The sequence below is a fragment of the Escherichia sp. MOD1-EC5189 genome, from assembly GCF_002966045.1.
In the GTDB taxonomy this organism is placed as follows: Bacteria; Pseudomonadota; Gammaproteobacteria; order Enterobacterales; family Enterobacteriaceae; genus Escherichia; species Escherichia coli_F.
Genome location: NZ_PTRX01000016.1, coordinates 57,672 through 114,495, shown reverse-complemented (window position 1 = coordinate 114,495; position 56,824 = coordinate 57,672). Strand labels below are relative to the sequence as shown.

Here is a 56,824-nt window from a genome sequence, read left to right as displayed (position 1 = left end):
CGCAGGATATCAGCACTGGTCATTTTGTCGGTGATACCACGTGGGTTTTCACCGTATGAACCTAATGCCACGTCGATCTGATGCTCGTTACCGTGCTTCGCATAGTAGTTAGAGTAGTGGGAATCGCCACTGTGATACAGGGTACCGCCCGGCGTTTTGAACAGGTAGTTTACCGCGCGATCGTCCATGCCGTCTGGCAGTACGCCAGCCGCTTTTTGATCGGCAGGCAAAGTGATCAGTGCAGTACGGTCAAACGCGTCAAGGGCATGAATTTCAATGTCTTTCACTTTAACGACATCGCCCGGTTTGACCACGATGCAACGTTCTTTCGGCACACCCCAGCCAATCCACAAATCCACGCAGGTTTTCGGCCCGATAAATGGCACGTCATCAGCGCAGTTCTGCATCACGGCAGCAGCGACGTTGACGTCGATATGATCGTTGTGATCGTGAGTTGCCAGTACCGCGTCGATCTGGCGAATCGCAAACGGATCAAGAACAAATGGGGTGGTACGCAGGTTCGGTTGCAGTTTTTTCACGCCAGCCATGCGCTGCATCTGGTGACCCTGTTTCATTAGTGGGTTACCGTGACTTTGTTTGCCAGTACCACACCAGAAATCGACGCAAACGTTGGTGCCACCTTCAGATTTCAGCCAGATCCCGGTGCAGCCTAGCCACCACATCGCGAATGTGCCAGGAGCTACCTGTTCTTGTTCAATTTCTTCATTCAACCAGCTACCCCACTCCGGGAAAGTGCTCAGGATCCAGGATTCACGGGTGATACTTTTCACTTTACTCATCGCCATTTACCTTCATGATAGTTCAATTTGAATCAATATTTGATTGGTTTTGATTAATCCTGACACTATTTTTTCAGGAAGGCAATGACCATTTTTTGACTTTTTGCCTGATGAGTAGTTGTTGATTTTAAGGCATTAAAGATGAAAAGGATTGTGATATTTAATTAACTACATGAATTTTAATTAATAAGTTTTGCATTGTGTGAATTCCACGCTTTCTATGTGGAATTATTTGCGTGTCGCGTCACATTTAATCATAAATAATCTTGTTGTGATTACTTTTGAAAATTAGAGTGAGTGCACAACATTCCGGGTGTGCGGAATACCCGGTTACCTCTTCTTCAGGAGATCGTTATGGAGATCCTCTACAACATCTTTACCGTGTTTTTTAACCAGGTCATGACTAATGCCCCGTTACTGCTGGGTATTGTGACCTGTCTGGGCTACATCCTGCTGCGCAAAAGTGTCAGCGTGATTATCAAAGGTACGATTAAAACCATTATTGGTTTCATGTTGTTGCAGGCCGGGTCCGGCATCCTGACCAGCACCTTCAAACCGGTGGTGGCGAAAATGTCGGAGGTTTATGGCATTAATGGTGCGATTTCAGATACCTACGCATCGATGATGGCGACCATCGAGCGCATGGGCGATGCCTATAGCTGGGTGGGCTACGCGGTGTTGCTGGCTCTGGCGCTGAACATCTGTTATGTGCTGCTGCGTCGCATTACCGGTATTCGCACCATCATGCTGACGGGTCACATCATGTTCCAGCAGGCCGGGTTGATTGCCGTTACGCTGTTTATCTTCGGTTACTCCATGTGGACGACCATTATCTGCACCGCGATTCTGGTTTCGCTCTACTGGGGTATTACCTCCAACATGATGTATAAGCCGACTCAGGAAGTGACGGACGACTGCGGTTTCTCCATCGGTCACCAGCAGCAGTTTGCATCATGGATTGCTTATAAAGTTGCGCCGTTCCTCGGCAAAAAAGAGGAAAGCGTTGAAGACCTCAAACTGCCAGGCTGGCTGAACATTTTCCACGACAACATCGTCTCCACGGCGATTGTCATGACCATCTTCTTTGGTGCCATTCTGCTCTCCTTCGGTATCGACACCGTGCAGGCGATGGCAGGTAAAGTGAACTGGACGGTGTACATCCTGCAAACCGGTTTCTCCTTTGCGGTGGCGATCTTCATCATCACTCAGGGCGTGCGCATGTTTGTGGCGGAACTATCTGAAGCGTTTAACGGTATCTCCCAGCGCCTGATCCCCGGTGCGGTTCTGGCGATTGACTGTGCGGCCATCTATAGCTTCGCGCCGAACGCTGTGGTTTGGGGCTTTATGTGGGGCACCATCGGTCAACTGATTGCAGTTGGCATCCTGGTCGCCTGCGGCTCTTCCATTCTGATTATCCCTGGCTTTATCCCGATGTTCTTCTCTAACGCCACTATCGGCGTGTTTGCTAACCACTTCGGTGGCTGGCGCGCGGCGCTGAAGATTTGTCTGGTGATGGGGATGATTGAAATCTTTGGTTGCGTCTGGGCGGTGAAACTTACCGGTATGAGCGCCTGGATGGGCATGGCGGACTGGTCGATTCTGGCACCACCGATGATGCAGGGCTTCTTCTCCATCGGCATCGCCTTTATGGCCGTCATCATTGTCATTGCACTGGCTTATATGTTCTTCGCTGGCCGCGCGCTGCGCGCAGAAGAAGATGCAGAAAAACAACTGGCAGAACAGTCTGCTTAATAAGGAGTTTTGATTATGACCGTACGTATTCTGGCTGTGTGTGGTAACGGACAAGGCAGTTCCATGATCATGAAGATGAAAGTGGACCAGTTTTTAACCCAGTCGAACATCGACCACACGGTAAACAGCTGCGCGGTTGGCGAATACAAAAGCGAGTTGAGCGGCGCGGATATCATCATCGCTTCTACGCACATCGCGGGCGAGATCACCGTGACCGGCAACAAATATGTCGTTGGCGTGCGCAACATGCTCTCTCCTGCTGACTTTGGCCCGAAACTGCTGGAAGTGATCAAAGAACATTTCCCGCAGGACGTGAAGTAAGGGCGCGCTATGAAATTACGTGATTCGCTGGCGGAGAATAAATCTATCCGTCTGCAGGCTGAAGCTGAGACATGGCAGGACGCAGTGAAAATTGGCGTTGACCTGCTGGTGGCGGCAGATGTGGTAGAGCCGCGTTACTACCAGGCGATTCTGGATGCGGTTGAACAGCACGGCCCGTACTTTGTGCTCGCACCGGGCCTGGCAATGCCGCATGGTCGCCCGGAAGAGGGCGTTAAGAAAACCGGTTTTGCACTGGTGACGCTGAAAAAGCCGCTGGAGTTCAACCACGAAGATAACGACCCGGTGGATATCCTCATCACGATGGCGGCGGTCGATGCCAACACGCATCAGGAAGTGGGCATCATGCAGATCGTCAACCTGTTTGAAGATGAAGAGAATTTCGACCGTTTACGCGCCTGCCGTACCGAGCAGGAAGTCCTGGATCTCATTGACCGCACCAACGCGGCTGCTTAAGAAGGAATTGAAAATGTCATTACCGATGTTGCAAGTCGCGCTGGACAACCAGACTATGGCTAGCGCCTACGAAACTACTCGCCTGATTGCCGAAGAAGTCGACATTATCGAAGTGGGCACCATTCTGTGCGTGGGCGAAGGCGTGCGTGCGGTTCGCGATCTGAAAGCGCTTTATCCGCACAAAATCGTGCTGGCAGACGCCAAAATCGCCGATGCGGGCAAAATCCTTTCTCGTATGTGCTTCGAAGCCAACGCTGACTGGGTGACCGTGATTTGTTGTGCAGATATCAACACCGCCAAAGGCGCGCTGGACGTGGCAAAAGAGTTTAATGGTGACGTGCAGATCGAACTGACCGGTTACTGGACCTGGGAACAGGCGCAGCAGTGGCGCGACGCAGGTATCCAGCAGGTGGTTTATCACCGCAGCCGTGACGCGCAGGCCGCAGGCGTGGCGTGGGGCGAAGCGGATATCACCGCGATCAAACGTCTTTCCGATATGGGCTTCAAAGTCACCGTCACCGGTGGCCTGGCGCTGGAAGACCTGCCGCTGTTCAAAGGCATTCCGATTCATGTCTTTATCGCGGGTCGCAGCATCCGTGATGCCGCTTCTCCGGTGGAAGCCGCGCGTCAGTTCAAACGTTCCATCGCCCAACTGTGGGGCTAAGGAGCGGATATGTTGTCCAAACAAATCCCGCTTGGCATCTATGAAAAAGCGCTCCCCGCCGGGGAGTGCTGGCTGGAACGGCTGCAACTGGCAAAAACGTTAGGCTTCGATTTTGTCGAGATGTCGGTAGATGAAACGGACGAGCGCCTGTCGCGCCTCGACTGGAGCCGCGAGCAGCGTCTGGCGCTGGTCAACGCGATTGTGGAAACCGGCGTGCGCGTACCATCCATGTGCCTTTCTGCCCATCGTCGTTTCCCGCTGGGCAGCGAAGATGACGCGGTGCGGGCGCAGGGGCTGGAGATTATGCGTAAGGCTATCCAGTTCGCCCAGGATGTCGGTATTCGCGTGATCCAACTGGCGGGCTATGACGTTTACTATCAGGAAGCCAATAACGAAACGCGTCGTCGTTTCCGTGACGGCCTGAAAGAGAGCGTTGAGATGGCAAGCCGCGCGCAGGTCACGCTGGCGATGGAGATCATGGATTATCCGTTGATGAACTCCATCAGCAAGGCGCTGGGTTACGCGCACTATCTCAACAACCCGTGGTTCCAGCTCTACCCGGATATCGGCAACTTGTCGGCGTGGGACAACGACGTGCAGATGGAATTGCAGGCCGGAATCGGGCATATCGTCGCGGTGCATGTGAAAGACACTAAACCAGGCGTCTTCAAAAACGTGCCGTTTGGCGAAGGCGTAGTGGATTTCGAACGTTGCTTTGAAACGCTCAAACAGAGTGGCTATTGCGGGCCGTACCTGATTGAGATGTGGAGCGAAACGGCGGAAGACCCGGCGGCAGAAGTGGCGAAAGCGCGTGATTGGGTGAAAGCGCGCATGGCTAAAGCAGGCATGGTGGAGGCGGCATAATGCAAAAGCTGAAACAGCAGGTATTTGAAGCCAACATGGATCTGCCGCGTTACGGGCTGGTGACCTTTACCTGGGGTAACGTCAGCGCCATTGACCGCGAACGCGGGCTGGTGGTGATCAAGCCCAGCGGTGTCGCCTACGAAACCATGAAAGCAGACGATATGGTGGTGGTTGATATGAGCGGCAAGGTGGTGGAAGGGGAGTATCGTCCGTCTTCCGACACTGCGACGCATCTTGAACTCTACCGCCGTTATCCGTCGCTTGGCGGCATTGTCCATACCCATTCCACGCATGCCACCGCATGGGCGCAGGCGGGGCTGGCTATCCCGGCATTAGGCACCACGCACGCTGACTACTTCTTTGGCGATATCCCGTGTACGCGTGGGTTAAGTGAAGAAGAAGTGCAGGGGGAATACGAGCTAAACACTGGCAAAGTGATTATCGAAACGCTGGGTGACGCCGAGCCGCTGCATACGCCGGGAATTGTGGTGTATCAGCACGGGCCGTTCGCCTGGGGGAAAGATGCTCACGATGCGGTGCATAACGCGGTGGTGATGGAAGAAGTGGCGAAAATGGCGTGGATTGCCCGCGGCATTAACCCACAACTGAATCACATCGACAGCTATCTCATGAATAAACACTTCATGCGTAAGCACGGTCCTAACGCCTATTACGGGCAGAAGTAAAACACGCGCTGCGGAAATTTCCTTCTTCGGGAGATAACTGGTCTAAGTCCGCAGCCGTTTTTCAAAAAAAGCCCCCTGAGAAGGGGGCAAAGCAAACTATGGCAATGTTTCGTTGGTTATACCTGGTGCTAGCGATAAATATCCGCGCTGGCGTGCATATTGCCGTTACTCCCCGGTTCCCGCATCAGAATCACATGGTAGTACGTTGCGCCCTGCGCATCTGTCTCTTCATTTAATGCCTGACGTGCTTCACTTTCAGTGGCGAAATTATGATTGATATAAATCACGCCTAAGCTTTGCACATCGTCCATATTTCTGGCCTGGTGGTTATTAATTTCAATGGCTGCCCATGTATTTGCACTTAGCAAAAGCACAGCCAGAAGGGCTAAAACACGGCTGAACATAGATACCTCCTCGACGGCTGACTTTGTGTGCTCTCCTCTTGTGGTGATCTTCTGATTTAATTTTAATCAATGATAAAGAAGTGGATGGTGACCATTTCTGATGCAGTTGTTCAAAAAAACACCATGATGAGGTGTGATGAACTTCAAATCAGCGTGTTAGTACGATTTGGTGAAAGATGAGATTTATTTGTCGGCTGGCCTTGAGTTTAGCGGGGTATGTCAGTACTATAACGCGTCATTTTTCAGCCGACCTTTAACACGTTCCTTGCCTCCCCGGGATTCGGCTGACCCAGACAGGAGGCTGAATAATCCGTAAGGAGCAATTCGATGCGTCATTACGAAATCGTTTTTATGGTCCATCCTGACCAGAGCGAACAGGTTCCGGGCATGATCGAGCGCTATACTGCTGCCATCACTGGTGCAGAAGGCAAGATCCACCGTCTGGAAGACTGGGGCCGCCGTCAGCTGGCTTACCCGATCAACAAACTGCACAAAGCACACTACGTTCTGATGAACGTTGAAGCTCCGCAGGAAGTGATCGATGAGCTGGAAACTACCTTCCGCTTCAACGATGCCGTTATCCGCAGCATGGTTATGCGTACCAAGCACGCTGTTACCGAAGCATCTCCGATGGTTAAAGCGAAAGACGAGCGCCGTGAGCGTCGCGATGATTTCGCAAACGAAACCGCTGATGATGCTGAAGCTGGGGATTCTGAAGAGTAATTTCTGATGACCAACCGTCTGGTGTTGTCCGGCACCGTGTGCAGGACTCCCCTTCGAAAGGTCAGTCCATCAGGAATTCCTCACTGCCAGTTCGTGCTTGAGCATCGTTCTGTGCAGGAGGAAGCCGGCTTTCACCGGCAGGCGTGGTGTCAAATGCCCGTTATTGTTAGCGGACACGAAAACCAGGCCATTACTCACAGTATAACGGTCGGCAGTCGCATAACCGTTCAGGGGTTCATTTCATGCCACAAGGCAAAGAACGGACTGAGCAAAATGGTTTTGCATGCCGAGCAGATTGAATTGATAGATTCTGGAGACTAGCCATATGGCACGTTATTTCCGTCGTCGCAAGTTCTGCCGTTTCACCGCGGAAGGCGTTCAAGAGATCGACTATAAAGATATCGCTACGCTGAAAAACTACATCACCGAAAGCGGTAAGATTGTCCCAAGCCGTATCACCGGTACCCGTGCAAAATACCAGCGTCAGCTGGCTCGCGCTATCAAACGCGCTCGCTACCTGTCCCTGCTGCCGTACACTGATCGCCATCAGTAATCGGTCACGGTCCATTAATACGACTTTGAGAGGATAAGGTAATGCAAGTTATTCTGCTTGATAAAGTAGCAAACCTGGGTAGCCTGGGTGATCAGGTAAACGTTAAAGCGGGCTATGCTCGTAACTTCCTGGTACCGCAGGGTAAAGCTGTTCCAGCTACCAAGAAAAACATTGAATTCTTCGAAGCACGTCGCGCTGAACTGGAAGCTAAACTGGCTGAAGTTCTGGCAGCTGCTAATGCTCGCGCTGAGAAAATCAATGCACTGGAAACTGTTACCATCGCGTCTAAAGCTGGCGATGAAGGTAAACTGTTCGGTTCCATCGGTACTCGCGACATCGCTGACGCTGTAACTGCAGCTGGCGTTGAAGTGGCTAAGAGCGAAGTTCGTCTGCCGAACGGCGTTCTGCGTACCACTGGCGAACACGAAGTGAGCTTCCAGGTTCACAGCGAAGTATTCGCGAAAGTGATCGTAAACGTAGTAGCTGAATAATTCGTTATTCAACGAGACGTAAAAACGCCGACCTTGTGTCGGCGTTTTGCTTTTATAGCGAGCGCTTGTAGATATTGCTAAGGGCCACAATAAGCAGCCCTATTAAGATAATTACTTAGTCGCCTGAATATCAGTTAGCATTGGGGCGAGAGCAGGGTTTTCCTTAGCAAAGGCTGCGTACATCGGCTGCACTTTCTCGATAAACGGTGCTTTGTCAACCTTGTAGACTTTCACGCCCATTTGATCCAGTTTAGCGAATTCTTTTTTCTCTTCCTCGCTCCACAAGTCTTTCATGTAGCTCATTGATTCTTTAGCTGCTTTTAATATAGCTGCCTGATTTGCCGGGCTAAGCTTATCAAACGAAGCATTGCTCATTAGAACCACATCAGGAACCATAGTGTGTTCGTCAAGGCTGAAGGATTTTGCTACTTCACCGTGGCGCATGGTGGTCAGCGCCATCACACTGTTTTCCGCCATATCAACCACACCTTGCTGCAATGCTGTGTACAACTCTCCATAATCCAGCGGTGTTGGGTTACCTCCCATGACTTTGATCATCTCAACTGCCCCTGGGCTTGGCTGGACACGAACTTTCATTCCTTTGAGATCGTCTGGTTTCAGCACCGGTTTATTGCCGTAGAAGCTGCGGGCGCCTCCATCATAGAAAGTCAGACCGAAATAACCTTTGTTTTTCGTTGAGTCGAGGATTTTCCTTCCGATATCGCCTTGCATGACCTGATAATAATGATCACGATCGCGGAACAAATAAGGCAGGCTAAATAGTTTATACGAACTCTCGAAGGCTTCCATCTCCGCCGCATTGGTTTTTACCAGCGGAATAGCACCAGAACGAATCAGCTCCATTGTTTCTCGTTGAGTACCCAATGTTCCATTTGGATAAATACGAATAGTAATATCACCGTTAGAGTACTCTTTGCTCTTTTTCGCAAAGAACTCCATCGCTTTATGAACAGGATGAGATTTATCCTGATTATGGCTAAGTTTTAATGTTACTGCCCAGGACTGGCTTGCGGATAGCATAAGCACAGCACCGATAATGCCAGCGGATACTTTTATTTTCATAGATGTTCCTTTTCTAATAAATATGGCGGCTGATGCCGCCAGTGAATGCGCATCAGTAGCCCAGTGCTCTTGGCAATGCCATACTGATTTGCGGAATATAGGTAACCATTGCCAGCACCAATACCATCACGGCATAGAATGGCAGCATAGGTTTGATAATTTTGTTAATTGGTAATTTAGATACGCTACAGCCAACAAACAGCACACTACCCACTGGTGGGGTACAAATACCGATACACATGTTCAGTACCATGACAATGCCAAAGTGAATCGGGTCCATGCCCAGTTCGGTGACAACCGGTAAAAATATCGGCGTAAAAATCAGTACCGCCGGTGTCATATCCATAAATGTGCCGATAATCAACAGAATAATATTGATAATAAGCAGGATGATTATTGGATTGTCAGAAATAGTGTTAAGCAAATCGAGAATCAGGAAGGGAACGTCAGCGTTTGACATTGCCCATGACATTCCCATTGAAGAACCAATTAACAATAAGACAATTGCAGTGGTAATGACGGATTCCAGAAATATCTTAGGCAAATCTTTAACTGAGATTTCACGATAAAGAACCAGTGCAAGGAAAAGGGTATAAATTACCGCAATTGCAGATGCTTCTGTCGGGGTGAAAATACCGCTTAGTACGCCACCCATAATTAATACAATCAGGAAAATACTGGGGATCGCCATCCATATTGCCACTCCAGCCTGGCGCAAAGTCGGACGTTCTGGCTTTGGATAACCACGACGTACCGCGATAATACCAGCCACAGTCATCAGCGCCAGGCCCAGCAAAATTCCCGGAACATACCCTGCCAGGAATAGTGCGGCAATAGACGTACCGCCGCTGACCAGTGAAAAGACAATTAACGTATTACTGGGTGGAATAAGTAAACCTGTCGGTGCAGAGGCAACGTTAACTGCTGTGCTGAACGCGGGATCGTAGCCCTCTTTCACTTGTTGTGGATGCATTACACCGCCCATCGCTGCGGCAGATGCCACTGCTGAACCGGAAATAGCGCCAAACAGCATATTGGCAAGAATATTACAGTGAGCAAGTGAGCCTGGCAGTCGACCGCCAAGAATTCGGGCAAAGTTGATTAATCGTCGCGCTATTCCTCCATGATTCATAATGTTGCCAGACAAAATAAAAAATGGGATTGCCAATAATGTAAAGCTATCTAACCCGGAGGCTAACTTTTGGGAAACCACACTCAATGCTGAGTTGAAATCGAGTTGTGTGGAAATTGATGCCAGTGTGGATAAACCAATGGCATAAACAATAGGTACACCTAATGCCAGCATAAAAAAGAAGGCACCAAATAACACAATAATCGGTAACCAGTAATCCATAATTTCTCCATTCCTACTATGGTTGGTTGTTGTTTATTATCTTTAGAGTGGTTGTTTAAGTTCTGTTAAAACCATATCTATGGTGTATATAATAATAAGCACACCACTAATTGGGATACTCATATAGATATATCCCATCTGCCAGCCTAAAGCGGGTGAGGTTTGACCTGAATCGAATGTGTCCAGCGTTAATAGCCCACCACCATATACCATAATGATGGTAGCGAAGATAATAACGATAATCTGAATACACAAAAATAAATGACGCCGGGCTTTTCCTTTCAGCATCATAGGAAGCAGATCAATCGCCAGATGCCGGTTCTGCCCCGCGGTATAGGCACCACCAAAAAGGCCAAGGCAAATAAAAAGCAAACGACTGAGTTCATCCGTAAATATGCTGGGGCTTTTAAATATAAATCGTGCTACCACCTGCCATGTCACACATGCCACAATGATCGCCAAAATGGTAATATTCAATGTTGCAAGCAGAGCATTAATAGATCTAATTATATTTCGCATAGTGATTAACCTTTGCAATATCATTCATCCTGTGGCTGGTAAATTGTCCCATTAAGAAAACCAGGCCAGTTTTTTTCAAACCAAATGCCGCGGATAATGGGAAACTCACGAACAGGTGCTTTTCTGACGTGAAAGATACCATTGCAATAATGAATAAGTAGTTTATCTTTTTTATCCTCAGTACGCTCTGAACGAAAGCGCCAGGCATCACAAAAACCATTTCGTGTTTGCGGAATAGAATTTCCATCACTGTCGAGAATAATACGTGCTCCCCGGCTACCACCACCTGCGTCAATATAATGCGTCAATTGCGTTAATACGGCGGTAGACGTCAGTGCCATATGCCGCCACATAAACAGCTCGGCAACTTCGCCCACATGTTTGATTGCCAATCCATGCTGTTGGACAAATTCACTCAATAGCAGGGCATCACGAGTGGCACGTCGAACTTTATCGGCATGGCAAATAAATCCCGCATAGTCAGACATTCGTGCCTGAATTTTTTCTCTCACAATCGACAACGGCATCCCGGTCCCGTTATCGTGCGCCTGAGTAATGATCTCTCTTATAGAAGCCAGTGCCGGAGCTACCAGCTGTGCTATATCTCCATCAATATTACGTTTTTGCGTGCAACCAATAAAACGTGCCAGACGAACAGCAAAAACCTGCCCGGCATTCAATGCCGCACCACCAGGGCGAGTGACGCCGTGTGTGCCAGCAACTTCCCCCACGGCGAAACAGCCGGGCAGGGAGGTTTGCCCCCAGATATCCACTTCAATGCCGCCATTCATATGCTGATTATTCATGGCAAACTGCAATGGCTGCGTGGTGAGATCGTAACCGTGCATCTTATACAGCGAGATAGACAGCGGATTCATTCGTTGCAGTCGTTCGATGGGCGATGGTGCCAGAGCGTCGTTATTTTCCAGATACGCGCGAACGTCGTCGTCCAGTCGATCTAATGAGAACGGCATGTCACCCGGCACAGGTTCAGGATTGCGATTGAAATCCATAAATACCTGACGCCCTGATTGCTGCTCTTGCGCTACTGCCATATCTAACAAGCTGGAGCCAAAATCCATCACTCGTGTGGCGTGAAACGGCCACTGATAGCCTTTACGGAAGATGTTTGAAGCCAGCTCCTGGGTGGTGCGATAGTAATCTGCGAGGAAGTTATACTCGTTGCCCCCGGCATCCACGGAATAGATATATGGGATCACCTGTACATAGGTGCCGGACAAATTCCACGGAAACGTGCTGCGCGGCGTGCCTATACCAAACTGGCTTTCGGTCAGATTGGTTAGCGTCAGACCTTCTTCCAGCGCCAGCCCCAGCGAGCCGAAGCATTTATGTGGGTACACACTGTCTCGATAAAGCTCGCCAGGCCCTCCTGTTGCCAGCACCACATTGGGCGCAGTCACAATTGCCAGCCCCCATGGGTTATGGGCGCGATGACCGGTCGCGAGGATTGCCCCCGCCACGCAGTCTTCGCCGTTTTCGTCACGCTGATGCAGCAGTTTAATCACTGTTGCACTGGTCAACACTGGAATGGCGAGGCGCTGTACTTCTTCCAGCAGCACTTTCACCATTAACCTTGAGGTACGCGGCCCACACGAGGTTGCACGCCCGGCTTCGTCATGGTCGGTTTGATAACGAAGAATCGCGCCATAGCGATCTTCCGGTAATTCCAGACCAAGATATTGCAACCCGCCAAGAGTGTGCAGAGAACCTACCGCTTCGACATAAGCGGTGTCGTGATCCATCGCTCCACCGCTCGCCAGTGCCTCTGCCAGTTTGGTGAAGTTGTCGCCATTGCCCGCGGTAGCGGCGGTAAACAGCGTCTGTTTATCGGAACCAGAACATGCCGATGTCCCCATATATAACCCGGCGGTGGCGATCAGCACATTTTGCTGGCGGCGTTTAAGTTCCACAGCTGCACGCAGCCCGGCTGCACCACTGCCGACTACCAGGGCATCTGTTTGCCAGAGTGGGTAATCAACACCGTCTACCGTGACAACCCATGCGGGTTCTGCCTGTGCAAAACCCTTCGGGAAAGTGACGTGCGTCAGCGCATCAAGGATGGTGTCATCAAGCTGACTCATGCATCCTCCATCGGCGTAAACAGGCTACTTTCCATCAGGCGTGGCTGATTGATAATTGGACGGAAAGCCATATATGGCAGAATGTCGCGCTCAATCTCCACACCTGGTGCGATTTCAATTAATTCAACGCCTTCTGCCGTTAACTGGAATACTGCACGTTCAGTGATATACAACACTTCCTGACCGCTTTGCTGTGCGTAGGCGGCGCTAAAAGTGATTTTTTCCACCTGGGTAACCAGTTTAGGGATTTGACCTGACTGGGCGATATGCAAGCCATCTGGTGTTACATCAATCTTGCTACCTTTGGCGTCGAACGTGCCACAGAACACCACTTTACGGGCGTTTTGCGCAATTTCGAGAAATCCGCCGGGGCCAATGAGATTGCCATTGAGATGGGAGACGTTGACGTTACCGTACTCATCCATCTCACCCATACCGAGGAAAGTAATGTCGATGCCGCCGCCGCTGTAGAACTCGAACTGATCGAGTGACGGAATAATGGCATCGGCGTTGCGGGCGCAGCCGAACAGAGCATCATCCAGCATCATGCCGTTATGTACGCCCTGTTCTACGCTCAGCCATAAACTTTGATAAGGCACGCCTTCGCGCAGCGCTACTCCTGGAATACCGCCCGGAATACCAAAGCCAAAGTTGGTTGAAGCGCCAGCCACCAGTTCGTGTGCTGCCCGACGGGCAATCAGGCGGCGCACCGGATGACTAACCAGTTCAATTGCGTCGTTAGAACTTAGACGGCGATGCTGACCGCTAATGGTCAGATCGTAACCGCCAAGATAGGTTTGTGGTTGTTCGCGGTGTTCAACGATGCCATCAACCAGAATGCCCGGTAATTTGACCCGGCGTGGTTCAATGGCACCAGCTTCCAGCACATCGCGCACCTGTACGAACACTTTGCCGCCGCTGTTGTGTGCTGCCAGCGCCATGGAATAGCTATCCATATCAATCGCCTCTTCTTCAAGGCTGACGTTGCCTCGAGGATCGGCATAAGTGCCACGCAAAATCGCGTAATCCACTTTGAAAGGGCGATAACGAAGTTTGGTTTCACCGTCGATTTCAATCAGTTCTACCAGGTCGTCGGTAGTGCATTCATTCGACTTACCGCCGCCATTGCGTGGATCAACAAACGAGCCCAGCCCAACGTGGGTAAAAAGCCCTGGACGTCCGGCGCCGATCTCCCGTAGCAACGCCTGAATCACGCCACCAGGAAAGCAGTAGGCTTCAATTGTGTTATTTTTTACCAGTGCCTGCATTTTGGGCGACCAGGTAAAGTGCCCGGCAATAATGCGTTTGAGCATCTCTGCGTGCGCAAAACGGTTAGTGCCTTTGCAGTCGCGATCGCCAATGCCCAGCGAGTGGATTAATGTCAGATCGCGCGGGTGTCCGGTTTGCAGGAAACGCGCTTCAATAGCAGCCAGAATATGGTCCGCTTCCACCATGCCGCCGCCATTACCGCTAATGGCAATGGTTGCGCCGTCCTGAATTTGCGCCGCCAGTGTCTCGGCGGTTGTTATCTTACGCATACAATTTCCTTATTGATTTTGGAAGCTCACGCTACTTTTTTCGGCAAATGCGCGCGTCGCCTGCTGGCAATCCTGAGTGGCGGACATTAATCCAGCCAGTAACTGGTGGGAGTAATCGGCGTGTTTATTTTCCAGCGCCAGAATCAGTTGCTTGATATGTGCGAGCGCCACCGGACCGCATTTTTCCAGCTGCGCTAACTGATTCGCCATCCAGCGTTCCACCTGTTCTTTTTCCACCACTTCATCAATTAAATTCGCTGCCTGAGCTTCCTGCGCCGTCAGGCGCTTACCCAGCATCAGCATCTGGCGACCAACCACCGGGCCCACCTGATTAAGCACGCGTTCAATGCCCATCCAGCCTGGCACCATGCCGAGGATCACTTCAGGATTAGAGAATTTCGCGTGGGGGCGGGCGATACGAATATCGCAGCACAAGGCGAGTTCAATCCCACCGCCGATGGTATGGCCGTTGAGATTTGCAACCGTTAATTGGGGTAAATTGCGCAGGCGATTAAAAACCTCGTTACCGCGTTTAATCCATTTTCTGCCCATATCTAATGGCGAATAGGCTGACCACGATTTAATATCGCCACCTGCACAAAAGAATTTATCACCAGTTGCAGTTAATTCGACTAAGCGTAATGTCGTGTCATTTTCAATTTCATTTAAATAATGGTCGAGAGATTCAATCATCTCTTCGTTAATAGCATGACATTTATCTTCACGGTTCAATGTCAGGCGGCAAGAAGCCGCCGCTCTGCTGAACAGAACGGGTTGGTCACTCATGATCATTCCTTAACAATAATGCGCGATGCGATCGACGCTAATATCCAACGTGCTGTTAATATCTTGCTGCCACCAGTACGGTGAGAAAATTTCCAGTTCCACAGCACCGTTAAATCCGGCATTTTCTACCTGGCGACGAATAGACGGAATATTGATTACGCCATCTCCCGGCATTCCCCGGTCATTGACTAAATCGGTGGTTGGCACCAGCCAGTCGGAAACATGAAAAGCGAGAATGCGTTTTCCGGCACGCAGGATCTGGCTGGCGAGATCCGGGTCCCACCAAACGTGGTAGACATCTACCGCCACGCCGAGACCAAACTCACCATCGGGATCGAGTTCATCACACCAGTCCAGCGCCTGGCGTAACGTGCACAGGCAAGAGCGATCGGCAGCAGTCATCGGATGCAGCGGCTCCAGTGCAATTGGCACACCCACTGCTTTCGAATGTGGCAGCAACTGGCGTATCCCTTGTTTCACCTGTTCCCGCGCTTCGTACAGATCTTTTGTTCCCGTTGGCAGACCGCCAACCACCTGCATGTAACAGGCGGCGTTCAGTACAGCGGCGTCGTCCAGCGCCCGGCGGTTATCATCAATCGCCAGCTTGCGCTCCGCCAGCGTCGGCGCGGTGTAGTAGGTGCTACGACACAAACCGGAAACGCTTATGTTGTTAGCAGCGAGTTGGCGGGCGATCTGCTGGAGATCTTCGCCCTGCAACTCTCTGCGCCAGGGGGCGATCGCACCAATACCGCGTGCGGCGCAGGCATCAATAATGGCGGGCAGCGGCGTTTTATAACCTAGCGTCGCGGTATTGATACTGAATAAATCCGGGCGTTGTAACAGATCTCTCATGATTCAGCCTCAGAAGCGCGGCATACTTAAGCCGCCGTCGATGGCGACCGCCTGACCGCAGGTGTAAATCAGTTTACCTTCCGCCATCGCGCGGACAGTGGAAGCAATATCAGCCGGATAACCCCAACGTCCCCACGGCACTAACCCCTTAGCAATCAGTTCGTCGTAATAAGCCGTTGCCGGAATGGTCATATCGGTTTTGATTAGGCCAGGGCGCACTTCATAAACGCCAATTTGTTCATTGCAAAGGCGAGCGGCAAACAGACGAGCTGCGGCGGAGACGGCAGTTTTGGCAATGGTATATTCGCCGCGATTCATCGCCAGCATGATGGCGTTTATGGAACTGACAAAAATAATCGAGCGGTGCGGCAGTTCTGCTTCCGGTTTCGGCTGTGCCAGTAATCGCTTACTGAATGCCTGAGCGAGGAAAAACGGCGCGCGGGTGTTAATGGCAATGTTTTGGTCGAAGCTGTCTGGTTCGAGGTCGAGGAGGTCACCGCGTTTTTTCACTGAAATTCCCGCGTTATTGAGCAGACAGTCCAGACGCCCCCACTGGTTTTGCGCCGCGTCGAGCATCTCTTCATGCAGGGAGAGATCACCAACATCAGCAGGGAAGCAAATCACTTCCACGCCTTCTGCCAGACATTCCTGTTGTGTGGCATGTAATTTTTCTACGCTGTCGGCATCCGGACGATCATTAATCAGCAGATTAAATCCGCCACGCGCAAGTTCCAGTGCACAGCCCTTTCCAATACCACGTGCGGCTCCAGTGATGACAGCAACAGGACGTGTTGACTTCATACAATAACCCTCTTTTTGAATATTATTTCCTTAAGTGACGATTAGCTTGCAATGTGTGGCAAGAAAGATCAACCATCTAGTTGGTTGATATGCGATAATGATCACAGAGCATTTGATAACCCGATGAAATTGCGAGTTTTTAGCCATTTTAGTGGAGCTTCTAACAAATCGGGTTAAGATAGTCATCACGAAGAAGACGTGGGGAAGCGGAATGTATCTTGATACCAGCAACGTACAAAGCCTGAAGGAAAAGCTGTTGTTATGTGCGGTTAATGAATTTGCCGAATATGGTTACGAAGGGGCCAGAGTCGATAATATCGTCAAGGCCGCGGAGTGCAGTAAACAGACGGTTTATCATCACTTTGGTAATAAAGAAAATTTATTTATCGAAGTGCTGGAATATACCTGGAATGATATTCGGCAAAAAGAAAAATCCCTTGATTTCTCAGCTCTTCCGCCACAAAAAGCCATTGAGAAAATTATCGATTTCACCTGGGATTATTACATTGCTAACCCTTGGTTTTTAAAAATTGTGCATAGTGAAAACCAGAGTAAAGGGGTGCATTATGCAAAATCACAGCGCCTTTTAGAAATTAACCACGCACACTTACAGTTAATGGAGTCATTATTAGCTGAAGGCAAACGGCGCAATATTTTTAAGCCAGATATCGACCCGTTGCAGGTGAATATTAATATTGCTGCTCTTGGAGGATATTATTTGATCAACCAGCATACGCTTGGCCTGGTTTATCACATCAGTATGGTTTCACCGCAGGCACTGGAAGCCAGGCGTAAGGTCATCAAAGAGACGATCCTTAGCTGGCTTCTGGTTGACCCTTCATCTACCGCGCGCGAATAAAACTGCCATCCGGCTGGCGGGTAAACAGGACCTGTTGATTATTTCCCGTATCAATGGTTAAGCCCGTCACCACGCCGCTGGCGTTCTGGCGGATTTTCACCATCTGCCCATTTTGCAAATTACTCAGTGGTTTATCCGCGCCTTCTACCTGCGCCATTGCATAGACATCGGTAGCGGGCAGTCCGTGGTCGCGGAACAGCTGCGCCATTGTTTTACCGGGTTCGACACGATAAGAGCGCCATTGATTGTCAATTCCGCTATCTGGCTGGAAAGGTTGCACTTGCGAGGTTTGCGGCTGCTCTTCCGGTTGGCCTTCCTGTATCGGTTCTGGAGCGACCGGAGCCACCTGATCAGGATCATTTTGTGGTGTGACTAATTGCGCCCGCAGCTGTTCTTCTGTCGGCGGTTGTGATTGCGACTGAATATCTAACTGTGCTTCACGCGTCACCACCGGCGCGTTTGGCGTATCATCCGACGGGAGTAGAAATCCGACCACCAATACAATGGCGGCAATAATGATCCCCCGACGATGCATCGGCGGCAGCGGGTCCATGAAGCGAAAATTGTCCGGCGCGTGCCAGACTTTCTCCAGGGTTGGTTTTAGTTCAAAGCGCCCGGGCATGGTTTCCTCCTGCTCCGCGTCTTGTTCCTCAATCATAGCCTATGAATAAGCTAACGCTATGATGTCCGTGGTAAACCCGCCTTTATTATATTCATACGGGATATTGCTATTGTTTCTTTTTCCCCGGGATTTGTCATCATTCCCGCGACAAAGTTTTACCCAAAGAAGTGTGGCTGATATGCTGCCCGCTACTTTATACCCTAAGAAAGGAAATACGATGACCACCCCAACTTTTGACACCATCGAAGCGCAAGCAAGCTACGGCATTGGTTTGCAGGTAGGGCAACAACTGAGTGAATCTGGCCTGGAAGGGCTGCTGCCAGAAGCACTGGTTGCAGGCATTGCCGATGCGCTGGAAGGCAAACATCCGGCTGTTCCGGTTGATGTGGTGCACCGCGCGCTGCGTGAAATCCACGAACGCGCCGATGCCGTTCGTCGTCAGCGTTTCCAGGCGATGGCTGCTGAAGGTGTGAAATACCTGGAAGAAAACGCCAAAAAAGAAGGTGTGAATAGCACTGAATCTGGCCTGCAATTCCGCGTGATCAACCAGGGTGAAGGCGCAATTCCGGCACGTACCGACCGCGTTCGTGTTCATTACACCGGTAAATTGATCGACGGCACCGTGTTTGACAGCTCCGTTGCTCGCGGCGAGCCAGCTGAATTCCCGGTTAACGGCGTGATCCCTGGCTGGATTGAAGCACTGACTCTGATGCCGGTAGGTTCTAAATGGGAACTGACTATCCCGCAGGAACTGGCATATGGCGAGCGCGGCGCAGGCGCGTCCATCCCTCCGTTCAGCACCCTGGTGTTTGAAGTCGAACTGCTGGAAATCCTCTAAGCAGCGCATTCTGTTCCCCTCGAGCCAGAGGGGAGCAGGCATTCAGCAATAAACCCTTCAGTTTGCCAAATGGCGCTATTTTGTGTTGCAAAGACCACGTAAGCGTGTATTTTTGTGAGCTGTTTCGCGTTATCACCGTGATATGACACTCACTTTAAACATAAAATTAACATTAGATCTAAATCTTAGTATTCATCCCGCGTATTGTTACCTAATATCGATGAGTCCCGATACAGATTCGTCGTATCATAGACTGACTAAAGGCCGCAGAGCCTGAACAACACAGACAGGTACAGGAAGAAAAAAACATGGTAGATCAGGTAAAAGTCGTTGCCGATGATCAGGCTCCGGCTGAACAGTCGCTACGGCGCAATCTCACAAACCGACATATTCAGCTTATTGCCATTGGTGGGGCCATTGGTACGGGGTTGTTTATGGGGTCCGGTAAAACAATCAGCCTTGCCGGACCGTCGATCATCTTCGTTTATATGATCATCGGTTTTATGCTCTTTTTCGTGATGCGGGCAATGGGGGAATTGCTGCTTTCGAATCTGGAATACAAATCTTTTAGTGACTTCGCTTCCGATTTACTGGGGCCATGGGCGGGATATTTCACTGGCTGGACCTACTGGTTCTGCTGGGTGGTTACCGGTATGGCGGACGTGGTGGCCATCACTGCCTATGCTCAGTTCTGGTTCCCCGATCTCTCCGACTGGGTTGCCTCGCTGGCGGTGATAGTGCTGCTGCTGACGCTTAACCTCGCCACCGTGAAAATGTTCGGTGAGATGGAGTTCTGGTTTGCGATGATCAAAATCGTCGCCATCGTGTCGCTGATTGTTGTCGGCCTGGTCATGGTGGCGATGCACTTTCAGTCACCGACCGGTGTGGAAGCATCATTTGCACATTTGTGGAATGACGGCGGCTGGTTCCCGAAAGGCTTAAGTGGCTTCTTTGCTGGATTCCAGATAGCGGTTTTCGCTTTCGTGGGGATTGAGCTGGTAGGTACCACAGCTGCGGAAACCAAAGATCCAGAGAAATCACTGCCACGCGCGATTAACTCTATTCCGATCCGTATCATTATGTTCTACGTCTTCGCGCTGATTGTGATTATGTCCGTGACGCCGTGGAGTTCAGTAGTCCCGGAGAAAAGCCCGTTTGTTGAATTGTTTGTGTTGGTGGGTTTGCCTGCGGCTGCCAGCGTAATCAACTTTGTGGTGCTGACCTCTGCGGCGTCTTCCGCTAACAGCGGCGTCTTCTCTACCAGCCGTATGCTGTTTGGTCTGGCCCAGGAAGGTGTTGCGCCGAAAGCGTTCGCTAAACTTTCTAAGCGCGCCGTGCCCGCGAAAGGGCTGACCTTCTCTTGTATCTGTCTGCTCGGCGGCGTGGTGATGTTGTATGTGAATCCAAGTGTAATTGGCGCGTTCACGATGATCACGACTGTTTCCGCGATTCTGTTTATGTTCGTCTGGACGATTATCCTTTGCTCATACCTGGTGTATCGCAAACAGCGACCTCATCTGCATGAGAAGTCGATCTACAAGATGCCGCTCGGCAAGCTGATGTGCTGGGTATGTATGGCGTTCTTTGTGTTCGTGGTCGTGTTGCTGACACTGGAAGATGACACTCGCCAGGCGCTGCTGGTTACCCCGCTGTGGTTTATCGCGCTGGGGTTGGGCTGGTTGTTTATTGGTAAGAAGCGGACTGCTGAACTGCGGAAGTAACGGCTTTATCATGCTGGATGGCGCAATGCCATCCAGCTTTTAGATCACTCACCCGCCAGCGCGCGTGGGAACAGTACATTGTTTTCCAGGCTGATGTGATCCATCAGGTCATCAATCAATTCATTAATACCGTTATACATCGCTTTCCAGGTGGTGCAGGCTTCCGGCGGCGGTGTGACGTTATTGGTGGTGTGTTTAATCACTTCCAGCAGTTCGCCCGCTTCATCGTGCTCGCTTTCCATTACGCTAATTGGCCCCATCGCCTGGCTACCCATGCCTTGTTTGATCATCGGGAAGAGGATCTGCTCTTCTTTCATCATGTGGCTGGAAAGCTCTTCATGCAGCATAGTCAGGTATTTTGTCAGCCCTTTTGGCACGCTCGGTTTGTCGGCGTGAACGCGTTCGACTTTAGTCGCTTGCAGAATCAGTTCCGGCAGTTGTTCACGGTGACGATCGTGGTAGCGCACGATGATATGGTCGATGATTTCCGCCAGTGGGGCGCTACGCCAGTCTTTCTCAATCGGTTGTTCAGCAAGCTTTGCCAGTTCGGCTTCAATGACGTCAACATCCAGTTCTTTACGTGCCGCCGCACGCGCCAGCGTTTGCTTACCGCCGCAGCAGTAATCCATATCATATTTACGAAACAGAGCCGAAGCGCGAGGAATAGAGAGCGCCAGTTCACCTAAAGGTTGGTCGCGATAAGCCATAGCTGATACCTCATTCTTAATAATATAAGATGTATTTTAAATGCATCTTTAAGGCAAATGCTATAACCCTTACGTAGCAGAGGCTTATTTAACTCACTGCCAGCGTGTCAACTTTCTGAGACAGATTCAGTTAAAGGCTTTTCCGGTTTGGCTCTGACCGCAATGACCACGCCAATCACTAACAGCGCGATACCGCTCAGCGTCATTAGCGGCGGCATTTGCTGGCGGAGTAAAAAGGTGTACAGCAAACCTGCCAGCGTTTCGAAAACAATCAACGGTCCGAGGATAACCGTCGGTAATCGCTGGCTGGCGACGTTCCAGCAGAGTGCGCCAACCCATGAGCAAAGCACGGCTATCGCAATCATCAGACTAATAAACACCAGCGGACGGGGGCCAAAAGGTAGGGAGAAGCCCGGCGTTTGCGTATTCAGCCAGTAACAGGCGACGAGATAACCGATGAGAGAAACCGGCAGCGTGACCAGCGCCTGCGCCGTCGCCCACATCATCGGATGTTTGTCTGGGTTTTCCCGCAGCCAGCGGGCGTTGCGCAGGGCATACCATGCCCAGCAGACCACGGAAACTAACGCCAGCACGATGCCAGAGGTATAACGTGCCCAGTCAAAATCGGGGAGTCCGTGGTTTAACTCAGCAATATTCACACACGCCAGGCCGATGCCAATACAAACCAGTGCCGGGGCGAGTTTTCCCCACGCGAGTTTGCCGTCGCGCTGGCTATAAAGCAGATTGGCAAAAACGGGAATCACCACCGGCAGGGTGCCAATAATCATCGTGGAAACAGGCGCGCCAGTACGTTGAATGGCACTGGCAAGGCAGAAGTAATAGATGAGGTTGCCCATCATGGTGAGCATCAAGGCGGTAAGCCAGTCGCGACGCGCCAACTGACGCAGACGCACGCGTCCCAGCCAGGCAATGGGCAGCGCAATTAACCCTAACGCCAGATAACGGCCCATCGACTGCAACATCGCCGGGTATTCCGGCACGATCAACGGCCCGACAAATATAAGCCCCCACATCAACCCTGCTAACAGGGCGTACAGCACGCCGCTAATCATTACTGGCATCCATTGATCTGTCAGAAGAAATATTCAGGGAACAACCGTAGTCGTTCCCCGCATCCCGTCATTATCAGAGAGGATACGGGAGGATGCCACTTTAATTAACTAGTTATTAACATTAAAAAGATGGCTTACGCTCTCGGCTAATGTTGTCGTTGGGCGGCCAATCAATTTGCTAAGCGTTTTGCTGTCATCAAACAGGCCGCCTTTCGATGCGCCAACGTCAGAATCTGCCAGCATATCCGCCAGCCCGTCAGGCAGACCGACGCTTTTCAGCGCCGCGGCGAAATCAGCTTCGCTCAGGTTTTGATAGGTAACCTGTTTGCCGCTCTGTTTGGTGAGTTCCGCCGCTAACTGTGTCAGTGTCCAGGCGCTATCACCTGCCAGTTCATAAACCTTGCCTTCGTGACCTGCTTCGCTAATTACGCGCGCCGCAGCTACCGCATAATCAGCTCGCGTAGCTGAGGCAATTTTGCCATCGCCCGCGGCACCGATAAATACGCCGTGCTCCAGTGCTGCCGGGGCGCTGGCGAGATAGTTTTCGGTGTACCAGCCGTTGCGCAGCAAGGTGTAAGCGATGCCAGAAACAGCCAGCATTTTCTCCGTCTCGATGTGCTCATCGGCGAGGCCGAGCGGGGAGGTATCAGCATGTAGCAGGCTGGTATAAGCGATAAATTTCACGCCCGCCGCCTTAGCGGCATTAATAACATTTTGATGCTGCGGGGCACGTTGCCCCACTTCGCTGGAAGAGATCAGCAGCAGTTTTTCCACTCCCTGAAGCGCAGATGTCAGTGCGGCTTCATCGCCGTATTCAGCCTGACGTACAGTAATGCCTTGCGCGCTCAATGCCTGCGCTTTTGCCGGGTTACGTGCGATAGCCACTATTTGGCTGGCAGGAACGGTTTTCAGTAAGGAGTTAATAACATGGTGACCAAGTTGGCCGGTTGCGCCGGTAATTGCGATCATGGGAAGCCTCCATCGGTTTGTCTTGTGTTTAAATACGCTACCACCTAAACTTACTTTTAGTAAGTACGTACAAAAAGGTAAGTATGAATGAGCCAGGCTAGCCTGTCGCAACAACTGAAAGAGGGTAACCTCTTCGCCGAACAGTGCCCGTCGCGCGAGGTGTTGAAACACGTCACCAGTCGTTGGGGGGTATTGATTCTGGTCGCGCTTCGCGAAGGTACGCACCGTTTTAGCGACCTGCGCCGCAAGATGGGTGGGGTGAGTGAAAAGATGCTTGCGCAGTCGTTACAGGCGTTAGAGCAGGATGGGTTTCTTAACCGTATCTCTTATCCGGTGGTGCCGCCGCATGTGGAATACAGCCTCACGCCGCTGGGCGAGCAGGTGAGCGAAAAGGTTGCTGCACTGGCGGACTGGATTGAGTTGAATTTGCCTGAGGTGTTGGCAGTGCGGGATGAACGTGCGGCATAACAGCCGGATGCGCTGCGCTTATTCGGCCTACGGTTCATGACCTGTAGGGCGGATAAGATGCAGCAGCACCGCATCCGCCAATAAATGCCGGATGCGGTTCATATTTATAGACGGGAAAAGTGTTTTACTTACTCAAATCCACCTGATAAATCGCAAAGCCGATATCATCGGTCGCGACTTTATTCATCGGATACTGCCCTTTCTCTTTAATAAACTCTGCGGCTTTATCTGACGGAGAGGTTTCGAAACGGATATCCAGTTTCTTATCGCCGGGAATCGGTGCTAAACGCCAGTTGTTATCTGCCGCCGGGTGAATTTCCCCCGCACGCTTCGACTCATCTGCAATCCACGCTGCCAGCACCGAGCGGTTCTCATCCGGTGAAGCAAAAGCGATATGGCTATCGCCCGTACCTGCAAATTTGCCGCCGTAAGCGCGATAGTTATTGGTGGCAACGAGGAACATCGCGTTCGGATCAATCGGCTTGCCGTTAAAGGTCAGGTTCTTAATCCTTTCCGCATTGGCATTAACCACCTGGCACTCGCCGTCATAGCGAGCGGGCTGAGTAACATCAATCTGATAATTCACACCATCAATGACGTCAAAGTTATAGGTGCGGAAACCATCCCAGTTGATCAGTGACTGTGGTTTCGTGCTGTTGGGATCAATCTGGTTAAACTGTCCGGCGGAGCATTCCAGCCACTCTTTCACCTCTTTACCGCTGGCTTTCACCACAATCAGCGTATTGGGGTAGAGATAAAGATCGGCGGCGTTACGGAAGGTTAATTGGCCTTTTTCCACCTCCACATAACTTGCCGGATCATTTTTGCGACCACCAACTTTAAACGGTGCGGCAGCTGAAAGCACTGGCAGTTTTGCCAGATCCGGATCGCCCTGAATGTAATGCTCGACATACGCTTTTTGCGCGTTGTTCACCACCTGCACGGTCGGATCGTCCTGCACCAGTGCCAGATAGCTATACATATTGTCGGCAGATTTACCGATTGGCTTGCTGACGAACTGGCGTGTGGCATCGTGATCGGCTTTGAGTGTTTCTACCAGCTTGCTGTCTTCCGCCGCGAGGGATTTTTTATTGGCGATATCGTAAATTGGCCGTGCTTCCGCTTTCGCCTGCGTCACCTGCCATTTTCCGCTGTCATTATTGAGTTGCAGATCGACCACGCCGAGATGATCGCCCCACATGCCCGGCATTACCGCCGGAACGCCGTTCAGCGTGCCTTTGGCGATATCAGCCCCTTTGATATTCGCAAAATCTTTACTCGGGAAGACGGCGTGAGCATGGCCAAACATAATGGCGTCAACGCCCGGAATTTCACTGAGATAATAAACTGAGTTTTCTGCCATCACTTTATACGGATCGGCAGACAGACCAGAATGCGCCAAAACGACAACGAGATCGGCACCTTTCTCGCGCATTTCAGGCACGTACTTGCGCACGGTTTCGGTAATATCATTCACCGTCACTTTCCCGGATAAATTAGCTTTATCCCATCCCATAATCTGCGGCGGTACGACGCCAATATAGCCAATCTTCAGCGTCTGTTTTTTTCCGTCTTTATCGATCACTTCGGTGTCTTTAATCAAATACGGTGTAAACATGGGCTGTTTGGTTTTAGCGTCAATGACGTTGGCGTTTACATAAGGGAATTTCGCTCCTGCCAGTGCATTTTTCAGGTAATCCAGACCGTAGTTAAACTCGTGGTTGCCAAGCGTGCCGACGGTATAGTCCAGCGTATTTAATGCTTTATAGACAGGGTGAATATCACCTGCTTTTAAGCCTTTCGCCGACATGTAATCGGCCAGCGGACTCCCCTGAATCAAATCGCCATTATCGACCAGTACGCTGTTTTTCACTTCATTGCGGGCATCGTTAATCAGGCTTGCCGTACGTACCAGTCCGAATTTTTCCGTGGCGGTGTCTTTGTAATAATCGAAATCCATCATGTTGCTATGCAAATCAGTGGTTTCCATGATACGCAGATCGACCGTCGCTGCATTCACACTCGCGGCAATCAGCGTGGCCAGGAGCGTTGCGCTAAACTTAATCATCAGGGACATCCTTTTATCATCGGGAATTCGAAAGAAAAGGGAGAATAAACCTCTTACTTTTAGAACAGTGAAGAATGCCACAATTTAACGCTTTGAAAATGATGACACTATCACAGTTGGCGCATTCTTTAACGATAGGGTATAAGTAAAACAACAAGTTAACACCGCTCACAGAGACGAGGTGGAGAAATGTTAGATCAAGTATGCCAGCTTGCACGGAATGCAGGCGATGCCATTATGCAGGTCTACGACGGGACGAAACCGATGGACGTCGTCAGCAAAGCGGACAATTCTCCGGTAACGGCAGCGGATATTGCTGCACACACCGTTATCATGGACGGTTTACGTACGCTGACACCGGATATTCCGGTCCTTTCTGAAGAAGATCCTCCCGGTTGGGAAGTCCGTCAACACTGGCAGCGTTACTGGCTGGTAGACCCGCTGGATGGTACTAAAGAGTTTATTAAACGTAATGGTGAATTCACCGTTAATATTGCGCTCATCGACCACGGCAAACCGATTTTAGGTGTGGTGTATGCGCCGGTAATGAACGTAATGTACAGCGCGGCAGACGGCAAAGCCTGGAAAGAAGAGTGCGGTGTACGCAAGCAGATTCAGGTCCGCGATGCGCGCCCGCCGCTGGTGGTGATCAGCCGTTCCCATGCGGATGCGGAGCTGAAAGAGTATCTGCAACAGCTTGGCGAACATCAAACCACGTCTATCGGCTCTTCGCTGAAATTCTGCCTGGTGGCGGAAGGGCAGGCGCAGCTTTACCCGCGTTTCGGGCCAACCAATATTTGGGACACCGCCGCCGGTCATGCCGTGGCTGCCGCTGCCGGAGCACATGTTCACGACTGGCAGGGTAAACCGCTGGATTACACCCCGCGCGAATCGTTCCTGAATCCTGGGTTCAGAGTGTCTATTTATTAAATACAGATGGCAGAAACAGTGTATTTCCTGATTCTGCCATCCTGATTTGCTCCCAACCTAAAAAATTATAGATATAAAGGGATTATATTTAAAGTGTAAATATTCTAACGCTAATAAGTTATGTTTTAATAATGAGCGTTTTTTGATAGTTTATTTCTTTAACAAGATGTTTAATGGCGACATAGAATAACCAAATATAATAAGGTTGTCATATGTTACCCAAGATCAGACACAATAATTTTTTTGGTGCAGTGGAGTTATTTGTAAAGTCATCGCATACAAAAATACATTCAAATAATTTCTTTAATAATATTCAGCATGCATTTAAGAAAAGGGATTGGATTTCGAATTATGATAGTTTGTTAATTTTAAGGGAGTTCTTTCTTAGAGCAACACAGATCGATAAAAATAGTTATCAGGTGCTTTCATTAAAAGATGAAACCGTTCACTCCATGGATAATTTTCTTATCAGCTTCCGCCTTAAAGATAACGGTGCCGAATATACAATGACATTGCGAGGCACTGGATTTGAATACGAAGAAATCCCTATAACAATAAATGAGTATAACTCATTTATAGACTTTAAAAACCGTGAATTTCCACTAGCACAAAATAGAAGATTGTATACCTATGATATTTTGCAGAAAAAACAGTCTGACATACCTGAAAGGATTAACGGTTATTTTCGGAAGGCGGCGGGTAACTTATCTTACAATTCTGCTTATTTGGAGAATGTAGTAAGCAAATTAAAACGGGGTAAATTTGAACTTGAAGGGCCAGAAGGTAGCATTAAAGAATGTGAAGGATGGTATTTTTGCGAGGAAATAAATAATAGAAATTATGCCATGGTCATAGAATCTTTGGGCTTTGCTCTTAAAATCTATGGAGGGGATGAGGAACTTCGAACTGGCTCTTATATTTTTTTGCAGGGTGAAGATTACTCTCTTATTTATAATTTTCTGGTTAATGCAGGTTACCAACAAGTGGAAATAACCGAGCAAGTGGAAGCGATTGTAAGTGCAAATCTGGCCGCAAACGGTAATTATACCGAAGAAAAGATTCACAAGAAATATAAATCTACCATTGAAGCGTTTAAAAAAGAGGTAAAACCGTTAAACGCGAATAAGGGTTATTGATACTAGTATGAGTTCGGCGTAAAAACTCAGAGACTTAATTCCCCTATCCCATATATATCGATAGGGGAAATTTATTTTTCCAGAATTTATGTTATTAACATTATTTGAGCAACTTTTGCAGCAGGTTCATCACTTGCTGCACCTCTTCCTGAGTGAGCGCACCGTCTTTGGCCCATTGCACTCGACCGTCTTTATCCAGCACCGCTACAGCGGAACTTTCTTCATCTAGCTGCCAGGCACCGCGCGCGATGCCATTGCTATCGACAATAAACTGCGACCAGGGATAAAGCTTTTTATTACTCTCCAGACTGCTGCGCACAAACATGCCAGAACCCGGAATCGCGTCGTCGGTGTTCACAATGGTGGTGGTCTGGTAACGATCGTGCGGTAACTTTGCTGATTTAATCGCTTCAATCAGCGTCGCGTTTTTCTCTTTTGCAGAGGTGCGACCAGCAATATGTTGCAGTACTCGCACTTTTCCCACTAACTGCGCGCTGTTCCAGGTTTTGTAGCTAAACTGATCTTTATCAAGCACCAACTCGCCCCGATCGGTAATGCCTATCGGTGGCACTCGTTGACCGGTTTCAAACTGATGTGCGGAAGCCATCATCGGCAACAGCAGGCAGGTGAGTGCCAGAATCTTACGTAGGGTCATGGTGTATCCTTCTTATGATATGCAGGTGATCCGACCACTTGGGGTCTGACTTTTAATCATATGTGCTATTTATCGAATTTCCCGCAAGTGTGATGCCAGTTTGCGGTCAAGCGCACAAATCATATGAAAAATGAATGCTTATACTGAAGACCGCGCTTCGGTAAAAAGATAATTCTGAATAATTGTAACCTTTAGGTAAAAAAAGTTATACGCGGTGGAAACATTACCCGGATAGTCTATAGTCACTAAGCATTAAAATTTGCGCCTCATAATAGTTGGGCCGATTGTGGCACCGCAAAGGCGTAATACTCAGCAGGAGATAACAATGAAAATTTTCCAACGGTACAACCCACTGCAGGTGGCGAAGTACGTAAAGATCCTGTTCCGTGGACGGTTATACATCAAGGACGTTGGCGCTTTTGAATTTGATAAGGGTAAGATTCTTATCCCAAAAGTGAAGGATAAGCTGCATTTGTCAGTGATGTCCGAAGTTAACCGTCAGGTTATGCGTCTGCAAACAGAGATGGCTTAACCAAAGTGCTATGCAGTAAATAAGACGGCTCCTGATTCAGGAGCCGTTGATGTTTCTTGGGGTTACGCGACGTTTTCTTCTTTATCTTTAACGTCAGGCAGTTTGGGCGAAAGGGCGGTGGCCTTGCTGTCGATCCGCGTTACCAGCAACTGGTCGATGCGGTAGTTATCGATATCCACCACTTCAAATTTGTAGCCGGCGAATTTCACCGAGTCGGTGCGTTTCGGGATTTTACGCAGCATAAACATCATAAAGCCGCCGATGGTTTCGTAGTTGCCTGACTGCGGGAACTCATCAATATCCAGCACACGCATTACGTCGTCAATCGGGGTGCCGCCATCAATCAACCATGAGTTCTCATCACGGGCGACAATCTGCTCTTCCAGTCCCTGACCGACCAGATCGCCCATTAGTGTGGTCATTACGTCGTTGAGGGTGATGATCCCAACGACCAGCGCGTACTCGTTCATGATCACCGCGAAGTCTTCACCCGCAGTTTTAAAACTTTCCAATGCCTCTGAAAGGGTTAATGTATCCGGCACAATCAGTGTGTTGCGAATTTGTACGCCGCTGTTCAGTGCCAGGCTTTGGTTAGCCAGCACGCGGTTCAGCAGGTCTTTAGAATCGACATAGCCGATGATGTGGTCAATATCTTCATTACAGACGAGAAATTTCGAGTGCGGATGTTCCGCCACCTTATTCTTCAGACTTTGCTCATCTTCGTGGAGATCAAACCAAATCACGTTTTCACGCGGTGTCATTGACGACGGAACGGTACGGGATTCCAGCTCAAAGACGTTTTCTATCAGCTCGTGTTCCTGTTTACGTAACACGCCCGCCAGTGCACCTGCTTCCACAACTGCATAGATGTCATCAGAAGTGATGTCATCTTTACGTACCATTGGCAGTTTAAAGATACGGAAGATCATATTCGCCAGGCCGTTGAAGAACCACACCAACGGGGTGCAAACGTACAGGCAGAAGCGCATCGGGTTGATGATACGCAAAGCCACCGCTTCTGGCGCAATCATACCGATGCGTTTCGGAGTTAAATCCGCAAACAGGATAAACATGCCAGTTACTAACGAGAAAGAGAGAATAAAGCTCAGTTGCTCAGAGAGTTCCGCCGACATATAGCGGGAGAACAGGCTGTGAAAAGCTGGAGAAAACGCCGCATCACCGACAATACCGCCGAGAATCGCCACTGCGTTAAGACCGATTTGTACCACGGTAAAGAACATGCCAGGATTTTCTTGCATATTCAGAACGCGTTGGGCATTTATATTGCCTTCATCAGCCAGCAGTTTTAGTTTGATTTTGCGTGAAGCGGCAAGTGAGATCTCGGACATCGAGAAGAACGCACTTACAGCGATCAAGCAGAGTATGACAAAAATACTGTTTAACATATCTTATCCGACCTTTCAGGCCAGATCCTCGGAAGGGGAAGTTGATTAATTTGTGTGAAATACACATTGAAAGCCGATTCGAAGAAAGTGAACCGGCATTTTCAGTGGCTAGTATAGCGTAAGGTACTGTAAAGTCGCCAGAGGGTTAAAATTCAGACGACTGATAAATGCAAAACTGCCTGATGCGCTATGCTGTTCAGGCCTACGAAGTCTCTGCAATACATTGAATTTTGAGGGTTTTGTAGGCCTGGCAAGGCGTTTACGCCGCATCCGGCATAAACAAAGCTCACTTTATCAACAATCTGAGTTTGTAACCGTAACGCTATGCTTCCGGCGGCAGACAGACGCCAATTCCGCCAATTCCACAGTAACCATATGGGTTTTTATGCAGATATTGCTGGTGGTCATCTTCGGCATAATAAAATGGTGAGGCGTTAGCGATTTCCGTGGTGATGTGACGATCGTCATCGGCGGCAAGCATCGCCGCCTGAAAACGCTCCAGACTGGCACGAGCGGCGGCATCCTGTTCTGGGGTCAGCGGATAAATCGCTGAACGATACTGCGTGCCGTGGTCATTGCCCTGACGCATTCCCTGGGCGGGATCGTGATTCTCCCAAAATACCTGTAGCAACTGCTCATAGCTGATGACTGAAGGATCGTAAACAATGCGTACCGCTTCGGCATGACCAGTATCACCGGAGCACACTTCCCGATAAGTGGGGTTTGGCGTATATCCGCCGGTGTAACCTGCGGCGGTGCTGTAAACGCCGGGTAACTGCCAGAACAGACGCTCCACACCCCAGAAACAACCCATCGCAAAAATGGCAATCTCCATTCCGTCAGGTACATTGGTCATTGAGTGACCATTGACCGCATGCAGCGTGGCTACGGGCATCGGGGTGTTACGTCCAGGCAGGGCATCGGCGGGGGAAACCAGATGCTTTTTATCAAATAAACTCATGGTGTCGCTCTCCCGAAAATCGGTCATTGGGGTTAAGGTTGTAACAAGAGACGTATTTGCACACAATAACCACCGTGAATAGGTCTAAAGTAAAACATAAGAAATATTTGGGGTTTAGTCTGCTTTTTAATCCATATTACTGGATTTTTGTTAAGCCGTTTAACGGCGTTCCAGGGGCAGGAATAAAGGATATTCAGGAGAAAATGTGCGCTATATCCGACAGTTATGCTGTGTAAGCTTACTCTGCTTAAGCGGATCTGCCGTCGCCGCGAACGTCCGTCTACAGGTCGAAGGGTTATCGGGACAACTGGAAAAGAACGTTCGTGCACAGCTTTCAACAATTGAAAGTGATGAAGTGACGCCAGACCGTCGCTTTCGCGCACGCGTCGATGATGCCATCCGCGAAGGTCTGAAAGCGCTGGGTTATTACCAGCCGACCATTGAATTTGATCTCCGTCCACCGCCAAAGAAAGGGCGGCAGGTATTGATCGCCAAAGTCACGCCAGGCGTGCCGGTGTTAATTGGCGGCACCGATGTGGTATTGCGCGGCGGCGCGCGGACCGATAAAGACTATTTGAAATTGCTCGATACTCGCCCGGCTATTGGTACGGTACTGAACCAGGGCGATTATGAAAATTTCAAAAAGTCCTTAACCAGCATTGCGTTGCGTAAAGGTTATTTCGATAGCGAATTTACCAAAGCGCAGCTGGGCATTGCGCTTGGCCTGCATAAAGCCTTCTGGGATATTGATTATAACAGTGGCGAACGTTATCGCTTTGGGCATGTGACCTTTGAAGGATCACAAATCCGCGATGAATACTTGCAAAATCTGGTGCCGTTTAAAGAGGGCGATGAGTACGAGTCGAAAGATCTCGCGGAACTGAACCGCCGACTTTCTGCTACCGGCTGGTTTAACTCGGTGGTGGTTGCACCACAATTTGATAAAGCGCGCGAAACGAAAGTATTACCGTTGACGGGCGTGGTTTCGCCGCGCACAGAAAACACCATCGAAACCGGGGTCGGTTACTCTACAGACGTGGGACCGCGCGTGAAAGCGACGTGGAAAAAACCATGGATGAACTCTTACGGTCACAGTCTGACCACCAGTACCAGTATTTCCGCGCCGGAACAGATCCTCGACTTCAGCTATAAAATGCCGCTGCTGAAGAACCCGCTGGAACAATATTATTTGGTGCAGGGCGGTTTTAAGCGTACTGACCTGAACGATACCGAGTCTGACTCTACGACGCTGGTGGCTTCTCGCTACTGGGATCTCTCCAGTGGCTGGCAGCGTGCCATTAACCTGCGCTGGAGTCTCGACCACTTTACCCAGGGTGAAATTACCAACACCACGATGCTGTTTTACCCAGGAGTGATGATTAGCCGCACGCGTTCTCGCGGTGGCCTTATGCCAACCTGGGGCGACTCGCAACGTTACTCTATCGACTACTCCAACACGGCCTGGGGCTCGGATGTCGATTTCTCCGTTTTCCAGGCGCAGAACGTCTGGATCCGCACACTGTACGATCGCCATCGTTTTGTGACACGCGGCACGCTGGGCTGGATTGAAACGGGTGATTTCGACAAAGTACCGCCGGATCTGCGTTTCTTCGCCGGGGGCGACCGCAGTATTCGTGGCTACAAATACAAATCTATCGCCCCGAAATACGCCAACGGTGACCTGAAAGGGGCATCGAAGTTGATAACCGGATCGCTGGAGTACCAGTACAACGTCACCGGAAAATGGTGGGGCGCGGTGTTTGTCGATAGTGGCGAAGCGGTAAGCGATATTCGCCGCAGCGACTTTAAAACCGGTACCGGGGTTGGCGTGCGCTGGGAATCGCCGGTCGGGCCAATCAAACTCGATTTTGCCGTACCGGTCGCGGATAAAGACGAACACGGGTTACAGTTTTACATCGGTCTGGGGCCAGAATTATGAGTTTATGGAAAAAAATCAGCCTCGGCGTGGTTATCGTTATCTTACTGTTGCTGGGATCGGTGGCGTTTCTGGTGGGCACCACCAGCGGCCTGCATCTGGTATTTAAAGCGGCGGATCGCTGGGTGCCAGGACTGGATATTGGCAAGGTCACCGGCGGCTGGCGCGATCTCACCTTGTCTGACGTTCGTTATGAGCAGCCAGGCGTGGCGGTAAAAGCGGGCAATCTCCATCTGGCGGTCGGGCTTGAGTGCCTGTGGAACAGTAGCGTTTGTATTAATGACCTGGCGCTGAAAGACATTCAGGTCAACATCGACAGTAAAAAAATGCCCCCTTCTGAACAGGTTGAAGAAGAGGAAGATAGCGGGCCGCTGGATCTCTCCACGCCGTATCCCATCACCCTGACGCGGGTGGCGCTGGATAACGTCAACATCAAGATTGATGACACCACGGTATCGGTGATGGACTTCACCTCCGGCCTGAACTGGCAGGAGAAAACCCTGACCCTGAAACCGACATCACTGAAAGGTTTATTGATTGCTCTGCCGAAAGTGGCGGAAGTAGCGCAGGAAGAGGTCGTCGAACCGAAGATTGAAAATCCGCAGCCGGATGAAAAACCGCTCGGCGAAACGCTGAAAGATCTCTTTTCTCGCCCGGTATTGCCGGAAATGACCGACGTGCATTTGCCGCTCAACCTGAATATTGAAGAGTTTAAGGGTGAGCAGCTGCGCGTGACGGGCGACACGGACATCACCGTGAGCACCATGCTGCTGAAAGTGAGCAGCATTGACGGCAATACCAAACTGGATGCCCTGGATATCGATTCCAATCAAGGGATCGTCAACGCCAGCGGCACGGCGCAGCTATCAGACAACTGGCCGGTGGATATCACCCTCAACAGCACACTGAACGTGGAGCCGTTGAAAGGTGAAAAGGTGAAGCTGAAAGTGGGCGGCGCGCTGCGCGAACAGCTGGAGATAGGCGTTAACCTTTCCGGTCCGGTGGATATGGATTTACGCGCCCAGACGCGGCTGGCAGAAGCTGGATTGCCGCTCAACGTGGAAGTGAACAGCAAACAGCTTTACTGGCCGTTCATTGGTGAGAAGCAGTATCAGGCGGATGATCTGAAATTGAAACTCACCGGTAAAATGACCGATTACACGATCTCTATGCGTACGGCAGTGAAGGGGCAGGAGATCCCGCCCGCGACCATTACCCTTGATGCCAAAGGCAATGAACAGCAGGTCAATCTCGACAAACTCACCGTCGCGGCGCTGGAAGGGAAAACTGAACTCAAGGCGCTACTCGACTGGCAGCAGGCAATTAGCTGGCGCGGTGAGTTAACGCTTAATGGCATTAACACCGCGAAAGAGTTCCCGGAGTGGCCGTCGAAACTCAATGGTTTGATTAAAACGCGCGGTAGTCTGTATGGCGGCACCTGGCAGATGGACGTGCCGGAGTTGAAGCTGACCGGTAACGTCAAACAGAACAAAGTGAACGTTGACGGCACGCTGAAAGGCAATAGTTATATGCAGTGGATGATCCCAGGGCTGCATCTGGAACTGGGGCCAAACAGTGCTGAAGTGAAAGGCGAGCTGGGGGTAAAAGATCTCAATCTTGATGCCACCATCAACGCGCCGGGGCTGGATAATGCGCTACCAGGACTGGGTGGTACAGCGAAAGGGTTGGTGAAAGTACGCGGCACAGTGGAAGCACCGCAGCTGCTGGCCGATATCACCGCGCGCGGTCTGCGCTGGCAGGAACTTTCCGTGGCGCAGGTTCGCGTGGAAGGCGATATCAAATCCACTGACCAGATTGCGGGTAAACTTGACGTACGCGTTGAGCAAATCTCGCAGCCCGATGTGAATATCAACCTCGTCACTCTGAATGCCAAAGGCAGCGAAAAGCAGCACGAGCTACAGTTGCGGATTCAGGGCGAACCGGTTTCCGGGCAGCTTAATCTGGCAGGAAGTTTTGATCGCAAAGAAGAACGCTGGAAGGGAACACTTAGCAATACCCGCTTCCAGACGCCAGTCGGCCCGTGGTCGCTGACCCGCGATATTGCGCTGGATTATCGCAACAAGGAGCAAAAAATCAGCATCGGGCCACACTGCTGGCTTAACCCGAATGCGGAACTGTGCGTGCCGCAAACCATTGATGCCGGGGCTGAAGGGCGTGCGGTGGTAAATCTCAATCGCTTCGACCTCGCCATGCTGAAACCGTTTATGCCAGAAACCACACAGGCCAGCGGTATCTTCACGGGTAAAGCGGATGTCGCCTGGGACACCACCAAAGAGGGGCTGCCACAGGGGAGTATCACCCTTTCGGGGCGTAACGTGCAGGTAACGCAAACCGTCAACGATGCGGCGCTGCCCGTGGCGTTTCAGACGCTGAATCTGACGGCGGAGTTACGTAACAACCGTGCCGAATTGGGCTGGACCATTCGCCTGACCAATAACGGCCAGTTTGATGGACAGGTGCAGGTGACCGATCCGCAAGGCCGCCGTAATCTTGGTGGCAACGTTAATATCCGTAACTTCAACCTTGCGATGATAAATCCCATCTTTACCCGTGGGGAAAAAGCAGCGGGGATGGTGAGTGCTAACTTACGTCTGGGTGGTGATGTGCAAAGCCCGCAGTTGTTTGGTCAGCTCCAGGTTACGGGTGTGGATATCGACGGCAACTTTATGCCGTTTGATATGCAGCCGAGCCAGCTTGCGGTTAATTTTAACGGTATGCGCTCGACGCTTGCCGGTACTGTGCGGACCCAACAGGGAGAAATCTACCTGAGTGGTGACGCCGACTGGAGCCAGATTGAAAACTGGCGGGCGAGGGTAACCGCGAAAGGCAGTAAGGTACGGATCACCGTGCCGCCGATGGTACGAATGGATGTATCCCCAGATGTTGTATTCGAGGCTACACCAAACCTGTTTACCCTCGATGGTCGCGTGGATGTCCCGTGGGCGCGCATCGTGGTGCACGATCTGCCGGAAAGTGCAGTAGGCGTCTCCAGCGATGTGGTGATGCTTAACGATAACCTGCAACCGGAAGAGCCGAAAACGGCGTCGATTCCGATTAACAGCAACCTGATTGTCCACGTTGGCAACAATGTTCGCATTGACGCCTTCGGCCTGAAAGCGCGGCTGACGGGCGATCTTAACGTCGTACAGGATAAACAAGGGCTGGGCCTGAACGGGCAGATCAACATCCCTGAAGGGCGCTTCCATGCCTATGGTCAGGATCTGATTGTGCGTAAGGGTGAGTTACTGTTCTCTGGTCCGCCGGATCAACCGTATCTTAATATCGAAGCTATTCGTAACCCGGATGCTACAGAAGACGACGTAATCGCCGGAGTTCGCGTCACTGGTTTGGCGGACGAACCGAAAGCGGAGATCTTCTCTGACCCGGCCATGTCGCAACAGGCCGCGCTTTCCTACCTGCTACGTGGACAAGGGTTGGAGAGCGATCAGAGTGACAGTGCGGCGATGACCTCAATGCTGATTGGTCTGGGGGTTGCACAAAGTGGTCAGATTGTGGGTAAAATCGGCGAGACGTTTGGCGTAAGCAATTTAGCGCTCGACACAGAGGGAGTAGGCGACTCCTCCCAGGTGGTGGTCAGCGGCTATGTATTGCCAGGTCTGCAAGTGAAATACGGCGTGGGTATATTTGACTCAATAGCAACACTCACGTTACGTTATCGCCTGATGCCTAAGCTATATCTGGAAGCCGTGTCTGGTGTAGACCAGGCACTGGATTTGCTCTATCAGTTCGAGTTTTAGCAATGCGAATATTTGTCTACGGCAGTTTACGCCACAAACAAGGCAACAGTCACTGGATGACCAATGCCCAGTTACTGGGCGATTTCAGTATCGATAACTACCAGTTGTATAGCCTGGGCCACTATCCAGGCGCAGTTCCGGGGAACGGAACAGTACACGGTGAAGTTTATCGTATTGACAACGCCACGCTGGCCGAACTTGATGCCTTGCGCACCAGGGGCGGTGAATACGCGCGCCAGTTGATTCAGACGCCGTACGGGAGTGCATGGATGTACGTTTATCAACGACCCGTCGATGGATTAAAGCTAATTGAAAGCGGCGACTGGTTAGACAGGGATAAGTAATAATAAAAGCACGCCACCTTCGGGTGGCGTTGTTTTATGCGATGTATCTCGCGATTTTTTTTGTAACTTCCCTATCTTTAGCTTTTCTCTCCGAGCCGCTTTCCATATCCGTAAACGCATAAAAAACTCTGCTGGCGTTCACAATTACGTAGGGGTAAAACGGGGGCATGCTTTGAACGGTGAGAATGAGTGAGGTCGGCTAATTTCCAGCAAGCGGCTATGAACAGCAAAATGGTGGTCGTGTTTGCTTGTTCTTACCGTTCAAGCCTTGCAAGCGCTGAGAATAATGATAGGGGAATAGAGAGTTTATTTATCGCGGGCATAAAAAACCCTTACTAACCGAAGCCCGGCGTTCAGGGTTATGGCACTAGAAGAACTTATTTATTCTTTGCGCGCTCGAAGGAGGCAACGATTTCAGCTTTAGCGGCTTCTGCGTTTTCCCAGCCTTCAACTTTCACCCACTTGCCTTTTTCGAGGTCTTTGTAGTGCTCGAAGAAGTGAGCGATCTGTGCTTTCAGCAGTTCAGGCAGATCGTTAACGTCTTTGATGTGATCGTATTCTTTGCTCAGCTTGGTGTGCGGAACAGCAATCAGTTTCGCATCTTCACCAGCTTCGTCGGTCATTTTCAGAACGCCAACCGGACGGCAGCGAATCACAGAACCTGGCTGCAGCGGGTACGGAGTCGGGACCAGTACGTCAACCGGGTCACCGTCCAGAGACAGGGTGTGGTTGATGTAACCGTAGTTGCACGGATAGAACATCGCGGTGGACATGAAGCGGTCAACGAACAGTGCGCCGCTCTCTTTGTCGATTTCGTATTTGATCGGATCTGCGTTAGCCGGGATCTCAATAACAACGTAGATGTCTTCCGGCAGATCTTTACCCGCAGGGACGTTGAGTAAGCTCATGTCTGTTTCCTTTAAAAATATGTGGCAAACAAGTGCCGAGTATTATAGCCAACTCGCGCCGAATGTCTTCGCTTGTTTTCGTCTTCATTTTCCTTTTTCGCCAGTTTTAAGAAGGTTTACAGAGCAGGAAAATCCATAACCGTAGCCGCATTTTTCATAGTGAGATGAAAGCGATTACAAACTTGTGATTAACGTTTTATTTACTTTTTTGAAGTGTGATGTAACGCAATCCGTTACATAACGAATTGTCTATAGTTTTTTCGCGAACATCTTTTCACCAATAATAATTACCCCGACGAGGACAACCCTATGTGGAAACGCTTACTTGTAGTCTCTGCAGTCTCGGCAGCCATGTCGTCTATGGCGTTGGCCGCTCCATTAACCGTTGGATTTTCGCAGGTCGGATCGGAATCCGGCTGGCGCGCCGCAGAAACCAATGTGGCGAAAAGTGAAGCTGAAAAGCGCGGAATTACGTTGAAAATTGCCGATGGTCAGCAAAAGCAGGAAAACCAGATTAAAGCGGTACGTTCCTTCGTCGCGCAAGGGGTGGATGCGATCTTTATCGCTCCGGTGGTAGCGACCGGTTGGGAGCCGGTATTAAAAGAGGCGAAAGATGCCGAAATCCCGGTCTTCTTGCTTGACCGTTCCATCGATGTGAAAGACAAATCTCTCTATATGACCACCGTCACTGCCGACAACATTCTGGAAGGCAAGTTGATCGGTGACTGGCTGGTAAAAGAAGTGAATGGCAAACCGTGTAACGTGGTGGAGTTGCAGGGCACCGTTGGGGCCAGTGTCGCCATTGACCGTAAGAAAGGCTTTGCCGAAGCCATTAAGAATGCGCCAAACATCAAAATTATCCGCTCGCAGTCTGGTGACTTTACCCGTAGTAAAGGCAAAGAAGTGATGGAGAGCTTTATCAAAGCGGAAAACAACGGCAAAAACATCTGCATGGTTTACGCCCATAACGACGACATGGTGATTGGCGCGATTCAGGCAATTAAAGAAGCGGGCCTGAAACCGGGCAAAGATATCCTCACGGGTTCCATTGACGGTGTGCCGGACATCTACAAAGCGATGATTGATGGCGAAGCGAACGCCAGCGTTGAACTAACGCCGAATATGGCAGGCCCTGCTTTTGACGCGCTGGAGAAATATAAAAAAGACGGCACCATGCCTGAAAAGCTGACCCTGACCAAGTCCACCCTTTACCTGCCTGATACTGCAAAAGAAGAGTTAGAGAAGAAGAAAAACATGGGGTATTGAGGGGCATCAATGCCTGATGCCGACTTGTGGGCCGCCGGATAAGGCATTCACGCCGCATCCGGCGGTTGTGCGAGATGCCTGATGCGACGCTGTTGTGTCTTATCTGGCGCACGCTTTACAACGGGGGAAACTATGAATACTAACCAACACCAGGAAATCCTCCGCACCGAAGGATTAAGTAAATTTTTCCCCGGCGTCAAAGCGTTAGACAACGTTGATTTCAGCCTGCGCCGTGGTGAAATCATGGCGCTGCTCGGTGAAAACGGGGCGGGAAAATCAACGCTAATCAAAGCATTAACCGGTGTCTACCACGCCGATCGTGGCACCATCTGGCTGGAAGGCCAGACTATCTCACCGAAAAATACCGCCCACGCACAACAACTCGGCATCGGCACCGTCTATCAGGAAGTCAACCTGCTACCCAATATGTCGGTCGCTGATAATCTATTCATAGGTCGCGAACCCAAACGTTTCGGCCTTCTACGCCGTAAAGAGATGGAAAAGCGCGCCACCGAACTGATGGCATCTTACGGTTTCTCCCTCGACGTGCGGGAACCGCTCAACCGCTTTTCAGTCGCGATGCAGCAAATCGTCGCCATTTGCCGGGCCATCGATCTCTCCGCCAAAGTGCTGATCCTCGATGAACCCACCGCCAGCCTCGACACTCAGGAAGTAGAGTTACTGTTTGGCCTGATGCGTCAGTTGCGCGATCGCGGTGTCAGCCTGATCTTCGTTACTCACTTTCTCGATCAGGTCTATCAGGTCAGCGATCGGATCACCGTCTTACGCAACGGCAGTTTCGTAGGCTGTCGGGAAACCCGCGAGCTACCGCAGATCGAACTGGTAAAAATGATGCTGGGGCGCGAGCTGGACACCCACGCGCTACAGCGTGCCGGACGAACATTGCTGAGCGACAAACCCGTTGCCGCGTTCAAAAATTACGGTAAAAAAGGAACGATCGCACCGTTTGATCTCGAAGTACGCCCCGGCGAGATCGTTGGCCTGGCAGGCTTGCTGGGATCAGGACGTACCGAAACCGCCGAAGTGATCTTCGGGATCAAACCTGCTGACAGCGGCACGGCGTTGATCAAAGGCAAACAGCAAACCCTGCGATCGCCACATCAGGCTTCGGTACTGGGTATCGGCTTCTGCCCGGAAGACAGGAAAACCGATGGCATCATCGCCGCCGCCTCGGTGCGGGAAAATATCATCCTCGCTCTCCAGGCCCAGCGCGGCTGGCTACGACCGATTTCCCGCAAAGAACAGCAAGAGATTGCCGAACGCTTTATCCGCCAGCTTGGCATTCGCACACCTTCCACTGAACAACCGATTGAATTTCTCTCCGGCGGCAATCAGCAAAAAGTGTTGCTTTCACGCTGGCTGCTCACCCGACCACAATTTCTGATACTTGATGAGCCAACGCGCGGCATTGACGTTGGTGCGCACGCCGAGATCATCCGCCTGATTGAAACGTTATGCGCCGATGGTCTGGCGCTGCTGGTAATCTCCTCCGAACTGGAAGAATTGGTGGGCTATGCCGATCGGGTGATCATCATGCGCGATCGCAAACAGGTTGCGGAGATCCCGCTGGCAGAGCTTTCCGTTCCGGCGATCATGAACGCCATTGCGGCGTAAGGAGAACAGTGTGATGCCTCAATCTCTCCCTGACACTACGCCGCCGAAAAGGCGCTTTCGCTGGCCAACAGGAATGCCGCAGCTGGCGGCGCTATTGCTGGTGTTGCTGGTCGATAGCCTGGTGGCCCCGCATTTCTGGCAGGTGGTGCTTCAGGATGGGCGTTTGTTCGGTAGCCCTATCGACATTCTTAATCGCGCCGCCCCCGTTGCGCTACTGGCGATTGGTATGACGCTGGTGATCGCCACCGGTGGAATCGATCTCTCCGTGGGGGCGGTGATGGCTATCGCCGGAGCCACAACAGCTGCGATGACGGTCGCGGGATTCAGCCTGCCGATTGTTTTGTTAAGCACCTTGGGCACTGGCATCCTGGCGGGATTGTGGAACGGCATACTGGTAGCGATCCTCAAAATTCAGCCGTTTGTTGCCACCCTGATCCTGATGGTCGCCGGGCGCGGCGTGGCGCAACTGATCACCTCCGGACAGATCGTCACGTTTAACTCGCCGGATCTCTCATGGTTTGGCAGCGGATCGCTGGTGTTCCTGCCAACACCAGTCATTATTGCGGTACTGACGCTTCTCCTCTTCTGGCTGTTGACCCGCAAAACGGCACTGGGGATGTTTATCGAAGCCGTTGGTATCAACATTCGGGCGGCAAAAAATGCCGGAGTCAACACACGAATCATCGTCATGCTCACTTATGTGTTGAGCGGGCTGTGTGCGGCGATTGCGGGCATTATCGTGGCGGCGGATATTCGCGGTGCCGATGCCAACAACGCCGGATTATGGCTGGAGCTGGACGCCATTCTTGCGGTGGTGATTGGCGGCGGATCGCTGATGGGCGGGCGTTTTAACCTGTTGCTCTCAGTAGTGGGTGCGCTGATTATTCAGGGAATGAACACCGGGATCTTGCTTTCGGGCTTTCCGCCAGAGATGAACCAGGTAGTGAAAGCAGTGGTGGTGCTTTGCGTGCTGATTGTTCAGTCGCAACGCTTTATCAGTCTGATTAAAGGAGTGCGTAGCCGTGATAAAACGTAACTTGCCACTGATGATCACCATCGGCGTCTTTGTGTTGGGCTATCTCTACTGCCTGACGCAGTTCCCCGGTTTTGCTTCCACAAGAGTGATCTGCAATATCCTGACCGATAACGCCTTTCTGGGGATCATTGCCGTCGGCATGACCTTTGTGATCCTCTCCGGAGGGATCGATCTCTCCGTCGGTTCGGTGATCGCCTTTACCGGCGTGTTTCTGGCAAAAGTGATTGGCGATTTCGGCCTCTCGCCGCTGCTGGCGTTTCCACTGGTGCTGGTGATGGGCTGTGCCTTTGGCGCATTTATGGGGCTTTTGATCGACGCCCTGAAGATCCCGGCGTTTATCATTACTCTGGCAGGAATGTTCTTTTTGCGTGGCGTCAGCTATCTCGTTTCGGAAGAGTCGATCCCGATAAATCATCCTGTTTATGACACGCTCTCAAGCCTTGCATGGAAAATCCCTGGCGGCGGTCGCTTAAGTGCGATGGGGCTGCTGATGCTTGCGGTGGTGGTTATTGGCATATTCCTCGCGCATCGTACCCGTTTTGGTAATCAGGTATACGCCATTGGCGGCAACGCAACGTCGGCGAACCTGATGGGGGTTTCCACTCGCAGCACCACTATTCGCATTTATATGCTCTCCACCGGACTGGCAACGCTGGCGGGGATTGTTTTCTCGATTTATACCCAAGCCGGATATGCGCTGGCGGGCGTAGGTGTGGAACTGGACGCTATCGCCTCAGTGGTGATTGGCGGTACACTTTTGAGCGGTGGCGTTGGAACAGTACTTGGGACGCTTTTTGGCGTGGCGATTCAGGGACTGATTCAGACATATATCAACTTTGACGGTACGCTGAGTTCCTGGTGGACGAAAATCGCCATCGGCATTTTGCTGTTCATTTTTATTGCCTTACAGCGTGGATTAACGGTGCTGTGGGAGAATCGTCAGAGTTCGCCAGTGACAAGAGTCAATATTGCGCAGCGATAAAAACGCCTCTCCGTATGGAGAGGCGCAGGAGATTACGCGTCCGGGAACTCACGGATAAAGCGTTCGACATCTTCAACCATATGGTCGTTGCCGACAAAGAATGAACGGCGCTGGTGCAGGGTTTCCGGGATGATATCCAGAATACGCTCTTTGCCATCACTCGCTTTACCGCCCGCTTGTTCCGCCAGGAATGCCATCGGGTTGCACTCATACAGCAAACGCAGTTTGCCGTCCGGGTGGCTGGCGGTGCTTGGGTAGAGATAAATCCCACCTTTCAGCAGGTTACGGTGGAAATCCGCGACCAGTGAACCGATATAACGTGAGGTATACGGGCGGTTGGTAGACTTATCTTCTTCCTGGCAGAATTTAATGTACTTCTTCACCCCGTTTGGAAACTTAATGTAGTTCCCTTCGTTGATGGAGTAGGTTTTGCCTTTCTCCGGGAAGCGCATCCGTTCCTGGCACAGGCAGAAAACGCCAAGCGAAGGATCGTAAGTAAAGGCATGAACACCGCATCCGGTGGTGTAAACCAACATGGTAGAGGAGCCGTATACCACGTAACCTGCCGCAACCTGTTTGTTACCAGGCTGGAGGAAGTCTTCTTCCGTTACCGGCGTACCGACAGGGGTAACACGGCGGTAAATGGAGAAAATGGTACCGACAGAGACGTTAACATCGATGTTGGACGAGCCATCCAGTGGGTCCATCAGCACCACGTATTTTGCGTGTTCACAGCCTTCAAAGACGACAATCTCATCTTCTTCTTCAGAGGCAATGCCCGCAACGATATCGCGTGCTTTCAGTGCGGCTTTCAGTTTTTCATTAGCGAACAAGTCGAGTTTCTGCTGAACCTCGCCCTGCACGTTCTCAGCACCGCTGGCACCCAGGATATCAACCAGTCCTGCTTTGTTGATATCGCGATGGATAATCTTGGCGCCCAGTTTTATTGCCGACAGCAAAGCAGTGAGCTCACCGGTAGCATGAGAAAACTCGTGCTGCTTTTCGACAATAAATTCACCTAACGTTTTCATAAAACTTTCCCTGCAATGTTTATGGAGTAAAGCGACCGCAACAATCTTAACAAATAATCTCAATGTCGCGCTCAGGTGAATCGCGCCAGCAAATTACGGATTATCCTGAAATGCGTTTCTCACTTGCCCGACATATGCGTAAAATGAGCGGCAGATTAAAAAAGGATAGTGACGTATGCGCATTCATATTTTAGGAATTTGTGGCACGTTTATGGGCGGTCTGGCGATGCTGGCGCGCCAGTTAGGCCATGAAGTAACGGGTTCGGACGCCAATGTGTATCCGCCGATGAGCACCTTACTTGAGAAGCAAGGCATTGAACTGATTCAGGGTTACGATGCCAGCCAGCTCGACCCGCAGCCGGATCTGGTGATCATTGGCAACGCCATGACCCGTGGAAATCCGTGTGTGGAAGCGGTACTGGAAAAAAACATCCCTTATATGTCTGGCCCGCAGTGGCTGCACGATTTTGTGCTGCGTGACCGCTGGGTGTTGGCCGTTGCCGGTACACACGGCAAAACCACCACCGCGGGAATGGCGACCTGGATTCTGGAACAGTGTGGCTATAAACCGGGTTTTGTGATCGGCGGTGTTCCGGGGAACTTTGACGTTTCGGCACGTTTAGGCGAAAGCGACTTCTTTGTTATCGAAGCGGATGAGTATGACTGCGCCTTCTTCGACAAACGCTCTAAATTTGTCCATTACTGCCCGCGTACGCTGATCCTCAACAACCTTGAGTTCGATCATGCCGATATCTTTGACGACCTGAAAGCGATCCAGAAACAGTTCCACCATCTGGTGCGTATCGTTCCGGGGCAGGGGCGTATTATCTGGCCTGAAAACGACATCAACCTGAAACAGACCATGGCGATGGGCTGCTGGAGCGAGCAGGAGCTGGTGGGCGAGCAGGGGCACTGGCAGGCGAAAAAGCTGACCACTGACGCTTCCGAATGGGAAGTCTTGCTGGATGGCGAAAAAGTGGGCGAAGTGAAATGGTCGCTGGTGGGCGAACATAATATGCACAACGGCCTGATGGCGATTGCGGCGGCCCGTCATGTTGGCGTAGCGCCGGCAGATGCTGCTAACGCGCTGGGTTCGTTTATTAACGCTCGTCGTCGTCTGGAGTTGCGCGGAGAAGCAAATGGCGTGACGGTGTATGACGATTTTGCCCATCACCCGACGGCGATTCTGGCAACGCTGGCTGCGCTGCGCGGCAAAGTTGGCGGAACGGCGCGCATTATTGCCGTGCTGGAACCGCGCTCAAACACCATGAAAATGGGGATCTGCAAAGACGATTTGGCACCTTCATTAGGTCGTGCCGATGAAGTCTTCCTGCTGCAACCGGCGCATATTCCGTGGCAGGTCGCAGAAGTGGCAGAAGCCTGCGTTCAGCCTGCACACTGGAGTGGCGATGTGGATACGCTGGCAGATATGGTGGTGAAAACCGCTCAGCCTGGCGACCATATTCTGGTGATGAGCAACGGCGGTTTTGGTGGAATTCATCAGAAACTGCTGGATGGGCTAGCGAAGAAAGCGGAAGCCGCGCAGTAATTCGGCCTCAGCCTGATATAGTGTGTGTAGGCCGGATAAGGCGTTCACGCCGCATCCGGCATTTGAGCATAGTGCCTGATGCGACGCTTGATGCGTCTTATCAGGCCTACAGGTGCACCGCATCCGGCAAACCATACTCACATCAACAACGAAAATTACCCTTCGTTTTCCGCTAACTCACGCAGATACTGGAAAATCTGGCGCGCGGATTTCGGCGGCTTATTCCCTTCTTTCTCTTTCTTCGCGTTGCGGATCAGAGTTCGCAGTTGCTGACGATCGGCATCGGGCCACAGATTCAATACTTCAGCGATGGCGTCATCACCTTGCTCGATCAGACGATCGCGCAGGTTTTCCAGTTTATGGAACAACACCACCTGCTGGTTGTGGCGATTTTTCAGCTTATCCAGCGCCTGACGGATCGGTTCTACGTCGCGCTGGCGCAGCATCTTACCGATGAGCTGCAACTGGCGGCGGCGACCTTCCATCTTAATACGCTGGGCGAGCTCAATAGCCGCACGCAGATCCGCGTCTAACGGGATCTTATCCAGCGCGTTTTTCCCCAGATCAACAATTTCTGCGCCAAGGCGTTTTAGCTCCTCGGCATCGCGTTTAATTTCACTTTTACTGACCCAGATAATTTCATCGTCTTCGTCTTCGATGTCATCACCGGGAACGTCGTCGAGCCAGTCTTCGGGCTGCTTAGTCATCTCAGGCTCCTTAAAAAAAGAGGCTAATGTTACCAGTTAAGATGCGCACTGAAAAACGGTTCTCTGTTAGACTTCAGAGAAACTCTCTACATTATGGCACTTGCAATGAAAGTAATCTCTCAAGTTGAAGCGCAGCGCAAGATTCTGGAAGAAGCAGTTTCCACTGCGCTGGAGTTGGCCTCAGGCAAATCGGACGGTGCGGAAGTTGCCGTCAGCAAGACCACCGGCATTAGCGTTAGCACGCGATATGGCGAAGTGGAGAATGTCGAATTCAATAGCGATGGCGCGCTGGGGATCACTGTTTATCACCAGAACCGTAAAGGTAGCGCATCGTCTACCGATTTAAGCCCGCAGGCCATTGCCCGCACCGTACAGGCAGCGCTGGATATTGCTCGTTACACTTCGCCAGATCCCTGTGCCGGCGTGGCAGACAAAGAGCTGCTGGCCTTTGACGCGCCGGATCTCGACTTGTTTCACCCTGCGGAAGTTTCCCCGGATGAAGCTATTGAACTGGCTGCTCGCGCAGAACAGGCAGCATTACAGGCGGATAAACGCATCACCAATACCGAAGGCGGCAGTTTTAACAGCCACTACGGCGTAAAAGTTTTTGGCAACAGCCACGGCATGTTGCAGGGTTATTGCTCAACGCGTCATTCACTCTCAAGCTGCGTAATTGCCGAAGAAAATGGCGATATGGAGCGTGATTACGCCTACACCATTGGTCGCGCGATGAGCGATCTGCAGACGCCAGAGTGGGTCGGGGCCGACTGTGCTCGCCGTACTTTATCGCGCCTGTCACCGCGTAAACTTTCCACCATGAAAGCGCCGGTAATTTTTGCCAATGAAGTGGCAACCGGACTTTTTGGGCATCTGGTTGGGGCGATAGCGGGTGGATCGGTTTACCGTAAATCCACCTTCCTGCTGGATTCGCTGGGTAAACAAATTCTACCGGATTGGCTGACTATTGAAGAGCATCCGCATTTGCTGAAAGGGCTGGCATCGACGCCATTCGACAGCGAAGGTGTGCGCACCGAGCGTCGCGATATTATTAAAGATGGCATTCTGACCCAGTGGCTGCTGACCAGCTATTCCGCACGCAAACTGGGGCTGAAAAGCACCGGACATGCAGGCGGTATTCATAACTGGCGAATTGCCGGGCAAGGGCTAAGCTTCGAACAAATGCTCAAAGAGATGGGCACCGGGCTGGTGGTGACGGAGTTGATGGGCCAGGGCGTGAGTGCCATTACCGGTGATTATTCCCGTGGTGCTGCGGGCTTCTGGGTAGAGAATGGCGAAATTCAGTATCCGGTTAGCGAAATCACCATCGCAGGTAATTTAAAAGATATGTGGCGCAATATTGTCACCGTCGGTAACGATATTGAAACACGCAGCAATATACAGTGTGGTTCTGTGCTGTTGCCGGAGATGAAAATCGCCGGGCAGTAAAAAAAGGCGCGACCTGCCGCGCCAAATCTTAATAAGAAAAAGGAAGTGAGCAATGCGTAAAAGCCTGTTAGCTATTCTTGCAGTCTCCTCGTTGGTATTCAGTTCGGCGTCGTTTGCCGCTGATCTTGAAGACAATATGGAAACCCTCAACGACAATTTAAAAGTGGTCGAAAAAGCCGATAACGCGGCGCAAGTCAAAGACGCGTTAACCAAAATGCGCGCAGCGGCGCTGGATGCGCAAAAAGCAACGCCGCCGAAGCTCGAAGGCAAATCGCCAGACAGCCCGGAGATGAAAGACTTCCGCCACGGTTTCGACATTCTGGTCGGTCAGATTGACGACGCGCTGAAGCTGGCTAATGAAGGTAAAGTAAAAGAAGCGCAGGCTGCCGCAGAGCAACTGAAAACGACCCGCAACGCCTATCACCAGAAGTATCGTTAATTCCTTATTGGGCGGTGAAACGTTACCGCCCAACGCTTTCTTCCCCTTCGTAAAATCACCGCAATATCTATCTTCACTACGGCATATTCCTGCGTGTCGTCCTCATTTTTGCGAGGCGTTTTCCAGAAATGAATGTAATGCATATGTAATGCTATAATGCATTACACTTTTCATAATTACCGGAGGCATAATGGCCACACTTAACGTCCGCCTGGATGACAAACTGAAGAATGAGGCTTATGCGGTGCTGGAAAAATTAAATATCACGCCTACTGAAGCAGTGCGGCTGCTGTTTCAGTACGTTGCGGAAAATGGACGAATGCCGGTAAAAACGCTCACTGTCAGTGATAGTGAAGAAGCCTTGTTACGCACTGTCAGGGAACGACTGGCCAACCCACAGGAGGCCATTAAGGTCCGACTGGATGAACTATGAACTGGCTTTTGATCCGCGGGCGCTGAAGGAGTGGCAAAAACTGGGCGTGAAAGTCCGGGAACAATTTAAAAAAAAGCTTGGGGGATGTGCTGAAAAGGCCGCGCAATCCATCGGCTAAACTACGGGATTTGCCGGACTGCTACAAAATTAAGCTTCGCACACTGGGATATCGCCTGGTCTATCAGGTCAATGATAAAGAGTTGCTCGTGTTGGTGATAGCTATTGGTAAGAGAGAGAACTCAGCCGTTTATGAAGACGCGACAAAACGGCTGGATGAGTGACTAACGCAAATGATGCACCACCTGATTGCTGCTGCCGCGCCAGATCAGGGAAGGGTCTTTTAGATCCTGCATAAATTTGCCGTCGACCAGCACGTTAATCAAATCAACAACCTGCATTTGCGCAGCGTTGAGTTCGTCGAGTTTATAGCCTGTCCACACCCAGATGTCTTTACCCGGACATTCGGCGCGGATGCGTTGTACCAGTTTCAGAATATCCGGCACGTTTTGCGGATGCAGCGGATCGCCGCCGGAGAGGGAAATACCCTGGCGTTTGATGCGGGTGTCATTCAGATCGTTAATGATCTGGTCTTCCATTGCTTTGGTAAATGGCTGACCGGAATTTACCCGCCAGGTGCTTTTGTTATAGCAACCGGGGCATTCATGAACACACCCGGAGACAAACAGGGTGCAGCGAGTGCCGGGGCCGTTGACGATGTCGACAGGATAGTACTGATGATAATTCATTATTTCGCCTGGCTTATCAGTCCGCGTGTAGGCTGTATCAGGCAATCAAAGCCTGATGCGACGCTGTTGCGTCTTATCAGGCCTACAGCCGTTGCCAAATGTAGGCCGGATAAGGCGTTTACGCCGCATCCGGCATTTGCTTAGCGCAGAGTGAAGATTAACCGATCTGCCCATTTCCCAAATGTTTAACGCGGCGCTTAACTTCTTCCTGCTTACCAGCGTTAAACGGACGCGCATCCGGGCTACCTAAATATCCGCACACGCGGCGAGTCACCGACACACGGGAGGCGTCATGGTTACCGCATTTCGGGCAGGTGAAGCCTTTACTGGTGCACTCAAACTCACCGGTAAAACCACACTCGTAACACTCATCAATCGGCGTATTGGTGCCGTAATACGGTACATGCTGATAGCTGTAATCCCAGACATCTTCCAGCGCCTTCAGGTTGTGCTGAATGTTTGGATATTCGCCGTAGCAAATGAAGCCACCGTTCGCCAGCGGCGGGTAAGGCGCTTCAAAGTCGATCTTGTCGTACGGGTTCACCTTCTTCTCGACATCGAGGTGGAAACTGTTGGTGTAGTAACCTTTATCAGTCACGCCCGGCACCACGCCAAACTCCGCGGTATCGAGACGGCAGAAGCGGTCGCACAGGTTTTCACTTGGCGTGCTGTAAAGGCTAAAACCGTAACCCGTTTCTTCTTTCCACTGATCCACCGCCTGACGCAGACGTTCAACAATGGCGATACCTTTCGCGCGCAGCTGCTCGTTGTCATACACATGCTCGCCGCCAAACAGCGCGTTAATGGTTTCGTGGATGCCGATGTAACCCAGCGAAATAGACGCACGACCGTTTTTGAAGATTTCAGAAACGTCGTCGTCAGCATTCAGACGAACGCCACAAGCACCTTCCATATAGAGGATCGGGGCCACGCGCGCTTTAACGCCTTCGAGACGAGCGATACGGGTCATCAGCGCCTTACGTGCCAGCACCAGACGTTCATCCAGCAGCTTCCAGAAGGTGGCTTCATCGCCTTTCGCTTCCAGCGCAATGCGCGGCAGGTTCAGGCTGATCACGCCGAGGTTGTTACGACCATCGTGGATCTGTTCGCCGTTTTCATTTTCCCACACGCCGAGGAAGCTACGGCAGCCCATCGGGGTTTTAAACGAACCGGTGACTTTCACTACCTGATCGTAGTTCAGGATATCCGGATACATGCGCTTGCTTGCGCACTCCAGCGCCAGCTGTTTGATGTCGTAGTTCGGATCGCCTTTTTTATGGTTCAGGCCATCGCGAATCGCAAACACCAGTTTCGGGAACACCGCAGTTTTGCGGTTTTTACCGAGGCCCGCGATACGGTTACGCAGGATAGACTCCTGAATCAGGCGCGACTCCCAGCTGGTGCCCAGACCAAAACCAAAGGTCACAAACGGTGTTTGACCGTTGGCGGTGTGCAGGGTGTTTACTTCGTACTCCAGCGACTGGAAGGCATCGTAGCACTCTTTGATGGTACGAGAGTTAGCGTAACCTTCGGCGTCCGGGATGTTCCACTCTTCTGCGGTCTTGCGGTGTTTGTTGTAGCTGGCGGTGACAAACGGTGCCAGCACTTCATCGATACGGTTAATGGTGGTGCCGCCATAAATATGACTGGCGACCTGAGCAATAATCTGCGCTGTTACCGCGGTTGCCGTAGAGATCGACTTCGGTGGTTCAATCTCGGCGTTACCCATCTTAAAGCCCTGGGTCAGCATACCTTTCAGGTCGATCAACATGCAGTTGAACATCGGGAAGAACGGCGAGTAATCGAGATCGTGATAGTGAATATCGCCACGCTCATGCGCCTGCACCACGTCACGCGGCAGCAGGTGCTGACGTGCATAGTGTTTAGCCACAATCCCGGCCAGCAGGTCGCGCTGGGTTGGAATCACCTTGCTGTCTTTGTTGGCGTTTTCGTTGAGCAACGAGGCGTTGGTCTGCTCGACCAGACCACGGATCTCCTGATTCAGGCGACCGCGTTTTTCACGTTCAATATCGCGATCGTGACGGTACTCGATGTAAGCACGAGCCAGTTGTTTGTATGGACCCGACATCAGCTGGTTTTCAACGGCGGTCTGGATCTCGTTGATATCCACCTGGCTGCGGCCCTGCATCTGCTCGCTGACAACCGCGGCAACAGTGGCGCAATAATCTGCATCATCGACTTCCGCTGCTTTAGCTGCACGCAGAATCGCTTCTTTGATGCGCTCTGATTTAAACGGCACTTTGCAGCCGTCTCGTTTCATCACATGCGGTGTCATGATCGCTCCATATTTTTAAGAACAGGTTATCCACAGAAATTGGGAAAGGTGTTTTCCGGTTTTTTCGTTTCGTTTTCCGGCGCTTTCCGCAATCGCCATCCGCTTATCCACAACGCCGCACCTTTTTCGTGGGGTGTTGTAGTAGCAATTATAGTCGATTAATACAACATATTGGGTCGGGACGCATTTTAAAGTCTATATATAGTGCTTTGCATCAAGGATGTTTGAACTTTTTTTGATGTAGCTCAAAGTAAAAAGCAGAGCGTACGGATGACGTGCGCTACAGCGTTATGTAAATTTTTTAATGAATTTTTTGATTATAAAATCAACAAAAACAACATACTGAAAGGCAAAACCCCGGAATGACCAGTATTACCGGGGCTTAGCGGATACTTACTTCTGTAACCACCAGACGGCCTCAAAAGGCCGTAAAGTCATGGCATAGGGTTGTGCTGAGGCTTCTTCGTAGTTATGCATCACAAGTTGCCAGTTTCCGCGCATTTGCCCTGGCTGCCAGGGTTGGATCTCACGGCTAAGGTTGGCAATGACCAGCAAGGTTTGCCCCTTCCATTCACGGCGATAGCACCACAATACAGGGCTGTCTGGCAGCAGATCCTGGTAATTGCCCCATGTCAGGACGGCTTCTTGCTTACGCAGTGCGATTAACTTTTGGTAGGTGTAAAACACCGAGGACTCATCGGCCAGCGCGGCTTCTACGTTGATTTCTTGATAGTTATCGCCCAGGCCAATCCACGGTTCACCCGTTGTAAACCCGGCATTATCGCCGTTGCTCCATTGCATTGGCGTGCGACTATTGTCACGGGATTTACTGGCGAGGATTGCCAATAACTCCTCGGCGTCACGCCCATCGTTGCGCAGTTCGGCAAACATATTGAGGCTCTCCACGTCGCGATAGTCAGTAATGCGCGTGAAATGTGGGTTAGTCATGCCAATCTCTTCGCCCTGATAGATATATGGCGTTCCCTGCATGCCATGCAGCACCATCGCCAGCATTTTTGCCGCAGGTTCGCGGTAGTCCCCTTCATCACCAAAACGAGAAACAATGCGCGGCTGATCGTGGTTACACCAGAACAAGGCATTCCATGCCACGTTGTGCATTCCTTGTTGCCAGTGGCGGAACAATGCTTTCAACGCCACAAAGTCAGGTTTAGCCAGCGTCCATTTTTCACCACCGGGATAATCGACCTTCAGGTGATGAAAATTAAAGGTCATCGACAATTCACTGCCTGTTAGTGCCGCGTATCGCTGGCAATGCTCAAGGCTGGTGGAGGACATTTCACCCACGGTCATTAAACCGCGAGGCGTAAACACATCGCGGCTCATCTCGTGCAAAAACTCGTGTGCTCGTGGCCCGTCGGTGTAGAAGCGACGCCCGTCGCCATCCAGGTCATTAGGAAAACGCGGATCTTTAGAGATCAAATTCACTACATCCAGGCGTAACCCGTCGACTCCGCGATCGGCCCAGAACTCACAGATTTTTTTCAGCTCTGTGCGTACCGCCGGATTCTCCCAGTTGAGATCCGCCTGTTCTGGTGCAAAGAGATGCAAATAGTACTGTTCGCTTTCCGCATGCCAGCGCCACGCACTACCGCCAAATTTTGAACGCCAGTTATTCGGTGGCGTTTCTGGTTCACCATCGCGCCAGATATAAAACTGGCGGTAAGGGCTTTCTTTGCTCAGCGCCTCACGAAACCAGGCATGTTGGGTAGAAGTATGATTAAACACCATATCGAGAATGATACGAATGCCGCGCGATTTCGCCTGCGTCACCATTTCGTCAAAATCGTCCAGCGTACCGTAAGTGGGATCTATCGCCGTATAGTTCGCTACGTCGTATCCGTTATCGACCTGGGGAGAGACATAAAAGGGGGTTAGCCAGATAGCATCGACGCCCAGTTTATGCAGATAGTCCAGGCGTTGGATAACGCCACGTAAATCACCGGTGCCGCTACCCGTGGTGTCCTGAAAACTCTTTGGATAAATCTGGTAGATAACGCCGTTTTGCCACCAGTGGGGAAGATTCGTCATTACGTTATTCCTGCAATTGCGCCCCGAAGAAAATTAAACAATGTCCAGCGTACCCAGGCGGTATTTCCGCTGGTAGATAAACGAGGTGAGTACAATCGGGATGATGATGGCGATAGCCATTGCCAGCGCAAACACTTGCCAGTAGCTCGGTTGAATAGAGAGAATTCCCGGCAGGCCGCCTACGCCAATGCCATTCGCCATAACGCCGTTCAGACCGCATAGTAATCCTGCCAGACCAGAACCAATCATCGCGCACAGCATCGGGAAGCGATATTTCAGGTTGATGCCGTACATTGCAGGCTCAGTGACCCCAAGCCAGGCGGAGATAGCGGCAGGCACGGAGATCTCGCGTTCATTGTTCTTGCGGCTGGAAATGATAATGCCTATCACGGCGGAGCCCTGAGCGATATTCGACAGCGCAATAAGCGGCCACACTGGCGTGCCACCCATGCTTTGAATCATCTGCAAATCTATAGCAAGCGTGGTCTGGTGTACGCCGGTGATCACCAGCGGTGCGTAAAGGAAGCCAAACAATGCCGCACCAATGGGGGCAAAGCTGCCGGTCATCAGGTGACGCACCGCAAAGGCAACGCCATCGCCAATCATGCGACCAAACGGACCAATCAGCGCATGGGCGAGGAACACCGCGAGGATCAGCGAACAGACCGGCACCACCACCAGATAGAGGTAATCCGGCACGATACGCTTAAGGCGAGTTTCTATCACGCCCAGCGCCAGCCCGGCTAACAGTGCCGGAATAACCTGTGCCTGATAGCCCACTTTGGCGATGCTGAACATGCCAAAGTTCCATACTTCCGGTAGCTGCTGCCCGAGCAGATAAGCGTTCATCAACTGTGGGGAAACCAGCGTCACGCCAAGCACGATACCGAGGATCGGCGTGCCGCCCATTTTTTTCACCGCTGACCAGCAAATTCCGACCGGCAGGTAGAAGAAGATCGCTTCACCGATCAACCATAGAAAATCGTAGATCGTTTGCAGGGAAGGGTACATTTGCGCCAGCGTTTGACCGTTGCTCATGGGCAAATCGCCGATCACATTGCGAAAACCGAGGATCAAACCACCACTAATCAACGCGGGCAGCAGCGGGAAGAAGATCTCCGCGAAATGAGAGATCAACTGCTCATGCCATTTCATATTCTGCCGGGCAGCTTTTTTCACCTGCTCTTTATCAACCTGCGCCTGTCCGGTCGTCGCTATCAACGCTTGATAGTAATCACCCACGTTGGTGCCAATTACCACCTGAAATTGCCCGGCATTGGTGAAACAGCCTTTCACCATGGGGAGTTGCTCAATTTCTTTCGGTCTGGCATTGGCCGGTTGGTTGAGGACAAAGCGCAGACGAGTAATACAGTGGCTCACCGTCGCAATATTGCCGCGCCCGCCGACCAGTTCAATCAGCCGATCGAGATCCGTTTGGTTTATTTTGCTCATCATAAAGCCCCATGGCAGATGACATTTTTGGTTGGCTGCAGAATATAGTGCGCGGAAAAATTTAAAAACGGGAACGTTCCCTAAACGCAGCGAAGATCACAATTTATCGTTCAGGAAACGATCAGGATAGGGTGGCAGGGATGATGATTTGTTGCGGTTCGCTGCGCCCGGTTACCTGCGCAATTAACTGGCTGGCCGCCTGGCGTCCGGCTTCGGCGTAACCTGGGTCAACGGTGACGATCTCCGGATGGAGGAATTTCATTAACGGTGTATTACCGACGCTCGCCAGTTGCAAGGTGTCGATGCGTTGCTCTTGCAAGTATTTACTTGCGCCAAGTGCCAGCGTGTCGGTTGCGCACAGTAACGCGGTAGTTTCAGGGGTAATCACTTTTGCTACGTTCTCATAGCCTTGCTTCATCGCAAGGCCTGGCAGGGCGGCGACGGGATGCAGTTTATGCGCTTTGCAGAACGCCAGGTAGGCTTCGTGACGTCGCTTACCGGTCGTCACGTCACTGTGCGGTACGCCGAGATAACTGATATTACGATGTCCCTGATCATACAGCCGTTGCATCAGGATTTTGATTGCCCCTTCGTCGTCATAACAGACCGAAGCAAAGCCTTTCGCGTCACGTGCCAGCAGAACCAGCGATGACTGCCAGTGGGCTAACATGTCTTCGGTTATGCCGGTAAAACCGAACAGCACTACGCCGTCGATATTACGCCGTTTCAGCACCCCCAAATGTTCGGCAACTAATTGCGGAGAAAACTGACTTTCCATCATGATCGGGTCGTAACCTTGTTCATAGAACGCTGGCAGCATGGTTTGGACGGCGAGATTTTCTGACAACGAATCCAGACGGGTAACAATGATGGCGACCACTTTATCGCTTTGCCCACGCATAGCGCGCGCAGAGCGGGAAGGGGAAAATCCATGCTGATTCATCACTGCTTCCACGCGCTCGCGCGTGCGCTGACTCACGCCGCTTTCGTTATTCAGCACTCGGGAAACCGTAGATTTCCCCACGCCGCTTAAGCGCGCGATGTCTTTGATGGTCAGCCGATTTTGCATCCTGTTGTC

The 56,824-nt window shown here is 51.1% G+C and carries 54 protein-coding genes and 1 pseudogene (2 of these 55 only partly in view); 29 read left to right on the top strand and 26 right to left on the bottom strand.

The features are described 5' to 3' along the window. A protein-coding gene (gene ulaG, locus ATB02_RS15160; protein WP_001353507.1) for an L-ascorbate 6-phosphate lactonase crosses the window boundary here: on the bottom strand, positions 1–800 show its 5' portion. It extends 265 nt beyond the left edge of the window; only the first 800 of its 1,065 coding nucleotides appear in the window; its start codon is at positions 798–800; its stop codon lies beyond the left edge, outside the window. 354 nt (positions 801–1,154) lie between these two features. Between ulaG and ulaA the strand changes: the two genes are divergently transcribed. From ulaA to ulaF, 6 genes are read left to right on the top strand one after another with little or no spacing between them, the layout of a single operon-like run. Beyond that, positions 1,155–2,552, top strand: a complete 1,398-nt coding sequence (gene ulaA / locus ATB02_RS15155) for a PTS ascorbate transporter subunit IIC (protein ID WP_105271839.1) — start codon at positions 1,155–1,157, stop codon at positions 2,550–2,552. A 15-nt stretch (positions 2,553–2,567) separates the two neighbouring features. After that, positions 2,568–2,873, top strand: a complete 306-nt coding sequence (gene ulaB, locus ATB02_RS15150; RefSeq protein WP_000218362.1) for a PTS ascorbate transporter subunit IIB — start codon at positions 2,568–2,570, stop codon at positions 2,871–2,873. Positions 2,874–2,882: 9 nt separating this feature from the next. Beyond that, positions 2,883–3,347: a PTS ascorbate transporter subunit IIA gene (gene ulaC, locus ATB02_RS15145; RefSeq protein WP_000776505.1), complete on the top strand. Its 465-nt coding sequence runs from the start codon at positions 2,883–2,885 to the stop codon at positions 3,345–3,347. A 13-nt stretch (positions 3,348–3,360) separates the two neighbouring features. Next, a complete protein-coding gene (gene ulaD / locus ATB02_RS15140; protein WP_105271838.1) occupies positions 3,361–4,011 on the top strand; it encodes a 3-keto-L-gulonate-6-phosphate decarboxylase UlaD in 651 nt (216 codons plus the stop codon). Between the two features lie 9 nt (positions 4,012–4,020). Beyond that, positions 4,021–4,875, top strand: coding sequence for an L-ribulose-5-phosphate 3-epimerase UlaE (gene ulaE / locus ATB02_RS15135; RefSeq protein WP_000949511.1), 855 nt, complete (start codon positions 4,021–4,023; stop codon positions 4,873–4,875). Then, the gene (ulaF, locus tag ATB02_RS15130; protein WP_001170804.1) at positions 4,875–5,561 is read left to right on the top strand and encodes an L-ribulose-5-phosphate 4-epimerase UlaF; all 687 of its coding nucleotides are present in this window, start codon (positions 4,875–4,877) and stop codon (positions 5,559–5,561) included. Before ulaE ends, ulaF begins: the two co-directional genes overlap by 1 nt. 128 nt (positions 5,562–5,689) lie before the next feature. On the opposite strand, the gene yjfY is transcribed toward ulaF, so the two are convergent. Next, the gene (yjfY, locus tag ATB02_RS15125; protein ID WP_000492914.1) at positions 5,690–5,965 is read right to left on the bottom strand and encodes a DUF1471 family protein YjfY; all 276 of its coding nucleotides are present in this window, start codon (positions 5,963–5,965) and stop codon (positions 5,690–5,692) included. A gap of 327 nt (positions 5,966–6,292) precedes the next feature. Here yjfY and rpsF point away from each other — a divergent pair, with 327 nt between their 5' ends. From rpsF to rplI, 4 genes are read left to right on the top strand one after another with little or no spacing between them, the layout of a single operon-like run. After that, positions 6,293–6,688 carry a 30S ribosomal protein S6 gene (rpsF, locus tag ATB02_RS15120; RefSeq protein ID WP_001216676.1) on the top strand — a complete coding sequence of 132 codons (396 nt, stop codon included), beginning with the start codon at positions 6,293–6,295 and terminating at the stop codon, positions 6,686–6,688. A gap of 6 nt (positions 6,689–6,694) precedes the next feature. Beyond that, positions 6,695–7,009 (top strand): primosomal replication protein N, encoded by a 315-nt coding sequence (gene priB, locus ATB02_RS15115; protein ID WP_001296681.1) that lies wholly within the window; start codon positions 6,695–6,697, stop codon positions 7,007–7,009. 4 nt (positions 7,010–7,013) lie between these two features. After that, positions 7,014–7,241, top strand: coding sequence for a 30S ribosomal protein S18 (gene rpsR / locus ATB02_RS15110; RefSeq protein WP_000135199.1), 228 nt, complete (start codon positions 7,014–7,016; stop codon positions 7,239–7,241). A gap of 41 nt (positions 7,242–7,282) precedes the next feature. After that, positions 7,283–7,732, top strand: coding sequence for a 50S ribosomal protein L9 (gene rplI / locus ATB02_RS15105; RefSeq protein WP_001196062.1), 450 nt, complete (start codon positions 7,283–7,285; stop codon positions 7,730–7,732). Between the two features lie 111 nt (positions 7,733–7,843). Here rplI and ATB02_RS15100 read toward each other — a convergent pair whose 3' ends face one another. The 8 genes from ATB02_RS15100 to ATB02_RS15065 are packed head-to-tail and all read right to left on the bottom strand — an operon-like array spanning position 7,844 to position 16,767. Further along, complete coding sequence (locus ATB02_RS15100; protein WP_105271837.1) at positions 7,844–8,815, bottom strand: TRAP transporter substrate-binding protein; 972 nt, start codon at positions 8,813–8,815, stop codon at positions 7,844–7,846. Positions 8,816–8,867: 52 nt separating this feature from the next. Then, positions 8,868–10,169: a TRAP transporter large permease gene (locus ATB02_RS15095; protein WP_032304372.1), complete on the bottom strand. Its 1,302-nt coding sequence runs from the start codon at positions 10,167–10,169 to the stop codon at positions 8,868–8,870. A 42-nt stretch (positions 10,170–10,211) separates the two neighbouring features. Further along, positions 10,212–10,688 (bottom strand): TRAP transporter small permease, encoded by a 477-nt coding sequence (locus tag ATB02_RS15090; RefSeq protein ID WP_105271842.1) that lies wholly within the window; start codon positions 10,686–10,688, stop codon positions 10,212–10,214. 20 nt (positions 10,689–10,708) lie between these two features. Then, on the bottom strand, positions 10,709–12,790 hold the full coding sequence (locus ATB02_RS15085) for an FAD-dependent oxidoreductase (RefSeq protein ID WP_104917794.1): 2,082 nt from the start codon (positions 12,788–12,790) through the stop codon (positions 10,709–10,711). Further along, entirely contained in the window at positions 12,787–14,328 is a 1,542-nt protein-coding gene (locus ATB02_RS15080; RefSeq protein ID WP_105271836.1) for an acyl CoA:acetate/3-ketoacid CoA transferase, read from the bottom strand. The genes ATB02_RS15085 and ATB02_RS15080 overlap by 4 nt, the downstream gene beginning before the upstream one ends. A gap of 9 nt (positions 14,329–14,337) precedes the next feature. Further along, the gene (locus ATB02_RS15075) at positions 14,338–15,114 is read right to left on the bottom strand and encodes an enoyl-CoA hydratase/isomerase family protein (RefSeq protein ID WP_105271835.1); all 777 of its coding nucleotides are present in this window, start codon (positions 15,112–15,114) and stop codon (positions 14,338–14,340) included. A gap of 9 nt (positions 15,115–15,123) precedes the next feature. Further along, positions 15,124–15,966: a sugar phosphate isomerase/epimerase family protein gene (locus tag ATB02_RS15070; RefSeq protein WP_105271834.1), complete on the bottom strand. Its 843-nt coding sequence runs from the start codon at positions 15,964–15,966 to the stop codon at positions 15,124–15,126. A gap of 9 nt (positions 15,967–15,975) precedes the next feature. Next, complete coding sequence (locus ATB02_RS15065) at positions 15,976–16,767, bottom strand: 3-ketoacyl-ACP reductase (RefSeq protein WP_000843394.1); 792 nt, start codon at positions 16,765–16,767, stop codon at positions 15,976–15,978. Positions 16,768–16,978: 211 nt separating this feature from the next. Between ATB02_RS15065 and ATB02_RS15060 the strand changes: the two genes are divergently transcribed. Continuing rightward, positions 16,979–17,626, top strand: a complete 648-nt coding sequence (locus ATB02_RS15060) for a TetR/AcrR family transcriptional regulator (RefSeq protein ID WP_105271833.1) — start codon at positions 16,979–16,981, stop codon at positions 17,624–17,626. Here ATB02_RS15060 and ytfB read toward each other — a convergent pair. Then, a complete protein-coding gene (gene ytfB, locus ATB02_RS15055) occupies positions 17,610–18,248 on the bottom strand; it encodes a cell division protein YtfB (protein ID WP_001119472.1) in 639 nt (212 codons plus the stop codon). The genes ATB02_RS15060 and ytfB overlap by 17 nt on opposite strands. Positions 18,249–18,465: 217 nt before the next feature. On the opposite strand from ytfB, the gene fklB reads away from it, so the two are divergent. Further along, entirely contained in the window at positions 18,466–19,086 is a 621-nt protein-coding gene (gene fklB / locus ATB02_RS15050) for an FKBP-type peptidyl-prolyl cis-trans isomerase (protein ID WP_000211225.1), read from the top strand. 308 nt (positions 19,087–19,394) lie between these two features. After that, positions 19,395–20,807 (top strand): D-serine/D-alanine/glycine transporter, encoded by a 1,413-nt coding sequence (gene cycA, locus ATB02_RS15045; RefSeq protein WP_000228347.1) that lies wholly within the window; start codon positions 19,395–19,397, stop codon positions 20,805–20,807. 44 nt (positions 20,808–20,851) lie between these two features. On the opposite strand, the gene ytfE is transcribed toward cycA, so the two are convergent. The 3 genes from ytfE to qorB form a co-directional block, all read right to left on the bottom strand. Then, entirely contained in the window at positions 20,852–21,514 is a 663-nt protein-coding gene (gene ytfE / locus ATB02_RS15040; protein WP_000331449.1) for an iron-sulfur cluster repair protein YtfE, read from the bottom strand. A 107-nt stretch (positions 21,515–21,621) separates the two neighbouring features. Further along, positions 21,622–22,587 carry a DMT family transporter gene (locus ATB02_RS15035; protein WP_105271832.1) on the bottom strand — a complete coding sequence of 322 codons (966 nt, stop codon included), beginning with the start codon at positions 22,585–22,587 and terminating at the stop codon, positions 21,622–21,624. 108 nt (positions 22,588–22,695) lie between these two features. After that, on the bottom strand, positions 22,696–23,556 hold the full coding sequence (qorB, locus tag ATB02_RS15030) for an NAD(P)H:quinone oxidoreductase (RefSeq protein ID WP_105271831.1): 861 nt from the start codon (positions 23,554–23,556) through the stop codon (positions 22,696–22,698). Positions 23,557–23,643: 87 nt separating this feature from the next. Between qorB and ATB02_RS15025 the strand changes: the two genes are divergently transcribed. Then, entirely contained in the window at positions 23,644–24,024 is a 381-nt protein-coding gene (locus ATB02_RS15025; protein ID WP_000075980.1) for a winged helix-turn-helix transcriptional regulator, read from the top strand. Between the two features lie 124 nt (positions 24,025–24,148). Here the strand turns inward: ATB02_RS15025 and cpdB are convergent, their stop codons facing one another. Beyond that, positions 24,149–26,092 (bottom strand): 2',3'-cyclic-nucleotide 2'-phosphodiesterase, encoded by a 1,944-nt coding sequence (cpdB, locus tag ATB02_RS15020; RefSeq protein ID WP_105271830.1) that lies wholly within the window; start codon positions 26,090–26,092, stop codon positions 24,149–24,151. A 189-nt stretch (positions 26,093–26,281) separates the two neighbouring features. Between cpdB and cysQ the strand changes: the two genes are divergently transcribed. Continuing rightward, positions 26,282–27,022 (top strand): 3'(2'),5'-bisphosphate nucleotidase CysQ, encoded by a 741-nt coding sequence (gene cysQ / locus ATB02_RS15015; protein WP_000886904.1) that lies wholly within the window; start codon positions 26,282–26,284, stop codon positions 27,020–27,022. A 212-nt stretch (positions 27,023–27,234) separates the two neighbouring features. Then, the gene (locus tag ATB02_RS15010; protein WP_105271829.1) at positions 27,235–28,158 is read left to right on the top strand and encodes a hypothetical protein; all 924 of its coding nucleotides are present in this window, start codon (positions 27,235–27,237) and stop codon (positions 28,156–28,158) included. A gap of 100 nt (positions 28,159–28,258) precedes the next feature. Here ATB02_RS15010 and ATB02_RS15005 read toward each other — a convergent pair whose 3' ends face one another. Further along, positions 28,259–28,813: a YtfJ family protein gene (locus ATB02_RS15005; protein WP_000175278.1), complete on the bottom strand. Its 555-nt coding sequence runs from the start codon at positions 28,811–28,813 to the stop codon at positions 28,259–28,261. A 325-nt stretch (positions 28,814–29,138) separates the two neighbouring features. Between ATB02_RS15005 and ATB02_RS15000 the strand changes: the two genes are divergently transcribed. Then, the gene (locus ATB02_RS15000) at positions 29,139–29,345 is read left to right on the top strand and encodes a DUF1107 domain-containing protein (protein ID WP_000689228.1); all 207 of its coding nucleotides are present in this window, start codon (positions 29,139–29,141) and stop codon (positions 29,343–29,345) included. 62 nt (positions 29,346–29,407) lie between these two features. Here ATB02_RS15000 and ATB02_RS14995 read toward each other — a convergent pair whose 3' ends face one another. After that, on the bottom strand, positions 29,408–30,751 hold the full coding sequence (locus ATB02_RS14995; RefSeq protein WP_000934983.1) for a hemolysin family protein: 1,344 nt from the start codon (positions 30,749–30,751) through the stop codon (positions 29,408–29,410). A gap of 322 nt (positions 30,752–31,073) precedes the next feature. Continuing rightward, positions 31,074–31,712 carry a peptide-methionine (S)-S-oxide reductase MsrA gene (gene msrA, locus ATB02_RS14990; protein ID WP_001355104.1) on the bottom strand — a complete coding sequence of 213 codons (639 nt, stop codon included), beginning with the start codon at positions 31,710–31,712 and terminating at the stop codon, positions 31,074–31,076. 205 nt (positions 31,713–31,917) lie between these two features. On the opposite strand from msrA, the gene tamA reads away from it, so the two are divergent. Genes tamA through ATB02_RS14970 form a run of 3 tightly spaced genes read left to right on the top strand, consistent with a single transcriptional unit; the run spans position 31,918 to position 37,771 of the window. Continuing rightward, positions 31,918–33,651: an autotransporter assembly complex protein TamA gene (gene tamA / locus ATB02_RS14980; protein ID WP_001269316.1), complete on the top strand. Its 1,734-nt coding sequence runs from the start codon at positions 31,918–31,920 to the stop codon at positions 33,649–33,651. After that, on the top strand, positions 33,648–37,427 hold the full coding sequence (tamB, locus tag ATB02_RS14975; protein WP_105271828.1) for an autotransporter assembly complex protein TamB: 3,780 nt from the start codon (positions 33,648–33,650) through the stop codon (positions 37,425–37,427). Before tamA ends, tamB begins: the two co-directional genes overlap by 4 nt. 2 nt (positions 37,428–37,429) lie before the next feature. After that, complete coding sequence (locus tag ATB02_RS14970; protein WP_001219160.1) at positions 37,430–37,771, top strand: gamma-glutamylcyclotransferase family protein; 342 nt, start codon at positions 37,430–37,432, stop codon at positions 37,769–37,771. A 377-nt stretch (positions 37,772–38,148) separates the two neighbouring features. Here the strand turns inward: ATB02_RS14970 and ppa are convergent, their stop codons facing one another. After that, a complete protein-coding gene (gene ppa, locus ATB02_RS14965; RefSeq protein WP_000055072.1) occupies positions 38,149–38,679 on the bottom strand; it encodes an inorganic diphosphatase in 531 nt (176 codons plus the stop codon). 309 nt (positions 38,680–38,988) lie between these two features. Between ppa and ytfQ the strand changes: the two genes are divergently transcribed. From ytfQ to yjfF, 4 genes are all read left to right on the top strand, one after another. After that, a complete protein-coding gene (ytfQ, locus tag ATB02_RS14960; protein ID WP_000265933.1) occupies positions 38,989–39,945 on the top strand; it encodes a galactofuranose ABC transporter substrate-binding protein YtfQ in 957 nt (318 codons plus the stop codon). A 132-nt stretch (positions 39,946–40,077) separates the two neighbouring features. Continuing rightward, positions 40,078–41,580: a galactofuranose ABC transporter, ATP-binding protein YtfR gene (gene ytfR, locus ATB02_RS14955; RefSeq protein ID WP_032185771.1), complete on the top strand. Its 1,503-nt coding sequence runs from the start codon at positions 40,078–40,080 to the stop codon at positions 41,578–41,580. A gap of 13 nt (positions 41,581–41,593) precedes the next feature. Next, positions 41,594–42,616: a galactofuranose ABC transporter, ATP-binding protein YtfT gene (gene ytfT / locus ATB02_RS14950; protein ID WP_123057663.1), complete on the top strand. Its 1,023-nt coding sequence runs from the start codon at positions 41,594–41,596 to the stop codon at positions 42,614–42,616. Beyond that, positions 42,603–43,598 (top strand): galactofuranose ABC transporter, permease protein YjfF, encoded by a 996-nt coding sequence (gene yjfF, locus ATB02_RS14945; RefSeq protein WP_105271826.1) that lies wholly within the window; start codon positions 42,603–42,605, stop codon positions 43,596–43,598. Before ytfT ends, yjfF begins: the two co-directional genes overlap by 14 nt. Before the next feature lie 32 nt (positions 43,599–43,630). Here the strand turns inward: yjfF and fbp are convergent, their stop codons facing one another. After that, a complete protein-coding gene (gene fbp, locus ATB02_RS14940; RefSeq protein ID WP_000853753.1) occupies positions 43,631–44,629 on the bottom strand; it encodes a class 1 fructose-bisphosphatase in 999 nt (332 codons plus the stop codon). Positions 44,630–44,804: 175 nt separating this feature from the next. Here fbp and mpl point away from each other — a divergent pair, with 175 nt between their 5' ends. After that, positions 44,805–46,178 (top strand): UDP-N-acetylmuramate:L-alanyl-gamma-D-glutamyl-meso-diaminopimelate ligase, encoded by a 1,374-nt coding sequence (gene mpl, locus ATB02_RS14935; RefSeq protein ID WP_001219783.1) that lies wholly within the window; start codon positions 44,805–44,807, stop codon positions 46,176–46,178. Between the two features lie 155 nt (positions 46,179–46,333). Here mpl and yjgA read toward each other — a convergent pair whose 3' ends face one another. Continuing rightward, on the bottom strand, positions 46,334–46,885 hold the full coding sequence (yjgA, locus tag ATB02_RS14930; protein ID WP_000166277.1) for a ribosome biogenesis factor YjgA: 552 nt from the start codon (positions 46,883–46,885) through the stop codon (positions 46,334–46,336). A gap of 93 nt (positions 46,886–46,978) precedes the next feature. Between yjgA and pmbA the strand changes: the two genes are divergently transcribed. From pmbA to ATB02_RS14905, 4 genes and pseudogenes are all read left to right on the top strand, one after another. After that, on the top strand, positions 46,979–48,331 hold the full coding sequence (gene pmbA / locus ATB02_RS14925) for a metalloprotease PmbA (RefSeq protein WP_001162171.1): 1,353 nt from the start codon (positions 46,979–46,981) through the stop codon (positions 48,329–48,331). Positions 48,332–48,383: 52 nt separating this feature from the next. Then, a complete protein-coding gene (gene cybC / locus ATB02_RS14920; protein ID WP_001232246.1) occupies positions 48,384–48,770 on the top strand; it encodes a cytochrome b562 in 387 nt (128 codons plus the stop codon). A gap of 190 nt (positions 48,771–48,960) precedes the next feature. Continuing rightward, positions 48,961–49,203, top strand: coding sequence for a type II toxin-antitoxin system RelB/DinJ family antitoxin (locus ATB02_RS14910; RefSeq protein ID WP_000212715.1), 243 nt, complete (start codon positions 48,961–48,963; stop codon positions 49,201–49,203). Further along, positions 49,193–49,484 (top strand): annotated as a pseudogene (locus tag ATB02_RS14905) (type II toxin-antitoxin system RelE family toxin). The gene ATB02_RS14910 and the pseudogene ATB02_RS14905 overlap by 11 nt, the downstream one beginning before the upstream one ends. Here ATB02_RS14905 and nrdG read toward each other — a convergent pair. The 5 genes from nrdG to treR form a co-directional block, all read right to left on the bottom strand. Continuing rightward, positions 49,485–49,949: an anaerobic ribonucleoside-triphosphate reductase-activating protein gene (nrdG, locus tag ATB02_RS14900; RefSeq protein ID WP_001106232.1), complete on the bottom strand. Its 465-nt coding sequence runs from the start codon at positions 49,947–49,949 to the stop codon at positions 49,485–49,487. It abuts the pseudogene before it with no gap. Between the two features lie 157 nt (positions 49,950–50,106). Next, positions 50,107–52,245, bottom strand: a complete 2,139-nt coding sequence (gene nrdD, locus ATB02_RS14895) for an anaerobic ribonucleoside-triphosphate reductase (RefSeq protein WP_000187805.1) — start codon at positions 52,243–52,245, stop codon at positions 50,107–50,109. A gap of 393 nt (positions 52,246–52,638) precedes the next feature. Further along, on the bottom strand, positions 52,639–54,294 hold the full coding sequence (gene treC / locus ATB02_RS14890; RefSeq protein WP_105271824.1) for an alpha,alpha-phosphotrehalase: 1,656 nt from the start codon (positions 54,292–54,294) through the stop codon (positions 52,639–52,641). A 33-nt stretch (positions 54,295–54,327) separates the two neighbouring features. Beyond that, positions 54,328–55,749 carry a PTS trehalose transporter subunit IIBC gene (gene treB, locus ATB02_RS14885; protein WP_105271823.1) on the bottom strand — a complete coding sequence of 474 codons (1,422 nt, stop codon included), beginning with the start codon at positions 55,747–55,749 and terminating at the stop codon, positions 54,328–54,330. 118 nt (positions 55,750–55,867) lie between these two features. Next, on the bottom strand, positions 55,868–56,824 hold the 3' portion of the coding sequence (gene treR, locus ATB02_RS14880) for a trehalose operon repressor TreR (protein WP_257187417.1). Its footprint extends 48 nt past the window's final position; 957 of the gene's 1,005 nt are visible here — the last part of the coding sequence; its start codon lies beyond the right edge, outside the window; it ends in the stop codon at positions 55,868–55,870.

What these genes read in the sequence shown, in the direction of transcription:
- ytfR (WP_032185771.1), top strand. Translation starts at nt 40,078, where the DNA reads ATGAATACTAACCAACACCAGGAAATCCTCCGCACCGAAGGATTAAGT.
- ATB02_RS15065 (WP_000843394.1), bottom strand. Translation starts at nt 16,767, where the DNA reads ATGAAGTCAACACGTCCTGTTGCTGTCATCACTGGAGCCGCACGTGGT.
- cpdB (WP_105271830.1), bottom strand. Translation starts at nt 26,092, where the DNA reads ATGATTAAGTTTAGCGCAACGCTCCTGGCCACGCTGATTGCCGCGAGT.
- treB (WP_105271823.1), bottom strand. Translation starts at nt 55,749, where the DNA reads ATGATGAGCAAAATAAACCAAACGGATCTCGATCGGCTGATTGAACTG.
- treC (WP_105271824.1), bottom strand. Translation starts at nt 54,294, where the DNA reads ATGACGAATCTTCCCCACTGGTGGCAAAACGGCGTTATCTACCAGATT.
- qorB (WP_105271831.1), bottom strand. Translation starts at nt 23,556, where the DNA reads ATGATCGCAATTACCGGCGCAACCGGCCAACTTGGTCACCATGTTATT.
- ATB02_RS14910 (WP_000212715.1), top strand. Translation starts at nt 48,961, where the DNA reads ATGGCCACACTTAACGTCCGCCTGGATGACAAACTGAAGAATGAGGCT.
- msrA (WP_001355104.1), bottom strand. Translation starts at nt 31,712, where the DNA reads ATGAGTTTATTTGATAAAAAGCATCTGGTTTCCCCCGCCGATGCCCTG.
- ytfT (WP_123057663.1), top strand. Translation starts at nt 41,594, where the DNA reads ATGCCTCAATCTCTCCCTGACACTACGCCGCCGAAAAGGCGCTTTCGC.
- nrdG (WP_001106232.1), bottom strand. Translation starts at nt 49,949, where the DNA reads ATGAATTATCATCAGTACTATCCTGTCGACATCGTCAACGGCCCCGGC.
- nrdD (WP_000187805.1), bottom strand. Translation starts at nt 52,245, where the DNA reads ATGACACCGCATGTGATGAAACGAGACGGCTGCAAAGTGCCGTTTAAA.
- ppa (WP_000055072.1), bottom strand. Translation starts at nt 38,679, where the DNA reads ATGAGCTTACTCAACGTCCCTGCGGGTAAAGATCTGCCGGAAGACATC.
- ATB02_RS15085 (WP_104917794.1), bottom strand. Translation starts at nt 12,790, where the DNA reads ATGAGTCAGCTTGATGACACCATCCTTGATGCGCTGACGCACGTCACT.
- ulaD (WP_105271838.1), top strand. Translation starts at nt 3,361, where the DNA reads ATGTCATTACCGATGTTGCAAGTCGCGCTGGACAACCAGACTATGGCT.
- cybC (WP_001232246.1), top strand. Translation starts at nt 48,384, where the DNA reads ATGCGTAAAAGCCTGTTAGCTATTCTTGCAGTCTCCTCGTTGGTATTC.
- cysQ (WP_000886904.1), top strand. Translation starts at nt 26,282, where the DNA reads ATGTTAGATCAAGTATGCCAGCTTGCACGGAATGCAGGCGATGCCATT.
- ulaF (WP_001170804.1), top strand. Translation starts at nt 4,875, where the DNA reads ATGCAAAAGCTGAAACAGCAGGTATTTGAAGCCAACATGGATCTGCCG.
- ATB02_RS15000 (WP_000689228.1), top strand. Translation starts at nt 29,139, where the DNA reads ATGAAAATTTTCCAACGGTACAACCCACTGCAGGTGGCGAAGTACGTA.
- ulaE (WP_000949511.1), top strand. Translation starts at nt 4,021, where the DNA reads ATGTTGTCCAAACAAATCCCGCTTGGCATCTATGAAAAAGCGCTCCCC.
- ulaC (WP_000776505.1), top strand. Translation starts at nt 2,883, where the DNA reads ATGAAATTACGTGATTCGCTGGCGGAGAATAAATCTATCCGTCTGCAG.
- pmbA (WP_001162171.1), top strand. Translation starts at nt 46,979, where the DNA reads ATGGCACTTGCAATGAAAGTAATCTCTCAAGTTGAAGCGCAGCGCAAG.
- priB (WP_001296681.1), top strand. Translation starts at nt 6,695, where the DNA reads ATGACCAACCGTCTGGTGTTGTCCGGCACCGTGTGCAGGACTCCCCTT.
- ytfQ (WP_000265933.1), top strand. Translation starts at nt 38,989, where the DNA reads ATGTGGAAACGCTTACTTGTAGTCTCTGCAGTCTCGGCAGCCATGTCG.
- fklB (WP_000211225.1), top strand. Translation starts at nt 18,466, where the DNA reads ATGACCACCCCAACTTTTGACACCATCGAAGCGCAAGCAAGCTACGGC.
- tamB (WP_105271828.1), top strand. Translation starts at nt 33,648, where the DNA reads ATGAGTTTATGGAAAAAAATCAGCCTCGGCGTGGTTATCGTTATCTTA.
- ATB02_RS15090 (WP_105271842.1), bottom strand. Translation starts at nt 10,688, where the DNA reads ATGCGAAATATAATTAGATCTATTAATGCTCTGCTTGCAACATTGAAT.
- yjgA (WP_000166277.1), bottom strand. Translation starts at nt 46,885, where the DNA reads ATGACTAAGCAGCCCGAAGACTGGCTCGACGACGTTCCCGGTGATGAC.
- ATB02_RS15005 (WP_000175278.1), bottom strand. Translation starts at nt 28,813, where the DNA reads ATGACCCTACGTAAGATTCTGGCACTCACCTGCCTGCTGTTGCCGATG.
- rplI (WP_001196062.1), top strand. Translation starts at nt 7,283, where the DNA reads ATGCAAGTTATTCTGCTTGATAAAGTAGCAAACCTGGGTAGCCTGGGT.
- ATB02_RS15095 (WP_032304372.1), bottom strand. Translation starts at nt 10,169, where the DNA reads ATGGATTACTGGTTACCGATTATTGTGTTATTTGGTGCCTTCTTTTTT.
- ulaA (WP_105271839.1), top strand. Translation starts at nt 1,155, where the DNA reads ATGGAGATCCTCTACAACATCTTTACCGTGTTTTTTAACCAGGTCATG.
- rpsR (WP_000135199.1), top strand. Translation starts at nt 7,014, where the DNA reads ATGGCACGTTATTTCCGTCGTCGCAAGTTCTGCCGTTTCACCGCGGAA.
- ATB02_RS14970 (WP_001219160.1), top strand. Translation starts at nt 37,430, where the DNA reads ATGCGAATATTTGTCTACGGCAGTTTACGCCACAAACAAGGCAACAGT.
- ATB02_RS15035 (WP_105271832.1), bottom strand. Translation starts at nt 22,587, where the DNA reads ATGATTAGCGGCGTGCTGTACGCCCTGTTAGCAGGGTTGATGTGGGGG.
- ATB02_RS15070 (WP_105271834.1), bottom strand. Translation starts at nt 15,966, where the DNA reads ATGAGAGATCTGTTACAACGCCCGGATTTATTCAGTATCAATACCGCG.
- ytfB (WP_001119472.1), bottom strand. Translation starts at nt 18,248, where the DNA reads ATGCCCGGGCGCTTTGAACTAAAACCAACCCTGGAGAAAGTCTGGCAC.
- mpl (WP_001219783.1), top strand. Translation starts at nt 44,805, where the DNA reads ATGCGCATTCATATTTTAGGAATTTGTGGCACGTTTATGGGCGGTCTG.
- yjfY (WP_000492914.1), bottom strand. Translation starts at nt 5,965, where the DNA reads ATGTTCAGCCGTGTTTTAGCCCTTCTGGCTGTGCTTTTGCTAAGTGCA.
- ulaB (WP_000218362.1), top strand. Translation starts at nt 2,568, where the DNA reads ATGACCGTACGTATTCTGGCTGTGTGTGGTAACGGACAAGGCAGTTCC.
- ATB02_RS15075 (WP_105271835.1), bottom strand. Translation starts at nt 15,114, where the DNA reads ATGAGTGACCAACCCGTTCTGTTCAGCAGAGCGGCGGCTTCTTGCCGC.
- ATB02_RS15025 (WP_000075980.1), top strand. Translation starts at nt 23,644, where the DNA reads ATGAGCCAGGCTAGCCTGTCGCAACAACTGAAAGAGGGTAACCTCTTC.
- cycA (WP_000228347.1), top strand. Translation starts at nt 19,395, where the DNA reads ATGGTAGATCAGGTAAAAGTCGTTGCCGATGATCAGGCTCCGGCTGAA.
- ATB02_RS15010 (WP_105271829.1), top strand. Translation starts at nt 27,235, where the DNA reads ATGTTACCCAAGATCAGACACAATAATTTTTTTGGTGCAGTGGAGTTA.
- rpsF (WP_001216676.1), top strand. Translation starts at nt 6,293, where the DNA reads ATGCGTCATTACGAAATCGTTTTTATGGTCCATCCTGACCAGAGCGAA.
- ytfE (WP_000331449.1), bottom strand. Translation starts at nt 21,514, where the DNA reads ATGGCTTATCGCGACCAACCTTTAGGTGAACTGGCGCTCTCTATTCCT.
- ATB02_RS15060 (WP_105271833.1), top strand. Translation starts at nt 16,979, where the DNA reads ATGTATCTTGATACCAGCAACGTACAAAGCCTGAAGGAAAAGCTGTTG.
- ATB02_RS15080 (WP_105271836.1), bottom strand. Translation starts at nt 14,328, where the DNA reads ATGCGTAAGATAACAACCGCCGAGACACTGGCGGCGCAAATTCAGGAC.
- fbp (WP_000853753.1), bottom strand. Translation starts at nt 44,629, where the DNA reads ATGAAAACGTTAGGTGAATTTATTGTCGAAAAGCAGCACGAGTTTTCT.
- ATB02_RS15100 (WP_105271837.1), bottom strand. Translation starts at nt 8,815, where the DNA reads ATGAAAATAAAAGTATCCGCTGGCATTATCGGTGCTGTGCTTATGCTA.
- ATB02_RS14995 (WP_000934983.1), bottom strand. Translation starts at nt 30,751, where the DNA reads ATGTTAAACAGTATTTTTGTCATACTCTGCTTGATCGCTGTAAGTGCG.